Here is a 57,110-nt window from a genome sequence, read left to right as displayed (position 1 = left end):
CGGGCACGCTATGGCAGGGACGATATCGCTCGTGTCTGGTCCAGGACGCACGATATCTGTTTGTGTGCCAGCGCTATATCGAACTGAACCCGGTGCGCGCCGGCATGGTAGCTCACCCGCTGGACTACCGGTGGTCGAGTTATCAAGCGAATGCATACGGAGCAACAAGCAACATTGTCGAACCGCACGCTCTCTATGCAGCACTCGGCACAGAGCGGCTCGAATGTCAGCTCAGGTATCGCGCATTGTTCGAGGAAGAAATGGCTTGGACAATGATCGAGCAAGTACGCCATGCCACTAATCGGAACGCCGTATTTGGAAGCGAAGAGTTCATTGAGCGGATGGCAATCGTCAGCGGAAACGACGTCATGCCAAGGCGGCGAGGACGGTGTCGAGACTAGGCCATGGGCAATAATTTCTAATTAAAGCTCTGACCCCGGTTGTAAGAGAACTGACCCGGATTGGAGAATGATCGTCCAAAATTTCAAATTAGAGCTCTGACCCCGGTTGTAGGATTATTCGGCGTCATGGAAGATGATGCCGAGGGTGTGGCGTTGCCCGGACCGCAAGCGGCTCACGCCGTGCCGCATGCTGACGCGGTAGACGCCGCGCGTGCCGTTCACCGGCCGCTGGTTCACCGGGAAGATCACGGCATCACCCTGCCCCAGTCCCACCACCTCGACCCGCGATTGCATCCGCGGGCGCTGTTCGGTCAGCACGAATTCGCCGCCGGTGAAATCCTCGCGCGGCTGCGACAGCAGTACCGCAACCTGCAAGGGGAATACGTGTTCGCCGTACAGGTCCTGGTGCAGGCAGTTGTAGTCGCCTTCGCGATAGCACAGGATCAGGGGCGTGGGCCGCTCCTGCCCCGCCGCGTGGCAGCGCGCCAGAAACTCGCCGTGCCGCGCCGGAAAACGCGTCTCGATCCCCAGCGCCTCATGCCAGCGGTTGGCAATGCGCGCCAGCGGTTCGTACAGCGCCGCGCGCAGCGCCGCCAGACGCTCGGGCAACGGGTATCCGAAATAGCGGTATTCGCCGCGCCCGAAACCATGCCGCTCCATCACCACCCGGCTGCGGTAGCGCGCTTCGTCGTCGTAGGCGCCGGCATAGGCGCGGCATTCCCGCGCATCGAGCAAGCCTTCCACCACGGCGCACCCGTGCGCATCGAGGTCGGCGCCGATGCGGTCCCAGTCGATCGCCACGCTCATGCCGCGCCACCATCGCCGCTCTCGCGCTCGAGCAGGATGCGCTTGCGCTCGACGCCCCAGCGGTAGCCGGACAGCGTGCCGTCCGTGCGCACCACCCGGTGACAGGGAATCGCCACCGCGACCGGATTGGCGGCGCACGCCCCGGCGATCGCGCGCGCTCCGGCCGGCAAGCCAATGCGCGCGGCCAGTTCGGCGTAGCTGACAGTCTGCCCGGCCGGGATGTCGCGCAGCGCCTGCCACACGCGCTGCTGGAAGGCGGTGCCGCGCACGTCGAGCGGCAGGTCGAGACCGACGCCGGGCGCTTCGACCAGGCCCACCACGCGCGCGACCGTCGCTTCGAAGCCGGCGTCGGCACCGCGCAGGTCGGCCGCGGGGAAGCGGTCCTGCAGGTCGCGCGCCAGCAGGTCGGGGTCGTCGCCGATCAAAATGGCGCAGATGCCCTTGTCGGTGGACGCCACCAGGATCGCGCCGAGCGAGCAGGCGCCGATGGCGAAGCGGATCACGGTGCCGCTGCCGCCGGCGCGCCAGGCGGTGGGGGTCATGCCGAGCCGCGCGGGGGCGCTGGCGTAGAAGCGCGCGCTGGAGTTGTAGCCGGCCGCGTAAATGGCTTCGGTGACGCTGCCGGCCGTGGCCAGGCCGGCGTCGACCTTGCCGGCGCGGCGCGCGGCGGCGTAGGCCTTGGGCGTGATGCCGGTGTGGTGCTTGAAGACGCGGTGAAAATGGAAGCGGCTCATGCCGCACGCCTCGGCCAGGCTGTCGAGGTCCAATCCGGCCTCGCTGGCGTCGATCAGGCGGCAGGCGCGCGCCACCATCTGGGCGTGCCGTTCGCCCAGCGGCGGCTGGTCCGGCTTGCAGCGCAGGCAAGGCCGAAAGCCGGCCCGCACGGCCTCGGCGCCGCTGGGGTGGAAGGCGACGTGGGCGCGCAGGGCGGCGCGCGCGCCGCACGAGGGCCGGCAGTAGACGCCCGTGGTCCTGACCGAGTAATAAAAGACGCCATCGGCGCCGGCATCGCGCCGCTGCACCGCGGCCCAGCGCGCGTCGTCGCTATCGTAGCTGGTACTGTTCATGCTCATTGCTGTTTTCATGGCTGTGCTCCCGCTGCCGTTCCTGATCCGGTTCGCGATCGAATCGCATGCACCCATCGTAGGTGGCCCGGCGCCGGCGGTCATCCCGCTGCTTGCTTTTGAATCCGGCGCTGCGCCCACGGTGCTAGAATCAGGGTTTGAGCCGGCCTTCGGAGAGTAGTTTGGAACAGCAGATTGCGCAAGACACGACGCCGATTTTCCAGCGTATCAAGGATTATCTGCTGGGCGAAATCGCCGCCGGGCGCTGGAAGGAGGGCGATGTGGTGCCGTCCGAGCAGGCCCTCGTACGCCAGTTCGGGGTCTCGCGCATGACCGTCAACCGCGCCGTGCGCGAGCTGACGGCCGAACAGGTGCTGACGCGCCGCCAGGGCTCGGGCACCTTTGTGGCGCCGCAGAAGTACCAGGCCACGCTGGTGGAAATCCGCAGCATCGCCGATGAAATCCGCGCCCGCGGCCACCGTCACCGCAGCAGCCTGCACCTGCTCGATAAGGCGCGCGCCAGCGAGCTGCTGGCGCTGCAGTTCGAGCTGGCGCCCGGCCAGCCGCTGTTTCATTCGGTGATCGTGCATTTCGAGAACGAGGTGCCGATCCAGGTCGAGGACCGCTGGGTCAATCCGGCTTGCGCGCCCGATTACCTGGCCCAGGATTTTGCGGCCATCACGCCCAACGAGCACCTGATGAAGGCCGCGCCCCTGCAAAGCGCCAGCTACAGCATCGAAGCCCTGCCCGCCCCGCGCGACATCGCCGCAATGCTGGCGATCGGGCCGCGCCAGTGTTGTCTGGTGCTCAAGCGCAAGACACACGCCCTTGGACAAATCGCGTCAGTGGTGACAATGTGGCATCCCGGCCAGCTGTATCAGTTCACCGGCAAGGTCGGCTGAGCAGGCCGAACCTCTCAGCAACAGCAGAAATACGACACTTTTGCCCGCACGATAGGCGAAGATTCCTTTTGGTAAATTCCCGGAGTCAAAAAATGGCTACTATGGAGGTAGCTTAACTCCTCTTCCGATGGCCCCGCCATGCCCTTTCCGACCTTGTTCACCCGCCCCCGTGACGCGTTGCGCTGGCTGCGCGCCTGCGCACTGCTGGCGGCGGCGCTGACGGGCGCCGACGCGCTGGCGCTGGAAAAAGTCGTGGTGCAGCTTAAGTGGCAGCACCAGTTCCAGTTCGCCGGCTATTACGCGGCCCAGGAACAGGGTTTTTACCGGGAGGCGGGGCTGGACGTGACGTTGCGCGAGGCCGAGCGCGGCGACGACGCGGTGTCGGCGGTAACCTCGGGCGCGGCCGAATATGGGGTGGCTAATTCCAATTTGCTGGTGGCGCGCGGGCGCGGCAAGCCGGTGGTGGTGCTGGCGTCGGTGTTCCAGCATTCGCCGGCGGTGCTGCTGGCGCGCGCCGGCGCCGACGGCCAGCCGGAGTTGCCGCCCACCGGCACGGTGATGATTTCGCCCAACAGCGTGGAGCTGCTGGTCTTTATGAAGAAGTTCGGGGCGCCGCTGGCCAACTATGCGCAGGTGCGGCACAGTTATAACGTGGGCGACCTGGCCAGCGGCCGGGTGGCTGCCATGTCGGCCTTCAGTACCGACCAGCCCTACCTGCTCGAACGCGAGCGCACCCGCTTTATCATGCTCACGCCGCGCTCGGCCGGCATCGATTTTTACGGCGACCTGTTGTTTACCAGCGAGACCGAACTGCGCGAGCATCCGGCGCGCGCGGCCGCCATGCGCGCGGCCACCCTGCGCGGCTGGAGCTATGCGCTGGCGCACCAGGCCGACATCGTGGACCTGATCCGGGCCCGCTATCCGCATCGCCTCAGCCGCGAGCACCTGCTGTACGAGGCGCGCGGCATTGTGCCGCTGATGGAGGCGGACATGCTCGAGCCAGGCTACAGCAATCCGGAGCGCTGGCGCGCCATCGCGGCCGCCTACGCCAGCCTTGGCCTGCTGCCGGCCGGGTTTTCGCTCGATGGCTTCCTGTACCAGGCACCGCGCACGCACGGAACGCCCGCTTACCTGGCCGCGCTGGCGCTGGCGGCGCTGCTGCTGGTGGCCGGGGTGGCCATGTGGCGCCTGCGGCGCATGGCGGCCACCCTGCGCACCGAACGCACCGTCCTCGCTGCCACGCGCGCGCAACTGGCCAGCAGCGAGAACCTGCTGCGCTTCGCGCTCGACGGCTCCGGCCATGGCACCTGGGAGTGGGTCCAGCACAGCGGCGAGCTGGTGTTGTCGGCGCGCTTCAAGGAGCTGCTGGGCTATGGGCCGGACGAATTCGCGCTCGATTTCAACGCCTGGCTGCTGCATGTGCACCCGGAAGACGTGGCGCGCCTCAAGGCCGATCTTTCGGCCTGCCTCAAGTCGCCCGCGAACGGCAGCAACGTGCTGGCGTGCGAATTTCGCATGCGCTGCAAGGATGGCCGCTGGAAGTGGATGCTCGGGCGCGGCATCGTGGTCGAACGCGATGCGAAGTCGCGCGCCCGCTGCGTGAGCGGCACCATGGCCGATATCGGCGACCGCAAGCAAGCCGAGGAGGCGCGCGTGCGCGCGGTGCTGGAAGCGTCGCCGGAAGCGATGCTGGTGCTCGACGCCGAGGGCCGCATCCGCCATGCCAACCATCTGTGCGCGAGCAGCTTCGGGTATGCGCTCGAGACCCTGATCGGCATGCCGGCCGAGCAGCTTGCCCCGGGCGTGCGCACGCCGGGCGCGCCGAACCAGGTGCTCACGGCGCAGCGGCGCGACGCCAGCCAGTTTCCGGCCGAAGTCAATCGCACGCCGATGCAGTTGCAGGGCCATACGCTGACCATCGTGTCGCTGCGCGACATCAGCGAGCGCCAGCGCGCCGAGCAGACGCTCAAGGCGCTGGCGGCGCGCCTGCACGAGATTTTGCAGATGATGCCGATCGGCCTGTATATCAAGGATACCGAGGGCCGCGTCACGCTCATGAACAGCGCCTGCGAGAGCCAGTTCGGCCTGACCCTGGCGCAGTTGAGCGGAGACGAACAGGGCACGGGCGGCATGCTGAGCGCGCGCGAACGCGAAGCCTTCGCAGGCGGCGTGATGCTCGACGATGTCGAGACGGTGTACAACGCGCGCCTGGGCCGCGAGCAGCATGTGCGCACCATCCGGAAACCGGTCAGCAATGAGCAGGGCCAGAGCGAGTACCTGATCGCGATGATGGTCGATATGAGCGCCAGCATCGGCAACGAGCAGCAGCTGCGCGAATTGAACGAGCACCTGGAAGAGCGCGTGCAGCAGCGCACCGCGCAGCTGGACCAGGCCAAGAAGGTGGCCGAGGAAGCGAGCATGGCCAAGGGCCAGTTCCTGGCCAATATGAGCCACGAAATCCGCACGCCCATGAATGGCGTGATCGGCATGGCCTACCTGGCGCTCAAGACCGACTTGAATCCGCGCCAGCGCGACTACATCGAAAAAATCCGCTTCGCCGGCGAGCACCTGCTGGGCATCATCGACGATATCCTCGACTTTTCCAAGATCGAGGCGGGCAAGCTGGAAGTGGAAATGGTCGCCTTTACGCTCGACCATGTGATCCAGACCCTGTCGACGGTGGTCGCGCCCAAGGCCGCCACCAAGGACCTGGCGCTGGTGTTCGAGCTCGATCCGGCGCTGCCGCCGGCGCTGCAGGGCGATCCGCTGCGCCTGGGCCAGGTGCTGATCAACTATACCCACAATGCGATCAAGTTTTCCGACAGCGGCAGCATCACGATCCGGATCGACAATATCGACGACCGCGCCGACGACTGCCTGCTGCGCTTCCAGGTGTGCGACAACGGCATCGGCCTCACGCCGGAGCAGACGGCCAAGCTGTTCCAGTCGTTCCAGCAGGCCGACACTTCGACCACGCGCGAGTACGGCGGCACCGGCCTGGGACTGGCGATCTGCAAGCAGCTGGCGCAGCTGATGGGGGGCGACGTCGGCGTCGAGAGCCATCCGGGCAGCGGCAGCTGCTTCTGGTTCACGGCGCGCGTGGGCAAGCTCGATCCGGCCGCCGTCGGCGCGCACGCCGGTACCGATGCCGCCACGGCCGGCGCGCGCGCGCCCGGCCAGGATGCGCTGCTGCGCGGCGCGCGCATCCTGCTGGTGGAGGACAATATCTTCAACCAGCAGATCGCCCTCGAAATGCTGGAGGAAGCCGGCTGCGTGGTGTGCCTGGCGCAGAACGGCCTGGAAGCGCTCGATCTGCTGGCCAAGGCCAGTTTCGACTGCGTGCTGATGGATGTGCAGATGCCGGTCATGGACGGCTTGCAGGCCACGCGCCTGATCCGCCTCGACCCGCGCCTGGCCGGCCTGCGCGTGCTGGCCATGACGGCCAACGCCACCAGCGCGGACCGCGAACGCTGCATGCAGGCCGGCATGGACGACTTCATCAGCAAACCGATCCAGCCTACGGTGCTGTGCGACGCGGTGGCGCGCTGGCTGCCGCCGCGCGTGCCGGCGGCGGTGGCGGCGCCGGCCGCGCCCTCCCAGCCCGGCTTTCGCACGGTGGCGGGCGACCCTGAGGTGATCGACCTGACGGTGCTGGCCAAGCTGCTCAGCTACAATCAGGACAAGGTGCGCAAGTTCGCCTTCAAGTTCCTGCAGACCACCCAGGCCGGTTTCGACGAGATGGAAGCGGCGCTGGCGGCCGGCGACATCCAGCGCGTGCGCGAGCTGGGCCACCGCATCAAGTCGTCGGCGCGCACGGTGGGGGCAATGGGCATGGGCGAGCTGTGCCTGCGCCTGGAAAACCTCGCCCATGGCAGCCCGGCCACCGAACGGGCCGAGGCCAGGGCCCTGGTTGCCCAGCTCTGGCCGCTGCTGGCGCGCATCACCGAGCAGATCATGCAGAACACGACATTTGCCAACGACGCCTAAAAAAACGCGCGCACCCCTGCCGTTCGGGGGCGATCTCCGGGATAATAGCCGGGCATGCGCCAGTTCGCGTGACGCCAATAACGACAATAACAGCCGCCAAAGACAACCATGGACGACCCCGCCAACAAGGCCCCGGCCCCACGCATCCGCGTGCTGCTGCTGGACGACGATCATTTTATGCTGGAACTGCTGACCGACATGCTGGCCGATATCGGCACCGCGGCCGGCGCCGCTGTCAGTTTCGAGGTGCGCGCCGAATCGGACGCCAAGCGTGCCCTGGCCAGCCTGGCGTCGGATGCGCCGGAGCTGCTGATCTGCGACCTGTCGATGCCGGACATGGATGGCATCGAATTCATGCAGGCGGCGGCTGCGGCCGGTTTCGGCGGCGGCGTGATGCTGCTCTCGGGCATGGACAGCGGCGTGCGCAAGGCGGCCGAGCGGCTGGCCAAGGCGCACGGACTGAACGTGCTGGGCGCCTTCAAGAAGCCGATCAGCGCCCAGGAACTGCAGGCGGCGCTGGCCCCGCTGGTGGCGTCGAACAGTCCGGGGCAAGAGAATTCGTACAATCTTTCTCCCCTTTCGGGAAAATAGGTTATTATTTCGGCTAAATCCCCGCCTGATACCCTCTGCCGCCCTTCCCTATATTGAATTTGCACACACCGTCACCACCATAGTGTTGCAAGATGAAAAAGGAAACTGGCTGGCGATACCGAAGGGGACTTCGAAAACCGTCGCGAGCGGCACAAGATATGTTCGAGAAGCGCAGCCGTACCAAGGTACGGCGAGCCTCGCAGAACGCATCGTGCGCCGCGCGGCAGGTGGTTCGAGGTTCCCCGAAGCAGGGTCGGCTTATCCCCCAGGCGTTATTGACCCCCTACCTCATTTAGAGGAAAACATGAGCGAAAATATTAAACACGTTAGCGATGCATCTTTTGAAGCGGATGTCCTCAAGTCGGACCGTCCGGTGCTGGTCGATTTCTGGGCCGAGTGGTGCGGTCCGTGCAAGGCCATCGCTCCGATCCTGGAAGAAGTCGCCAAGGAATACGAAGGCAAGCTGGTCATCGCCAAGATGGATGTGGACGCCAACCAGGGCATTCCGCCGAAGTTCGAGATCCGCGGCATTCCGACCCTGATTCTGTTCAAGAATGGCGTTGTAGCGGCCAAGAAAATCGGCATGGTGACGAAGGGTCAGTTGACCTCCTTCATCGACAGCAATATTTAAGACCAAGTACAACGTGACCGCAGCGCGCCCGCGCTGCCGTCTTGTCCGGCCGGGAAGCGAGTTGGCCTCGACTGATTTCTTCCCAGATGATTAACCCACGCAGTTCCCTCCCCTACCTTTACTTCCCGTCACGGGACTCAACTCATGCACTTATCTGAACTGAAGGCCATGCACGTCTCCGCTCTGTTGGAGATGGCGATTGGCCTCGATATCGACAACGCAGCCCGCCTGCGCAAACAAGAACTGATGTTCGCCATTCTCAAGAAGCGCGCGAAATCGGGCGAACAGATTTTTGGCGACGGCGCTCTCGAAGTGCTGCCGGACGGCTTCGGCTTCCTGCGCTCGCCCGATGCCAGCTACATGGCCTCGACCGACGATATCTATATCTCGCCTTCGCAGATCCGCCGCTTCAACCTGCATACGGGCGATTCGATCGAAGGCGAAGTGCGCACCCCGAAAGACGGCGAGCGCTATTTCGCGCTGGTCAAGGTCGACAAGGTCAATGGCGAATCTCCGGAAGCGAGCAAGCACCGCATTCTGTTCGAGAACCTGACCCCGCTGCACCCGAACGAGCCGCTGCGCCTCGAGCGCGAAATGAATGGCCAGGAAAACATCACCGGCCGCATCATCGACCTGATCGCCCCGATCGGCAAGGGCCAGCGCGGCCTGCTGGTGGCGTCCCCGAAATCGGGCAAGTCGGTCATCTTGCAGCACATCGCCCACGCGATCACGGCCAACCATCCGGACTGCACCCTGATCGTGCTGCTGATCGACGAACGTCCTGAAGAAGTGACCGAAATGCAGCGCTCGGTGCGCGGCGAAGTGGTTGCCTCGACCTTCGACGAACCAGCCACGCGCCACGTGCAAGTGGCCGAAATGGTGCTCGAAAAGGCCAAGCGCCTGGTCGAAATGAAAAAAGACGTGATCATCCTGCTCGACTCGATCACCCGCCTGGCGCGCGCCTACAACACCGTCATTCCTGCCTCGGGCAAGGTACTGACCGGTGGTGTGGATGCCAACGCGCTGCAGCGTCCGAAGCGTTTCTTCGGTGCGGCACGCAACATCGAAGAAGGCGGCTCGCTGACCATCATCGCCACCGCCCTGATCGAAACCGGTTCGCGTATGGATGACGTGATTTACGAGGAATTCAAGGGCACCGGCAACATGGAAGTCCACCTCGAGCGCCGTCTGGCCGAAAAGCGCGTCTACCCTGCGATCAACCTGAACAAATCCGGCACGCGCCGCGAAGAGTTGCTGATCAAGGCCGACCAGCTGCAGAAGATCTGGATCCTGCGCAAGCTGCTGTACTCGATGGACGAGATCGAAGCGATGGAGTTCATCCTCGACAAGATGAAGGCCACGAAGAACAATAATGAGTTCTTCGACATGATGCGCCGCGGCGGCTGACACCCCCGGCAGCATCGCGAAAGGACGGCTGCGGCCGTCCTTTTTTCGTTCTGGGCAACACCGAGACAACACCCGGGGCTGACCCCCAACGGAAAAACCGGAGCCTGATCCCGGCACTTTTTCGTGACTTGTCACGAAAAATCGCTGTATAATCGCCGGTTGCAGTATTTAACCCCTGGCAAGTGAGCGGCAATCGGGTCACGAGGCAAGACGACCGACGAAGTGCAGTTTGGCTACCAAACTAACCGAGGCAAGACCATGCGTAAAGATATCCATCCAGAATACCGCGACGTTGTATTCCACGACCTGTCGTGCGATTTCAAATTCGTTACCCGTTCGACCATCCAGACCCGCGAAAAAATCACCCACGAGGGCGCAGAATACCCACTGGTGAAGATCGAGGTGTCGGCTGAATCGCACCCGTTCTACACCGGCAAGCACAAAATCGTCGACACCGCTGGTCGCGTCGAGAAGTTCCGTCAGAAATTTGGCGCCGTCGGCTCCAAAACCGCAGTTGCAAACGGCTAAGTTTTTGCCATGCAGTCCTAAAAAGCAGCCCCGGCTGCTTTTTTTTCGTTGATACTACGTCCTCTCCCCATTCCCGATGCCCCCGTTATCGATGAAACCCGTCCGTCTTTCCGCCGCCGCCACCCTCGCCCTCCCGCGCTGGGCCCTGTTTGCGCTGGGCCTGCTGTACATCTTGCCCGGCCTGATCGGGCGTGCTGACTGGAAAGATGATGCTGGCAGTTTCGGCATCATGTGGACCATGGCCCACGGCGGCGCGAGCGACTGGCTGGTACCGAATATCGCCGGCATGCAGGTGCCCGACGACGGCCCCCTCGCCTTCTGGCTGGGCGCGCTGTGCATCAAGCTGTTCGGCGCTCTGATGGGCGACATGATGGCGGCGCGCATGTCGACCATCGGCATCTTTTTGGCCGGCACGGCCTCGGTCTGGTGGACCGCCTTCCACCTGGGGCGGCGCCAGGATGCCCAGCCGCTGCGGCTGGCCTTCGGCGGCCAGCCCGAGCCGGACGACTACGGCCGCACCCTGGCCGATACGGCCGCGCTGATCTACCTCGGCTGCCTGGGCCTCTTGATGTTCAGCCACGAAACCCTGGCCGTCACCCTGCAGGGCGGGCTGGTCGCCTATTTCCTGTACCGCGCGGTGCGCTACGTGGAAGCGCAGACGGTGCGCAATGCGGTCCTGATCGGTCTGTCGCTGGGCGCGCTGGTACTTACGCGCGGCCTGCTCACGCCGCTGACCTTGCTGCTGGCCCTGTTCCTGTGCACGCGTTTCCTGTCGGTGCCCTTGGTGCCAACCCTGCGCCACCTCGGCCTGGCGGTGCTGACGGCGGTGCTGATCTCGATGATCTGGGTGCTGCCGGCGATCCTGATGCAGCCGTACGGCTTGAATCCGGTGGCGGCCTGGCTGGGCTGGACCGGACGCCAGATGGGGCTGCCGAGCTGGGTCTCGATCAAGACCTTTTTCCGTGTCGGCATCTGGTTCTTCTGGCCGGCCTGGCCGTTCGCCGGCTGGGCCATTTACGCCTGGCGCCGCCAGGACCATCTGCTGCACATCGTGCTGCCGCTGTTTTTCGTCGGCGCGCTCACCCTGCTGATCCTGTGCGATCCGCTGCCGGAAAACGGCGACCTGCTCAAGCTGCTGCCGCCGCTGGCCATCATGGCCGCGTTCGGGCTGCCGACCATGAAACGCGGCGCCATCAATGCCATCGACTGGTTCTCGGTGATGGTGCTGACCATGCTGGGCGCGATCGTCTGGCTGTTCTGGATCGCCAAGCTGACCGGCTGGCCCGCGCAGCTGGCCAAGAATGTGCTCAAGCTGCTGCCGGGCTTCCGGCCCGAAGTCGGTGTGCTGGCGTTCGTGGTGGCGCTTGGGGCCACCATCGGCTGGATCGCGCTGGTCCACTGGCGCATCTCGCGCCAGCCGGCGGTGCTGTGGCGCGCCGTGGTGCTGTCGTCGGGCGGGCTGATCTTGCTGTGGGTGCTGCTCATGACGCTGTTCCTGCCGGACTTCAATTACAGCAAGAGCTACGCCAGCGTGGCGCGCCAGATCGCCGGCTCGCTGCCGCCGGGTTCGGGCTGCATCAATTCCAACGTGGGCGCACCGCAGCGTGCTTCGCTGGCGTTTTACGGCAAGCTGCCGTTCGATCAAATCGGATCGGCCAAGTGCGATCTGATCCTGCTGCAGGACAGCGTGAAAGTGCACGACGAACGCGAACTGGCCAAGCCGCCGCCGGGTGCCGAGTGGCGCCTGCTGTGGGAAGGCCGGCGCGCGGCCGACCGCGACGAGCGCTTCCGCCTGTATCAGCGCGCGCCCTGAACGGCACGCGTCGTTCGGCGCCCTGGCGTAGTGAGTACGCGCTTACCCGGTGCAGCGCCGCATCAGCCACTCGACCGGCCCAAGCGCGAAGCGGCGGCGCCACAGGTGCGCGCACAGCACCGCCCAAGCCGAGAACAGCAGCGCGCTGCTCACCGCAAAGGCGAGCGTGCGGCCATTGAGCAGGTCAAGCGCTTCGAGCACGCCCATGCCGATGACGATGTGGGCGATGTAGAGCGTGAGCGCGAGCTGGCCGCTATGCACCAGGGGCGTCAGCAGCCACGCGCCGGGCCAGCGCTGGCCGATCCAGACGCAGGCGGCGATCACCGCCATGGCGTCGCCGGCGGCGGCGATCCAGTACAGCGGCATCGGCGGCAGCGGGCCGGATGACCACAGGTGCGACCAGATGCCCGTTCCCGGCGGGGCAAGCGATTGGCCAATCAACATGGTCGATTCGGCTGCGATGGCCATCACAAGGCCGGTCATGAAGACCCGGTAAAGCACGGCGGTCGATTGCATGTCGACGCGGCCGACGGCCATTCCCAGCAACAGGAAGCCGGCCCACGGGAACACCGGGTGAAAGCCGTTGAAGAACAGGTTGCGAACGAAGCCGGCGGGCGTCCAGAAGCCGGTGTAGGCCAGTGTCTCCCAGTTCCAGCCGGTGCCGTAGTCGAGGTTCGTGGCCAGCAGAACAAAGCCGGCCACCATGGCAGCGGCGACGGCGAGCACGGCGCCGGTGCGCCATGACAGCGCGGCCGCGCCGATGACCATGTAGGCGCCGTAGTAATGGAGGATGTCGGCGGGCCAGACCTGCACGTACAGCAGGCCGGCGACGAACAGGAAGGCGGCGCGTTTCAGGATGCCGGCGCGGGCGGCGCGCAGCGCGCAAGCATCGCCCGACTGGCGCGCGCGCTGCGAGACCAGCGACAGGCCGACGCCTGCCAGGACCACGAAGATGGCGGAAGCGCGTCCGTCGAGCGCATCGAAGAGCGCCAGCCACCACGAGGCATCGGTCGCGCCGGCATGCATCACGACCTTGAAATTGACGACCACCATGCCGATGACGGCAAGGGCCCGGGCCAGGTCGAGACCGACGATACGCTGTTTCATGGATGGCTACATTGGAAAAATCACAATGTAGCATGCTGATTGGCGCTTGTTGAAAATGGGGTTTCGATCAGCAACGCTTATGCATCGTCGTATTTTCCAGGCGCCGCCGTGCCGACCGGCCGGATGCGGGCCGTACGAACCGGCCATCGGAGCCCTCTCGGTTGATCAATCGTACTCCGCGAGTTCCGGAACAAAGGATAGCGGCGTATGTCAAAAAGGAGGGCAACGGCGCCATACAACACGATTGCACATTCAACAGGACTAACCTATATTTTATATAGGTCAGCAAGCACATGAATGTTAAGAGAACTCAACTATCAATGGCGCAGCTTGGAGCCCTGATACATGAGCAGTCCAAGGATACGTCAAAGCTATTCTTCACGGAGCATGTGGAAGAACAAATGCGCTCCAGGAGAATCACGAAAGCCTGCGTCCTTGACACCTGGAGAACGGGACGGATCAAGCGAACTCCCGAACCTAATGCGATGAAGGGTTCGGTCGAATGCAAAATGGAGAATTTTAGTGCCGGATACCGGGTGGCTGTCATCGTCGCGGTCAGAGATGATCCGGGATTGATCATCGTCACTGCGATGCACGCATAGGAGAAAAACATGTTTCACTTTACCGACGGAGGCTTGCGCAACGTATGGCTCAAAAACGGCTACGTCGAGAAAGAAACGCCGTACGGGAAAACCGTCTCGTATCACGACCTCGATGGGCTCATCCGGACCATCTGCCTCGCGCTGGCACATAAGCCCGGCAAACTCACAGGTGCCGAGTTCCGTTATCTGCGCAGCGCGTTACTGCTTTCACAAAAATCGTTGGGCAAGTTACTTGGCTGCACAGAACAATCCATCGCGAAGTGGGAAAAGCAAGGACGTATTCCAAAAGCCGAAGATTTCCTGATACGGCTCATCTACCTCCAACAACACACTGTAAATGACAAAGCGGCGACTGCCGTGGACACGCTCAATGCAATTGACCGCGTTAGCAATATCCGGATCATCGTTTCGGAGACCGACCACAATTGGACATGGGAGCTCGCTGCAGAGGGCAACGAACAATTGCTTGAGCCAGCTTAACTTCCGTCGCTGTGCTTCCCCGGCCGTATAGTGCACTAGACCTTCATCGGCAGGATCACCATCTGCAAGCCTTCCAGGTGCAGGCGGCGCTGCACCGCCAGCGCGGCCTGGTTGTGCAGCAGGCGGGTGAACCAGTTATCGGTCGCAAAAATCAGTTTGCTGGTGAAGAAAATCGAACTCGGATACTCGCGGTTGATCTCTTCGCACTGCCGGGTCACTTCATCGACAGCGTCGGTGCCGAAGCTGATATACGACGACGCGGCCATGCCGTGGCTCTGGCAGAAATCGACAAAATATTCGAGCGTATCGGCCGCCTCCTCGCGCATTTTTTCAAGTGCGCCGATGCCGCCGTAAGCATGCGAATCGACCGTGCGCGCGTTCACGAACAGGAAGTTCTTGAAGTGGCCGGGGAACATGCGCAGCACCCACAGCAAGGCATGCAAGCCGCCGCCGCGCGAGGAACCAACAATGAACACGGCGGTCTGGTCATCCGCCTTCGGCTCCACCGGTTCGGTCACGGGCCCGAAGGGCTGGTTGGCGAACACTTCGTCGACCGAGTGGATCGCGGCCTTGGTTTCGCGGTAGTGGTTGCGGATGGTGACGCACAGCGCGGCGATGGCGGCGATGATGACGATGGTCGCCCAGCCGCCTTCAGTGAAGCGCTCGTACAAAAGGATCGCCAGGATGGCGGCGCAGATGACGAAGCCGGTCAGCGAGAGCAGGAAGCGGCGTACCCAGATCTGGCCTTCGTTCTTGCGGCTCTGCCACCAGTAGCGGCACAAGCCGAACAGCGAAATGGCGAAGGTGAGGAATACGGAAATCGAATACAGCACCACCAGCAGGGTCACCTTCCCTTCGGTCCAGAACAGGATCGCCAGCGCGGCGATGCCCATCACGAGGATGCCGTTCTGCGTCACCAGGCGCGTCGAGAGGTAGCGGAATTTGTGCGGAACCCAGGAGTCGGCGGCCATGTTCGACAACACCGACGGGCCGCCCAGAAAACCGGTATTGGCGGCCACGAACAGCAGTCCGGCCTCGAACGCGAGCACGATCACCAGCAGGATCTGGTTGAGCAGCGGGCCGCCCAGGCCCATGCTGTCGATGATGGCCTTGAAGGTCGATGCGTTGAGGGTCTGGCCGGCCACGTGCTTGGCGTCCCACAGCAGGTACAGGAGGATGATGCCGGAAGCGGTGAAGGCCAGCGACAGCGCCATGTACAGCATCGTCATCTTCCCGGTGCGCACGCGCGGTTCGGCCAGCAGGTTGACGTTGTTCGACACCGCTTCGAGGCCGGTGTAGGTGCCGCCGCCCTGCGAGTAGGCCAGCAGCAGCATGCCCGCCACGCCGGTCCAGCCGATGCTGCTGGCCAGTTCGCGCGTTTCGATCATGGTGGTGGGGATCAGCTGCGGCAGGTAGGACGCATGCGCGACGATGCCGTACACGATCAGCACCAGGTGCGTGGCCACGAAGCCGAGGAAGATCGGCAGCAGGATCTGGATCGCTTCCTTCAGGCCGCGCAGGTTCATCACGATCAAAAGGCCAATGAAAAACGCTTCGGCCCAGAGTTTATACGGCTGGAAGCCGAGCGGCAGGAACGAGGCCAGGGCGTCGACGCCGGACGCGATCGAAATGGCGATGGTGAGCACGTAGTCGAGGATCAGCGCGCAGCCCGAGACCAGTCCCATATACGGGCCGACCAGCTTGGTGGCGACGCGGTAGCCGCCGCCCCCCGTGGGGAACAGTTCGATGACCTGGTTATACGCCAGCGCGATGACGAACACGGTGACGGCGGTGGCCAGCACCAGGTACAGGCCGAGGTGGGTATGGCCACCAAGCGCACGAAAGGTTTCTTCCGGGCCGTAGGCGGAGGACGAGAGGCCGTCCGCGCCGAGTCCGACCCAGGCCAGAAAGGCGACCAGCGCCATCGAGTGGCGGGTTTCGCTTTTCATCGGGTCGAGCGCTTTGCCGAGTATGAGTTCGCGGATCTTCTTGTTATTCATCGTGCGCGCGGCCCGTACGGACGGCGTCGTAGCCCAAGGTAGACGAGATCATACGCCGTTCGCCGGGCTGGTGTCATGACAGCCGGCTGCGCAAAACGCGAAAGAGTTGCCTGAACCGGGCAAATCAGCCATAATGCGGGTCGCGTTGCCGGGATGGCGGAATAGGTAGACGCACGGGACTCAAAATCCCGCGCTGGAAACAGCGTGCCGGTTCGATTCCGGCTCCCGGCACCACTGAATTGACGCGCTTACGCGCATCCAGACTCTCCGGCCAGTTGCCTCGCATTGGCCTTGCTTCAAAAATCCCCCACATCTTCCATACGCCCCGACGCTACCAGCCTCGCCTGTCTGTCAGATCGCGCATGCTGTTTACGTCCCGCACCTCATCCGCATCCAGCCAGTAACGCCACACCGTCGCAGCGCGGTTCGACGACCTGTCTTGCGCCGTGCACACGCCATCGCGCATCGGATATTTACAACACATTGCAGGAAAATATTGAAATTCGGCAATAAGTAATGGAAAATTGCAACCACGCAAAAGTTATTTCTCGTAGTAATTTATATTCGATAACATTTAAGGTGAGTATGTTTTCCAAATTTATCAACACTGCTGCAGTTACCACATTCTTCCTGTTGACCGGCTGCGCCACGCCGACCAAGATGCCGTTCTCGGGTACCGACAATGCGGCGGTCAACGCTGACAAATCCGTCTACCTGATGACTGCCACCATCAAGAATATCCACCGCACGTCCCATCAGCCAAAGGCGATCGCACTGCACGTGGAAAAGGGGGAAGCGAAGGAAAGCGCCGACCGGATTAACTACACGATGGATGCCCTGGCAAAAGCCGAGACCGATACCCCAGCAGGCAGCACTTACTATCTGCGCATGGAATTGGACAAAGGCGAGTACGTCATTCGCGGCATTACGGGCATGTCCAGCTCCTTCCCTATCCACGGCATGTTTTTCACGCCGATTCATGCCAGGCTGGTTCCGACCACACCCGGGATTTTCTACCTCGGACACGTCGAGGCCGTTGCCCGCAAGCGCAACGAAAACGAATTCAAGGCCGGCCCTTCGATTCCCCTGATCGACCAGGCGATTGCAGGCGCATCCACATCGACGTTCGACATTACGATTTCCGACCAGTGGAGCACCGACGAAGCGAGTTTCAAATCGCGCTTCCCGGTACTGAACGGCACCACGATTCAAAAGTCGATCTTGCCTGCGTTTGATCGCGAGTTCGCCCAACAGTGGTGGGTGGCGCATTAATTCACGCGCATGAGGCATGCAGAGGCCGATATTGCGGCGATCAGCGCGCAGTAGCCGGATGCCTGCGCTGCACATGCCAAAGCCGGATCCCTGAAAAGGGTTCCGGCTTTATTTTTGGGAGCGAGACCGGCGGCAATGCGATAGCGCTCGCCTCCCGCCCATCACCAGCGCCAGCGCCAGCCCGGCGCGGGACCAACCTGGCTTTCTCCGTCCAGCATCGCCGGCGCTTGCCCAGCTTTCCGCCCGCCTGCTGGCGGCATTCCATTCCGCCCGACTGCTCGACCTGCTCGATATCTTCAAGGACCCGTCGCTGTTTCAATCGACAAAATCCTTCAACGCCAGCGGCGTCACGACACCCAATTCGACCGACTTTGCACTGACGGTCGGTGCGATCTGCGTGGTCAGCAGCACCACATCCTACCCCTCGCCCGATGGCAGCCAATGCCCCTCGTCCGCACAGGCGTCTGCTGCCCGACCGACGTTTCGTCCGTGCTTCTCCGCCACTCTGCCTGTCCAGCGCGCTGACCTGAAAAGGCAGCGCTCTTTTTTGGGGGAACCGCTCCCGCTTGTATCACCGCTGCGTCCACCAGCTTTGATCTTTAGCCAGTCGAAGCGCTTGAAATCCGGACCTTGAATTTTTTGACAACCATCAAAGCCGGCCAGGTCGCCCTCGATAAACTCTCTTCTCATCTGCTCATCTGTCACTGCATTTCAGGCCATAACAATAACAACAACCGCGAGGCCGTATGTCCCCGACCACCACACTATTCGCCATCTGCGCGCTGTCGCTCGGATGCGGGCTCAGCGCAAGCGCCAGCCAAACAACCCCGCAAGACGCGCCCGACAAGCTCGGTAACGCCGGACGGATGCTCGCCTCCGATACCGACAGCGGCGTCGTCACCAGCCAGGCTGTCACCGTTGCCGGCCACGATTTTTGCCAGTACTTCATCGCCGCATGGCGCGAAAAAGAAGGCAGCGAACGGTTCACCCTTGCCATCGTCGAACGTCCGTCGGCACGCCGTGGCAGCGAAGTGCGGATCGACTTCGCCCAGCGCCGCGTGTTCGAAACGCGCCTGCCGACCGCCCGGGGGGCCATCAAATCGCTCAGCGAAGACGCCGCCGAAAGAACCTACCAGGCGGTGTTGCAAGCCGATGCCGAGCGCCAAAGCATCATCGACGCCGACCTCGCGGCCGACGAATTCTGAGTCTGTTCAACGCTGTCTCTGTCAACTCCATCAAAGTAAGGAAATCAGCCATGCCACTCCATTCCCTCACCCGCGCGGCAGCGCTGTGCCTGGTCGTACTGGCGAACGCCGCCACCGCGACTGAACTCGTGTATTTGCCCATCAACCCGTCGTTCGGCGGCTACCCGGCCAACGGCCCAGGGCTGCTGGCAAGCGCGACGGCTACCACCAAGCACAAGGAGGACAAGGGCCTCGGTGGCTCTTCTTTCTTCGACCAGTCGCCGCTGGCACAGTTCAATCAAACTCTCGAACGCACTGTGTTAAGTCAACTCGCCTCGGCCGCCACCTCCAAACTGCAGGGGCCGGACGGCAAGCTGGTGCCAGGAACTTTCTCCACCGCCAACTTCACCATCACTGTCGTCGACCTCGGTGGCGGCATGCTGCGCATCACAACGACCGACCGGAGCACCGGCGCCACCACCACCTTCGAGGTGGCACAATGAACGCCCTGCGCTGGGCGATTGCCGCCACGGCCGGGGCCAGCCTGATCGCGGGCTGCAGCTTTCGCCATCCGCCCTCGGCGGTCACGGCCGCCGCGCAACTGGCGCCCATCACGCCGGTCACGCGCGACCTGCTCAACCTGCCCGCTCCAAAAGGCAAGGTAGCCGTGGCCGTGTACGGCGTCCGCGACCAGACCGGGCAATACAAGCCATCCCCGGACAGCTCGTTTTCCACCGTGGTCACGCAGGGCGCCTCGTCGATGCTGGTCAAGGCGCTCAAGGAGTCGGGCTGGTTCATCCCGGTCGAGCGCGAAAACCTGCAGAACCTGCTCACCGAACGCAAGATCATGCGGGCGCTGGAAATGCCGCAACCGGCCGGCACGCCGCTGGTGCAGATTCCATCGCTGGTGGCCGCGTCGGTGCTCATCGAGGGCGGCATCGTTGCGTACGAAAGCAATGTGCGCACTGGCGGCGCTGGCGCGCGCTTCCTGGGCATTGGCCTGAGCACGCAATACCGGGTCGACCAGGTCACGGTCAATCTGCGCACCATCGATATTCGCGGTGGGCAGGTCTTGCATAGCGTCTCGACCAGCAAGACGGTCTACTCGTATGAGATCCATCCCAGCGTGTTCAAGTTCGTGAACGTGAAGGATTTGCTCGAACTCGAAGGCGGCATGACGCGTAACGAGCCGACCCAGCTGTGCGTCGGCGAAGCGATCGAGGCCGGCGTTGCCCACCTGATCGTACAGGGTTTGAAGGATGGCAGCTGGGCCTTGAAGGATGAGGCGCACTGGTCCAATCCGGTGCTCCAGCGTTACCTGGACGAGCGCGACACCATGTATCGGCCCAAGCAGTCCGGCACCATCACCGCTGGCCGGCGCGCTCCCGCCAAGGCAAGGAGTGAGCGATGAATCCCTTCCTGCCATCGATGCTGCGCGCCGGCATCGCCGCGAAGGGAGCGCGCAGCTTAGCCAATATGGCAGCGGCAAGACTGCCACGCTGATTCACCATGAAAGTCGCTGATCCATTTACTCGTTCACTCATCGGGGTCGCTCAATCGCGCCAGACCCGGTCACGACAATCCACGGAGGCACTCCATGAAATCCCCTTTATCGGCGATGGCACTCGCCCTCACGGTTGCGTTCCCGGGCTCCACAGCCTGGGCCGCAAACGATATCGTCGGCCCGGACATGCGCGCCGCGCTCGCCCAGCGTGGCGATGTCAACAGCGCCAGCATCGGGCAAACCGAATCGACAGGGGCCATTGGCCAGATGGAGCAAGCCGGCAACCACAATACTGGCTTTATCGACCAGGACCGGGTCCAGGCTTCCATGGCGCATGCCGAGCAGCGCGGCGCCGGCAATCTGGCCAATCTCCGGCAGCGGCATGTCGACGACTTCCATGCCGTCGCCCAGCAGCTCGGCACCAACAACATGATCGCGCTCGCCCAGCTTCTGTCGGCTGTCGAAGGCGCGATCCTGCAGCAGGAAGGCGACGCGAATTCGCTTGCGCTCGTGCAGGAGAATGTGCTCCTTGCGCCGGCCGGCGTCCACCAAATCGGCAACGCGAACATGGCGACGGCAACGCAACGGGACGGCATGTCCACCGCCTCGTCGATTGCACAGACAGGCAGCGGCAATCAGGCAATCAGCGATCAGTTGGGCAGCCATAACGCGAGCGCCATCATTCAACTCGGGAACAATAACGCGGCGACCCTGGCGCAAGGCCTGCACTTGAGCGACTCCCTGATCACGCAAACCGGCAACGGCAACCGGGTGACGGTGACGCAAACCGGGACCGCCTCGGCGGGCGCGCCCAACACGGCGGTTGTCACGCAGACCGGCACGGATGCGGCGGCGCACGTGCTACAGACCGGCAGCGCCAACCAGGCCTGTATCTATCAGCATTAAAGCTGACCGGCGGCGCCGGCCCGCGCGGTGATTGCCGCATGCCGGTATTCAGTTTATCGGGGTCGCTGAATCGAACCTGACCTGACCCCATTCATCTACGGAGACTATCATGAAACATCCTTTATCGGCACTGGCAAGCGCACTGGCATTGGCGTTTGCCACCATCTCGGCCCAGGCCGCGGACAATACCGTCAGCGCCTCGCAAAAAGGCAACGGCAACAGCGCCTATGCGGAGCAGCTTGATGCAAAAGGGGCGAAGGCGACGATTTCCCAAGTCGGCGACAACAACAAGGTGGGCGACTCCAAAAATCCAGGCATCTTCCAGAAGAAGAGCCAGGATGTCGAGGCTCAGATTTCTCAAAAAGGAAACGAGAACAGCGCCGCCATCCGCCAGGAAAATTCATCCCAGTCGACCGCCCTGGTATCGCAGAGCGGCGAGCAAAATGCCGGCACGATTCGGCAAGACAATGATAAGAAGAGCAAAGCCTCGCTGTCCCAGGAAGGCAAAAAGAACGCTGCCACGCTCGAGCAGCAAAACGTTTCCGATTCCCAGCTGACTGCGAAGCAGAGCGGCTCCGACAACAAGATTGCAGTCAAACAGCTCGATTCCGGCCACGGAATTGCCAATATCGACCAGAACGGCTCGCAGAACAGCGCGGTTGCCACCCAGACCAAGGTGAATTTCAGCGAAGTCAACATCAAGCAGAGCGGCAACTCGAATACTGCCAAGGCAATCCAGAAAGACGCTCAGCAGGTTGGCTCCACAATTGCCCAGAGTGGTTCGGACAACAATGCACTCACCGAGCAGTCGGGCAAGAAAAACGTCAGTGCCATCAACCAGAAAGGCAACAAAAACCTGACGACCCTGACGCAAGCCGGCGTCGGCAGCGAATCGCTGGTCTCGCAGAACGGTTACGACAACAAGGCACAGGTCAATCAGTTCGGCACCGGCGGCAAAATCAATTCCTCGTCGATCGCGCAGACCGGCAACAGCTATAGCGCCAACGTCACGCAACATGGCAGCGGTAATGTGGTCGGCATCGTCCAACACTAGCCAATGATCCACCCGGCGGCGCAGGCAACTGCGCCGTTTTCATTCCAACATCCCGTCTCCCGCGCGTATGCAATAAAATAGCGCGATGCAACTTACATCCATCCGCCAGCGCCTGCGCGCCTTGGGCGCCCTGCCCTTGCACGAACAGCGCGTGCTGCGCGACTGGGTCCAGGGCCGCCCCTACGATCAGGGACGGCGCCGTCCCAACGACTTCCTCCCTCTTGGCGTACGCACCGCCCTGCCCGCGCTCGACGCCGAGCTGCAGGCCATGGCACGGCTGATTTCCTCGCATCCCGGTGAAGATGGCTCGGCCCGCTTGCTGGTCGGACTGGCCGATGGCCAGGCGGTCGAAAGCGTGCTGCTGCCGCGCGATGGACTGTGCGTGTCCAGCCAGGTCGGCTGTGCGGTCGGCTGCCAGTTCTGCATGACCGGACGCGAGGGGCTCATCCGCCAGGTCAGCAGCGGCGAGATCATCGCCCAGGTGGTGCTAGCGCGCACCCAGCGGCCGGTGAAAAAAGTGGTCTTCATGGGCATGGGCGAGCCAGCCCATAATCTCGACAATGTGCTCGACGCCATTGACCTGCTGGGGACGGAAGGCAATATCGGGCATAAGAACCTCGTGTTTTCGACTGTGGGCGACCCGCGCGTGTTTGAACGTTTGGCGCAGGGCGTGGTCAAACCTGCATTGGCACTGTCGCTGCACACGACCAAGCCCGCGCTGCGCGAGCAATTGCTGCCGCGCGCGCCGCGCATCACGCCCGAGCAACTGGTCGAGGCGGGCGAGCAGTATGCCCGGCTGACCGGCTACCCGGTGCAGTATCAGTGGACCCTGCTCGAAGGCATTAACGATGGGGAGGACGAGATCGACGGCATCGTACGCCTGTTAAAAGGCAAATATGCCGTGCTGAACATGATTCCATACAATACGATTCCGGATCTGGCGTTTAAGCGGCCCAGTTGGGAGAGTGCGCGTGCCATTGCCGCCACGCTCCATCAGCGCGGTGTGCTGACCAAGCTGCGCGATTCGGCGGGGCAAGATGTCGACGGCGGCTGCGGGCAACTGCGCGCACGCGCCGCAGCACCGGTGCGCAGGACGATTACGATCGGCCGGGCAGGCGCGGCCTAACCGTTCGGTCTGTCAGGGGGCATGGCGGGGTCATCGCGTCATGGGGCAGCTTGCCCTGGCGCGGTCTGCACCGTTCCCGCCGCTGCGGGCATGAGAAGCTGTGTGCCTGTGTAGCTGTGTGGCTGAGAAGCTGTGCCCCTGAGAAGCTGTGTGCCTGAGTAGTTGCGTGCCTGAGTAGTTGCGTGCCTGAGTAGCTGCGTGCCCGGGCCGATGCGTCTGGGGCCGTCTGGTGCGATCCCTGACCTTTGCGCCCCTGACCTTTGCCCCCCGTCCGGCCGGTTCTTTAGCGGGCCGGAACGCCCTGCCCGGCCTCCGCCTCGGTCGGCTTGCGCGTCACCCAGTTGTCGTACTTGCGCTCAAGCCGGCGTGAGGTGCCGTCGCGGTTCATGGCGTCGAGCGCGGCATTCATCTTGTCGATCACGGCGTCGGGAATGGCGCGGTTGCAGGCGAGATAGACCTTGATCCGGTTAAATACCAGCACCGGCACAATCTTCCCCGCCCAGCCGTTTTGTTCGAGCACGCCGCTGCCAGGACGCAAACCGGCAGCCCACAGGTCGATCCGGTTCATCAACAGTTTTTGCGGATTGAGCATGTCGTTCGGCGCCGGATCGACCTGGAAACCGCGCGAACGCAGATAGTCGTCGCGCGCGTCGCCGTTGTAGGTGCCGATGCGCAGCGCGCGCGCCTCTTCCAGGGTGTTGAGCTGATAAGCGCGGTCGGCCCGTCCCAGCAGCACCCACTCGCCCTCGTCGGTCGGCCCGACCCATTTGAACAGCCGCTCACGCTCGGGGGTGCGGGTGGTCGCGTAGACGCAGCCGTCGGGCCGCTGCACGGCCGCAGTGTAGGCGCGCTTCCAGGGCAGCAGGTCGATCGAATAGCTGATCGACGTACGCGTCATGATTTCGCGGATTTTTTCGGTGGAATAGCCAATCACGCGCTCGCCATCGAGCATGCTGGCCGGCGGCGAATATTCGGTCGTGATGTACAGCCGGGGCGGCGCCTGCGGCAAGCCGGCACGGACAGGCGCCCCAGCCAGCAATCCCGCAACAAGTAATAACTGCTTCACCATACCCGGCCTTTGCGATTCCCTCGTCAAAGCATACCAGTTCCCGCCTTGGGGCGGCAATCGTGCTGCTGAGTACGAACCAGCCGGAGGAAATTTAGTCCGCGAATGCAAAAAAGGGATGGAAGTTGGCGCTGACTAAGTCATTGTGTCCGTGACTTTCACACCGTCACTCCTGCCACTGGCAGGCATGACGGCGTTACGTTCGAAGCCAATCACGCCGGTCAAGCTCCACGCAGCGGGCAATGCCGCCGGAAAGACACATGCCAGGACTTACGCCTGCACTTGCGCCAGCGCCACGGTGGCGTGACGCGCCACCAGTTCGTGATACAGCGCGGTGTAGCTCTTGGCCATCTGCTCGGCGGTGAACAATTCCCAGTAGCGTGCTTCGGCGCGCTCACCCATGGCTTGCGCCAGTTCCGGGTTATCCCACAGCTTGCGCATGGCGTCGCCGAACGCTTGCGGATCGCTCGGCGGCACGACCAATCCGGTTTCCGCATCGATATTGATGTAGGTCGTGCCGGTGCCGATCTCGCTCGAAATCATTGGCTTGCCGTACATCGCCCCTTCCAGCAGCGAAATGCCGAACGCTTCCGAACGCAAATGCGACGGGAACACCAGTGCGTAGCACAGGGTCAGCAAGGCCACCTTGTCGGCCTCGTCGAGCGCGCCGACGAACAGCACGTGGGTCAGGCCGAGCCGCTCGGCGTGCGCCTTGAGCTCGCTCTCGATCGGACCGGCGCCGACGATCACCACCGGATAATCGGTATTGGCGACCGCATCGAGCAAAATATGCAAGCCCTTGTAATAACGCAGCACACCGACGAACAGGAAAAAGCGCTCGCCGATCTGCGCGCGCCATTTGTCCATGCGCGCCTGGTCCGGTTCCGGATAAATGGTCTTGTCCAGGCCGTAGGTGATGACGCGCGTCTTGTCGCGATAACGGTCAAGCACGGCCGACGATGCCATGTAATTTGGCGAGGTGGCGACGATGGTGTCGACACTTTGCAGGAAGCGGTGCTTGAGCGGCTGGTACAGGCGCAGCAACTGCTTCTGGCGCACGATGTCGGAGTGGTAGGTCACCAGGCTCGGCTTCTTGATGCGCGAAATAAAGTGCGCCAGGTCCATAAACGGCCACGGGAAATGGTAATGCACCACGTCCGCTTCTTCGGCCATGCGCGCCAGTTCGCCGAACGCAGCCAGCGAAAAACCGGTCGAGGAAATCTCGAAGTCGAGCGGCAGCAGGCGCACCTTGTGGCCTTCGAATTCGACGTCGCGCTTTTCCTTCTGGCGCGTGAGCGTCAGTACCTCATTGCGCACGCCCAGGCGGCCGGTGCCGACGCACATCTGCCGGATGACCTGCTCGACGCCGCCCACCGATTCCGGGAAATAGGTTTTATAGAAATGTAGGACACGCATAGTTTCGCAAGTGGCTCAGTACGACGGCAAATTATTGTGAAAGGACGGCACGATACACGGCGGCGGTCTGCAGCGCGGTGTCGTGCCAGGTCAACTGGGCTGCGCGAGCGCGGCCCGCCGCAATGCAACGCGAGCGCAGCGCATCGTCGCGCGCCAGCGCTTGCATCGCCGCGGCGATGTCACCAGTGTTGCCCGGATCGACGTCAAGCGCCGCGCCCCGGGTTACTTCCGGCAAGGAACTGCTATTCGAGGCCACTACCGGCACCCCCGATGCAAACGCCTCGACGACGGGGATACCGAAACCTTCGTACAAGGACGGAAACACAAACACGCCCGCGCCCGCATACACATGGCGCAGGCCGTCGGCGCCGGTCAGCTGGTTCAGCCATACGACCTGCTCGCCACCCTGCTGCGCCGCCTTGATACGCGCGATCAGCTCTTCGCAGCGCCAGCCGGCGCTACCGACAATCACCAGCTGGCGCTCGGCCCGCAGCGCGTCCGGCAAACTCAGGTAGGCACTGAGCAGGCGCTCGACGTTCTTGCGCGGCTGCAAAGTACCGACAAACAAAAAATAGCCCGCGCGCAGACCGTTGCGGAGCAAGGTCGCTGCCACCGCCGACGCATCGGGCGCTTGTAGCCACGCCGCATCGACGCCGTTGGGCACCACGCTGATCCTGTTTTCATCTACCCCGAAGCATTCGACCAGTTCACCGATCGCAAAGTTCGACACCGCGATCACATGTTGTGCCTTGCGCGCGGCTTTTTGCTGCATCCAGTTCTTGGCGCGCCGCATGCCGGGGCTGCACCACTGCGGATACTTGATCGGCAGCGCATCGTGCAGGGTCGCCACCACCGGGCAATCCATGCGCACGATACGGTAATCGGTCGCGTGAAAAATATCGGCCGGCATGTGCACCCGGTTCGCCCCCGGGGTGAGCAGGTCGGTCAGGCTGGCCGCTTCGAACGATTGCGGCATCGCCTGGCCCACGCTGATCGCCGTGGCGTCGCCGCGCAGGCGCGGATACGACCAGGCGGCCACATCGCAGCCGGCCTGCGGCAAGTGCTGCAGCAGCGCCTGGGTGTACACGCCGATCCCGTCCAGTCTTCCGCCGGTCAGGCCCGGTTCGATCATGGTCGTTCCCAGGCCGACGCGCAGGCGGCTCACGCCTGGTACATCCAGCGCAGCGTGTCGGCGAGCGGAATCGGGGACATGGCCCCGATCGCGCTGCGCAGTTTTTCATTGTTGCCCATCAGGACCAGCACATCCTTGGCGCGCACAAACGCCGGATTGACCTTCACTTCGATCCGGTAGCCGGCAATCGACTCCATCAGCGCGATGACCTCGCCCAGCGAATGCGCCTGGCCGGAGCAGATATTGAAGGTCTGGCCGGCGACGTTGGCCACCAGCAGGCGGCGGTAGCTGTCGGCCACCATGCGCACGTCGGAAAAATCGCGCGCGATGGCTTGGTTGCCCAGTTCGATCACCGGCGCCGCCTTGCGGAAATGCGAAACGATTTTGGGCAGCAGGAAATTGTCATCCTGGCCAACGCCGGTATAATTGAATGGCCGCACGATAATGATCGGCAGCTTGTCGCCCCACAACTGCGCCATGTGTTCCATGGCCAGCTTGCTGACGGCATAATCGTTGGCCGGCGCGGGCGCCAGGGACTCATCGATCTGGCCGACGCTGGCGTTGCCGTAGACATTCGCGGACGATGCCAGCAGCACCGCCGACGGCTGGTGGCGCTGGGCCGCCAGCGCTTCGAGCAGGTTGCGGGTACCGACGATGTTGACGCGGTAAATCAGTTCGGCGTTGGCATGCGCAACAAAAGCGATGCCGGCCAGGTGCACCACGACGTCCGGCTGCACCTGTTCGACCATGGCGGCCACGGCGGCGCGATCAAGCAGGTCGACCGCGAACACATCGGGTTCAGGAGCATCGCTCCCATGGCCCGGCACCACGGTACCGAACACGCGATAGCCGGCAGCGGCCAGGTCGCGCGCCACGTAGCGCCCCGTGAAGCCGTGCAGGCCGGTGATCAGGGCACGTTTGCCCTGCCCTTCGGCGCCGGGCGCGGGGGACGTTTCCGTGACCATGCCCGTCATATCAGAAGGAAAAACCCTGTTCGTTGCGGCGCATGTCGGCCTCGACCATCATCTGGCACAACTGCTCCAGCGTGGTTTTCGGCGCCCAGCCCAGTTCGCGCATGGCCTTGGCCGGATCGCCGATCAGCAACTCGACTTCGGCAGGACGGTAGAACTTGGGACTGATGCGCACCAGCAGCTTGCCGGTACGGGCGCAATGGCCTCTCTCGGCTTCGCCCGTGCCCGTGTATTCGATATCGATGCCCGCGCCCTTGAACGCCATGGTGACGAAGTCGCGCACGGTTTCGGTACGGTTGGTGGCCAGGATGAAGGTGTCGGGCTGTGCGGCCTGCAGGATGCGCCACATGCCTTCGACGTATTCCTTGGCATAACCCCAGTCGCGCTTGGCGTCGAGATTGCCCAGTTCCAGCACGTCGAGCTTGTTGAGCACGATCTTGGCGACCGAATCGGTGATCTTGCGGGTAACGAATTCACGGCCGCGCAGAGGCGATTCGTGATTGAACAAAATGCCGCTGGAACCGAAGATGCCATACGACTCGCGGTAATTGACCGTCATCCAGTGGGCGTACAGCTTGGCCACACCGTACGGGCTGCGCGGGTAGAACGGGGTATCCTCGACTTGCGGGATGGCCTGGACCTTGCCGAACATTTCGGAGGTCGATGCCTGGTAGAAGCGCGCTTTCGGGTTGACGATGCGAATCGCTTCGAGCAGGTTAACTGCCCCCAGACCCGTAATGCTTGCGGTAGCAACTGGCTGCTCGAACGACACACCGACGAAACTCTGGGCCGCGAGGTTGTACACCTCGTCAGGCTCGGCGGTCTGGATCAGGCGTATGCTGGACGACAAATCGGTCAGGTCGTATTCGACCAGGCGCAGATTTGGATGAGCCTGAATACCAAGCTCTTCGATACGCCAGAAATTGACCGAACTCGTGCGCCGATACGTCCCGGTGACTTGGTAGCCCTTTTCAAGCAACAACTGCGCAAGGTAAGCGCCATCTTGCCCGGTGATCCCGGTAATCAGGGCTTTTTTTGTTGTTTTTTGCATATTCGTGATATTCGTGTGTAGTTGGAGAGCGGTAATCTGCACGGCCAACTCGCAGTTAACAACTCAGCATTGTAACAGAATCGCTTTGATCATTCTTTACGCAAAAAAGTTCCGTGCAATATGAACAACAACTAGCGTGGATATTATGCCCCGATTGCCGGGACGGGCGGCGCCAGCTTACGCATTGTTACGCCTATCTTGAACTGTAATGAAATGTAATAATGCACGTTTATCCTGTGCGAATTTACTACAAAAAACGGCCGGCATCGATGACGATGCCGGCCGTTCTGGCGCGCAAAACACAGCGCGGTGTTACTTGCCGATCAGCGCTCCGAGACCGCGTCGACCACGCACAGGGCCGTCATGTTGACGATCCGGCGCACCGTGGCCGATGGGGTCAGGATGTGCACCGGCTTGGCGCAGCCGAGCAGCACCGGGCCGATCGCGATGCCGTTGCCGGCCGCGGTCTTGAGCAGGTTGTAGGCGATGTTGGCGCTGTCGATATTGGGCATCACCAGCAGGTTGGCCTCGCCCTGCAGGGTCGAGTGCGGCATCAGCTGCATGCGCAGCTTGGCGTCGAGCGCCACGTCGCCGTGCATCTCGCCATCGATTTCCAGCTGCGGCGCCTTTTGCTGCACCAGCGCCAGCGCGGCGCGCATCTTTTGCGCCGATGCACTGTTGGCCGAACCGAAGTTCGAGTGCGACAACAGCGCCGCGCGCGGAATCAGGCCGAAGCGGGTCATCTCGTCGGCCGCCATGATGGTGATCTCGGCCAGCTGCTCGGCGCTCGGGTTTTCGTTGACGTGGGTGTCGACGATGGCCATCTGGCGTTCCGGCAGGATCAGGAAATTCATCGCCGCGTACACATTGGCACCGTCGCGCTTGCCCAATACCTGGTCGATATAGTGCAGGTGCAGGCTGGTGGTGCCGAAGGTGCCGCAGATCATGCCGTCGGCGTCGCCCTTGTGGATCATCATCGCGCCGATCAGGCTGTGGCGGCGGCGCATTTCCAGCTTGGCGTATTCCTGGGTTACGCCTTTACGCATGGTCATCGCGTAATAGGTCTGCCAGTAATCGCGGTAGCGGTCTTCGTGGTCCGGATTGATGACGTCGAAATGCTCGCCTTGCTTGAGGCGCAGGCCGAACTTCTCGATGCGCTGCTCCAGCACGCTCGGACGGCCGACCAGGATCGGGCGCGCCAGCTTCTCGTCGACCACTACCTGCACGGCGCGCAGCACGCGCTCTTCTTCGCCTTCGGCGTAGACGATGCGCTTGAGTTCCGGCGGGGCCGCCTTGGCCACCGCGAACAGCGGCTTCATGAAGGTGCCGCTGCGGTACACGAACTGCTGCAGGCTGTCGGCGTAGGCTTCCAGGTTGGCGATCGGACGCGTTGCCACGCCCGATTCGACCGCCGCCTTGGCCACGGCCGGGGCGATGTGAATCAAGAGGCGCGGATCGAACGGCATCGGGATCAGGTATTCCGGACCGAACGAGAGGTTGCTGATGCCGTAGGTGGTGGCCACCACGTCCGACTGCTCGGCGTGGGCCAGGTCGGCAATCGCGTGCACGACCGCAATTTCCATTTCGCGCGTGATGGTGGTGGCGCCGCAATCGAGGGCGCCGCGGAAAATGTAGGGGAAGCACAGCACATTGTTCACCTGGTTCGGATAGTCCGAACGGCCGGTGGCGATGATGGCGTCGCCGCGCACGGCCTTGACTTCTTCCGGCAGGATTTCCGGGGTCGGATTGGCCAGCGCCAGGATCAGCGGATTGGCCGCCATTTCCTTGACCATCTCCTGCTTGAGCACGCCGCCAGCGGACAGGCCCAGGAAAATGTCGGCACCCGGCATCACTTCAGCCAGGGTGCGGTATGGCGTGTCTTGCGCGAAGCGCGCCTTGTCCGGGTCCATCAGTTCGACGCGGCCCTTGTAGACCACGCCGGCCAGGTCGGTCACGTAGATGTTCTCGATCGGGAAGCCCAGGTCGACGATCAGTTCCAGGCAGGCCAGCGCCGCGGCGCCCGCGCCCGACACCACCAGCTTGCACTCGCGGATATCCTTGCCGACCACCTTGACGCCGTTCAGGATCGCGGCGCCGACGATGATCGCGGTACCGTGCTGGTCATCGTGGAACACTGGAATCTTCATGCGGTCGCGCAACTGGCGCTCGATATAGAAGCACTCGGGCGCCTTGATATCTTCCAGGTTGATGCCGCCAAACGTCGGTTCCAGCGAGGCGATGATGTTGACCAGCTTGTCCGGATCCTGCTCGTTGATTTCGATGTCGAACACATCGATGCCGGCGAACTTCTTGAACAGCACGCCCTTGCCTTCCATCACCGGCTTGGACGCCAGCGGACCGATATTGCCCAGGCCCAGCACGGCGGTACCATTGGTGATGACGGCCACCAGATTGCCGCGCGCCGTGTATTTATAGGCGTTACCCGGGTCCTTGACGATTTCTTCGCACGGAGCCGCCACGCCGGGCGAGTACGCCAGGGCGAGGTCGCGCTGGTTGAGCAGCTGCTTGGTGGGCGTGACGCTGATTTTTCCGGGACGGGGGCTCTCGTGATACTCGAGCGCGGCGAGGCGCAGTTGCTGGCGCAGTTCTTCCTTCTTCTCTGGTGACGAATCCATGCTGGTACGGCCTTCCTGTGTACTGTCGGGGACTGAGGATTTTATCAGACGTGATCTTTCAACAAGCTACGTATTTTCACCAACTTCGGGTCAATTGCCCCAAAACATGAAAATTTCATCGCAACAAACAAAAAAGCGATCGCTCGCTCGGCGCTACAGCACGGTACACATCGCTGACAGTTGATACAAATCCTAGACAGAAACGCAATAGACCCATGCCGCGGGCCGGCCGGACAATGCACGGGCATCGCGGCGCTGCGGGCGGGAACCCTGACCCTGCGCGGCGCGAGCTTCCGCCAACCCTGTCGAAAGAGCGTCCCATGAAACCTATCCAACACTGCCTTCCCGCCGGACTGATCGCCGCCACCCTGCTGACCGGATGCGGCGGTGGCGGCGGCGACGGGGGCAAACCCTTGCCCCCTCCCGCGCCGGACCCGATCGCGCGCGTCGATGTGCTGATGAATCACGAGCGCGGCATGAACTCGATTACCATCGACGACAAGAATGCCTACGTCGCGCTGACCAATACCGAAACCGACGGCAGCGCCATCCTGGCCACCGCGCGCGGGGTCAGCGTCAAGTCGGCCTGGCAAACGGTCGGCCTGGGCAAGTGCAAGCTGCCGGCCAGCGATCAGGTCGAAACGCGGCGCGCGGCCGAACTGAAGCAGGTTGACGGCAAGACGCTCCTGATGCAGCCGGCCTGGGGCAGCGCCGACGAACATACCTTGTGCGAGCTGGACCAGGCGAAGATGAGCTTCATCCCCAAGGACAAGGACTTCCGGATCTGCTACGCAACCTATTGCGAACGCATGTACGTGGCCGATGTCAAGGCGGTCGGCAAGCGCTGGTTCGCCAACGGCGGCGCCGGGCAGAATGTGCAGGTCTCGAACGACCAGGGCGCCACCTGGCGTCCGATCATGGGGACGATGGACAGCATGAGCTGCACCCACCAGTCGTTCGAGGTGGTGGGCGGGCGCCTGCTGACGGGCGGCGAATGTCCGCTCGACATGGCCTACGTGCGCGCCTACACCATGAACGCCGACAATTCCGCGCTCGCTTCCACGGTCCCCGTGCAGTTGAGCGTGCCGGAACTGGAGAACCGCAACGTGCATCTGATTACCACGCTGGGCAAGAGCGAGCGCGTGTTCATCGGCGTCGAAGGCGGACTGCTGCGCAGCGATGACAGCGGCAAGAGCTACAAGTTCGTGCTCAAGCAACCGCTGACGGGCGGCGTCAACTATCCCTACATCACCCAGTTGCTCTCGCCTGCCGGTAAGCCCAACGTGATCGTCGCCGCCGGTTTCGACAAGGCCAAGGGCTTGCCCTATTTAGCATGGTCGGCGGACAACGGCGACCAGTGGACCGACCTGTCGACCCTGCTGCCGGGTTACAAGCGTACGTCGGCGGACGCCACCAGCCAGGTGACCTCGATCGCGGAAGATGCGCAGGGACGCATCCTGGTGACGGTCAACGAAGAGTTCCAGAAAAAAGGCCGCCTGGTGGAGGTCAAGCTGGGCCGCCTGTAAGGTGCCGACGCGGAGCTGGCATGGCTGTACAATCGCGCATGCTCTCCGAATTCGACCTCATCAAGCAGTACTTCAAACGTCAGCGCCCGGGCCGGGCCGCGCTGGGCATCGGCGACGATTGCGCGCTGCTCGCCCCCGCCCCCGGCATGCAGATGGCCATTTCATCCGACATGCTGGTCGAGGACCGCCATTTCTTCGCCGGTGCCGATGCGCGCATGCTGGGCCACAAGTGCCTGGCGGTGAACCTGTCGGACCTGGCCGCGATGGGTGCGCGGCCGCTTGCTTTTACGCTGGCGCTGGCGCTGCCGACGGCCAATCCCGACTGGCTGGCCGGGTTTTCCGCCGGCCTGTTCGCGCTGGCCGACCAGCATGACTGTGAACTGATCGGCGGCGACACCACCAAAGGCCCGCTGAACATCTGCATCACCATTTTCGGCGAACTGGCGCCCGGCCACGCGCTGCGGCGCGATGCCGCCATCGCCGGCGACGACCTGTGGATTTCGGGCACGCTGGGCGACGCCCGCCTCGCCCTGGCCGGCTACCGCAAGGAATACCGGCTCGACGATGCCGCCCTGCTCGCGGCCGGTACCCGCATGCACACGCCTGCCCCGCGCGTGGCGCTCGGCCTGGCGCTGGCCGGCGAGCGCCTGGCCCACGCCGCCATCGATATCTCCGACGGCCTGGTGGGCGACCTCGGTCACATCCTGGCCGCCTCAAACGTCGGCGCCACGCTCGACGTCGACGCGCTGCCCGCCGGACCGGTACTGGCCGCGCAGCCGCAGGCGCTGCGGCGCCAGTTCTGCGCCGCCGGCGGCGACGATTACGAGTTGTGCTTCACGGCCCCGAGTTCACGGCGCGACGCCATCGTGGCAGCCGGTCATGCAAGTGGCACTGCGGTTACGCGCGTCGGGACAATCGACGCCGCACCGGGCCTGCGCCTGGTCGACGCCGCCGGCCTCGCGCTCGACCTGAAGCTGGCCGGTTTCGACCACTTCGCCAGCGCCTGACTGACTCTATTCCGCCGGCACCTGCCCAGCCTCGGCAAAGTGCGCATTATGCGGATCGTCCTTGGGCCCATTCATCAGCCAGTAATGATGGAAGGCCAGGCGCACGTTATCGCGCAGCTGCGTCTCGTCCCACGGCTTGGTGTAGAAGCGGTAGATCGCGCCGCGGTTGATCGAGTCGAGCACCGCTTCAAGCCCCGTGTAGCCGGACAGGATGATCCGTATCGTGTCCGGATACAGTTCCTTGACCTTGCTCAGGAACTCGGTGCCGCTCATGCCCGGCATGCGCTGGTCGCACACGATCACCTGCACCGTGTGCAGCGCCAGCAGCTCGAAGCCTTCGGCCGGCGACACCCCCGTCAGAATCCGGTAGTTATCGCGCTTGAACAGCCGGTGCAGCGACGACAGCACATTGACGTCGTCGTCCACGATCAGCAAGGTCTGGCGATGGCTGTCGGGCGACTCCGGCTCGGACGGCTGCGCCACATTGGCCAGCACCATCTCGCCGAACTCCGCGGCCGGCAGCGGGCGGCTGAAATGAAAACCCTGCACTTCGTCGCAGCGGTGGCGCCGCAGGTAAGCCATCTGCGCCGGTGTCTCCACCCCTTCGGCGATCACCTGCATGTGCAGCGAATGCGCCATGCCGATGATGGCCAGGGCAATCGCCGCGTCGTCCGGATTGACCGTCACGTCGCGCACAAAGGCGATGTCGATCTTGAGCTTGTCGATCGGGAAGCGCTTCAGGTACGCCAGGCTCGAATAGCCGGTGCCGAAATCGTCGATCGCAATCGTGATGCCAAGCTGCTTGAGATTGCCCAGCACCGCAATCGTGTGCTCGGCGTTGGACATCAGCGCGCTTTCGGTCAGCTCCAGTTCGAGCAGCGTCGGGTCGATCCCGTGCCGGCTGACCGCCGCGCGGATTTCGCCTTCCAGGTCGCCTTCGACGAACTGGCGGCTCGATACGTTGACAGCCACGCGCACGTCGCCCACGTCGCTGGCCGACCATAGCGCGATCTGGCGGCAGGCTTCGTCGATCACCCACGCGCCGACCCGCACGATCAAGCCGGTTTCCTCCATCACCGGCACGAATTCGACCGGGAACACCAGGCCATAGCCGGGCCGGTTCCAGCGCAGCAGCGCTTCGGCGCCGCTGATGCGGCCCGTGCGCAGGTTCACCTTGGGCTGGAAGTACAGCAGGAATTCGCCGTGCTCCAGCGCGTGGCGCAGCGCCAGTTCAAGATCGAGCCGCGCCAGCACCTGCACGTTCATGCCGGCGGTGAAAAAGCGGTAGCCGTCGCGCCCCGCTTCCTTGGCGCGGCCCATGGCCGTGTCGGCGTACTTGATCAGGGTCTCGGGGTCAAGGGCGTCGTCCGGGTACATGGCGATGCCGATGCTGGCCGTCAGGCCGGCCTGCTTGCCCTGCAGGTCGAACGGCGCGCGCAGCGTGTCGCGCACTTCGTTGGCGACGTTGACGGCGTCCTGCTGGTTGCGCGTCATCGTCAGGATGAGGGCGAATTCGTCGCCGCCCAGGCGCCCGACCGTGTCGCGAATGCGCACGCACTGCACCAGGCGCGTGCTGAACTGGCGCAGCAACTCGTCGCCCAGGGCCGAGCCGAGCGAATCGTTGACGGTCTTGAAGCGGTCGAGCGCGATGAACAGCACCACGATGCGCCACTGCTTGTCCTGCGCCAGCTCGATCGCTTCGCGCAAGGTCTGGTAGAACAGGGTGCGGTTGGGCAGGCCGGTCAGGCTGTCGTAGCTGGCCAGGTGGGCCAGGCGCTGGCGCGCGGCCAGGCGCTCGCTGATGTCGCGCGCGACGGCGATCAGCATGCGCGTGCTGCCCACGCTCTGGGTTTGCCAGTAGACTTCAACCGCCACTTCGCGCAGGTCGGCGCGCGTCAGGTGGTCTTCGACCAGGTCGGGGTAGCGTATCGCGTCGCGCTCCGGGTCGGCCTGGCGCGCCAGCTGCCCCGGGCCGGCCAGGCCGTACACCGTGGGGTCCAGGCGCAGCAGCTCGTCGCGCTGGTAGCCGAGCATGCGGCAGGCGCCGTCGTTGACGTCGACGACCGTCATGCTGCCGGTGTCGATCAGGAAGATGGCGTCGTTGGTGGCGTCCATGGCGCTGCGAAAGCGCTGCAGTTCGGCGGTGCGCTCGCGCACCGTCTGTTCGAGCAGGGTGCCGTAGCTCTTCGATTCGCGGTGCAGCAGGCGCACTTCGAGCATGTTGCGGATGCGCGTGAGCACTTCGACCGGGTCGAACGGCTTGCCGACGAAGTCGCGCGCGCCGGCGTCGAGCGCGGCCAGCTTCTTATCCGGTTCGGCCGTCACCACCAGCACCGGCAGGTAGGCTTCGGTTTCCATGGGCGCCAGCGCCTCCATCACCTGGAAGCCGCTCATGCCCGGCATGTGCAGGTCGAGGATGATCAGGTCGTAGCGGTGCTGGAGGTGCCTGGCCGCTACTTCGCGCGGGTCGGTGGTGCTGCTCACATTGGTGTAGCCGGTGGTCGTGAGCAGGTATTCGAGCAGCTGCACGTTGACCAGCTGGTCGTCGACGATCAGGATGGCAGCGTTGTGGATGTCATCGAGGGATATCATGGATTCCGCGCTTTCTGCGCAAGCTGCCGCGTGTCGGCGAATGCAAGGGTGCTGTCGATCGCCTCGTTGAATTCGTCAATGTTGATCGGTTTTGTGAGGTAACGGAAAAAGCCGCTGGCCAGCCCGCGCTCGACATCGCGCGGCATGGCGTTGGCGGTCAGCGCGATGACCGGAATATGCGCCGTGCGCGGATCGCTGCGCAGTTCCTTGAGCGCGTCCAGGCCGCTCACGCACGGCAGGTTGATATCCATCAGGATCACGTCCGGCAGGTGCGCCTTGGCCAGTTCGATGCCCAGGTGGCCGTCCGGCGCGGTCAGGAGGTGCAGGTCGGGCCGGAAGCGCACGATCTCCTGCACCAGCTTCAGGTTGGCCGGGTTGTCTTCGACGTACAGCAGGCTGTGGTCGGCCAGCGGCACGGGCGCCGGCTTGTGTTCCAGCGTCAGCACCACCGCTTCGCCAACGGCCGACGGCACCGGCTGGGTCAGGCCCAGTTCGATCCAGAACACGGTGCCCACGCCGACGCTGCTCGAGACGCCGATTTCGCCGCCCATCAGCTCCACCAGGCGGCGCGTGACGACCAGGCCGATGCCGGTGCCTTCCTCGCTGCCGTTTTCCTGTCCCAGGCGGTTAAACGGCTGGAACAGGGACGAGATCTGCTCCGGGCGCAGGCCCATGCCGGTATCCTGCACCGACAGGCGCACGCGGTTGGCGGTGATGACGCTGCAGTCGCACACCACCGCGCCCATCTCGCGGTTGTACTTGATGGCGTTCGAGAGCAAATTGAGCAGCACCTGTTTGAGGCGCGTGCGGTCGGCCTGCACCACGGCGCCCGGCGCGTCCGGGAACAGCATGCGGATCTTGCGCTGCTGCGCCAGCGGTTCGGTCATGTTGCGGCACTCGACCAGCATGTCGGCCAGCGCCACCGGCTCCATCGACAATGTGACGGTGCCCGATTCGACCTTGGCCAGGTCGAGGATTTCGTTGATCAAGGTGAGCAGGTGGCGCCCGGACTTGAGAATGTGGCCGGCGAACTCCTTCTTTTGCGACAGCGTCGAGGGCAGCGATTCGGACGTCAATATCTGGGCGAAGCCGAGAATCGCGTTGAGCGGCGTGCGCAGCTCGTGGCTCATCGACGACAAAAAGGCCGACTTGGCCTGGTTGGCGTTCTTGGCCGCCGCCATGGCCACTTCCAGTTCGGCGTTGGTCAGTTCCAGCTGCATGGTGCGCTCGTGCACGCGCACCTCAAGCTGCTCGTTGAGGTCCATGATTTCCTGCTGGGCGCGGGCGCGCTCCTCGGCTTCGCGCGCAATCGCATGGTGCGACGTTTCGAGCGCGCCGGTGCGCTGCTCGATCTCGCCGAGCATGGCGTTGAACGAGTCCACCAGTTCGCCCGCCTCGTCGTCGCTGATGCGCGGGGCGCGGCGCGAGTAGTCGCGCGTGCTGACCACTTCGCGCGCGGTTTCGGTGAGCGCGACGATCGGCGCGGTGACGATGCGCCCGAGCCGGCGCGTCATGAGCCAGGCGATCAGCATCGCCAGCGCGATCACGCCGGCGGCGATGCTCAGGTAGTCGACCGCGCGCGCGACCAGCGTGTATTCGGCGCGCAGGTACACGGTGCCGAGCAGTTCGCCGTTTTCGACCACCCTGCGGTACAGCAGCAGGTCGTCGCCGCTCACGCGCAGGTCGTCGGTCTGGGGGCTGACCGGGAACGGATGCAGTTCGCCCGGCGCGCGGTAGGAGGCGAACAGGGCGCCCTTGGCGTCGTAGATGGCGCCGGCCCGCACCGACGGGCGAATGCGCAGCAGCGCCAGGTTTTCGGTGGCCAGGCGGGCGTCGTCGAACGTCAGCGCGGCCGACGTCATGTGGCCAAGCAGTTCGGCCTGGGTGGCCATGTCGCCCAGCAGGGCCTTGTGGTAGTTGCGCAGGTCGTAGGCGATCACGGTGCCGATCGACACCAGCAGCGCCGCCAGGGTGGTGAGCATCACCACCGTGACCAGTTTTTCACGGATCGAGCGGATGATCATGTGGCCCCCTGCACACGGTTGGCGGCGGCCAGCATGCGCGCGCTGATGCGCAGCCGGCTGGAGTTGACCTGGCCGAGGGCGACGTCGAAGCGCAGCCGGTCCTGGGCCACCACGAAAGCGATCATGCACCCCAAAGCAATGCTGTCGTCGGCGTCGGAGACGGTCAGTACCGACTGGCCGCGCGCGGCCGCCAGCATGTCGATCACGGAGGAGCGTTCGCCGGCGCCGATGAACAGGATATGGACGCCGTGCAGGGCATCGCCGCGGCGTAGCTTGCGCACCGAAATGGCGTGCCCGGCGACGGTGCGCCCGGCCACCATTTGTTCGAGCTGGTCGGCCAGGGCGTCGTTGCCGGCCACGCCGATCTGGAGCGGGCTGTCGATGCGCGTGAAGCTGCCTTCAGGCCACTCGACAAAGCCGGCGAATTTGAACAGGTAGGCGGCCTTGACCTGGTTTTCGACGCTGGGCTGGGCCGCGGCGACGCCGCTCCAGGCGAGCATCGCCAACAGCGCCGGCAGCGCCAGCGAGCGTACCGCACGCCTGCGCAATGCGAACCGGCTCAGGCCCGCCATGGCAGTTCGGCAAGCAAAAGAATCGGGGACATGGGACTCCAATCCGGATCAGACAGAAAAGCAAACTCAGCGGCAAAGCCCAGCATAGCAGAGCAACAGGCTGGCGGCGCACGGCACAAACGCCGGGCGCGCACGACGATTTCTTCAGATCCACTCTACGCTTTTTTAGGTCGCTTGGATATCCCTTTTGAAACCTTGCAACAGGGTGGACGGACAGTGTTGCAGAGTGCATGGTAAAGTAGAATCGCAGGGCCGCGCCGTCGTCGGTGCGCCCTTCCCCGATCCGTATTTTCGATCCGCAACCATGGTCCCCTGACCATCCAAAAGGAGCAACACGTGACGAACGACATTCTCGATCTTTCCGCCAGAGTCGGCCGCGCGCTGCAAGCGAAAGGCTTGCTGCTGGTGACCGCCGAATCGTGCACCGGCGGCGGGGTAGCGCAAGCGGTCACCGAGGTGGCCGGCTCGACCGGCTGGTTCGATTGCGGCTTCGTGACCTATTCCAATGCCTCGAAAACCGAGCTGCTCGATGTGTCGGCGGCGCTGATGGCGCAGCTGGGCTCGGTCAGCGAGGAAGTGGCGTCCGCCATGGCCACCGGTGCATTGGCAAACAGCAACGCGCACGTGGCCTTGTCGACCACCGGCATCGCCGGCCCGAGCGGCGCGGTGCCGGGCAAGCCGGTCGGCACCGTCTGCTTCGGCTGGGCCAGGGGCGACACCATCCTCACCGAGCGCCTGGTGTTCGCCGGCGACCGCCACGCCGTGCGCGAGCAGACCGTGGTGCACGCGCTGCAAGGGCTGCTGCGCATCATCGAATAGAAGCGCGATGGCGGATTGGCGCCATCGTCCTGTTCTTCCCCTGCGTTGACACCTGCCGGGCCGGCACGCGCACCGGCGCCGGTCATTTTCTGGAGCAATTCGATGCACAATACGGTTCATTTCATCCTGCAGGGCAAGGGCGGCATCGGCAAGACCCTGGTCTCGACCATCCTGGCGCAATGGCTGGCCGGCAAGGACGAGCGGCCCCTGCGCTGCTACGATACCGACCAGGAAAACGCCACCTTTTCGCGCTACAAGGCGATGGACGTGAAACACGTGCCGGTCATGACCGACGCGCGCAACATCGACCCCAAGCGCTTCGACGCGCTGATGATCGACCTGCTGGAAGAAGAAGGCAACTGTGTGATCGACAACGGCGCCAATACCTTTTCGCCGCTGATGGGTTACCTGCTGGAAAACGATTGCTTCGACTTGCTCAAGGAATCGGGGCGCAAGGTGTACATCCACACCATCGTTGGCGGTGGCGACACCCTGCACGACACGGCCATGGGATTCGTGTCGACCGCCAAGTCGACCAGCGTGCCGCTGGTGCTGTGGGAGAACGAACACTTCGGCCCGCTGCAATCGGCCACCGGCAAGGTGTTTACAGAATCGCAAACCTATGCCGACAATGCCGGGCGCGTGTGCGGGCGCGTGGTGCTGTCGCAACGCAACGCCGACACCTTCGGCGCCGACATCAAGAAAATGAACATCGCGCGCCTGACCGCCAATGAAGTGCGCGAAAGCGACAAATTCAACGTCATGGAAAAGCAGCGCATCAAGGTGGTGTTCCGCGACCTGTTCGAGCAACTCGACAAAGTCCAGTGGTAAGACGGCATGGACCAGCAAAAACTGCGCACCCTCGTCTTTGAGAAAACCGGCGTGCGGATCGATATCGACGATCCGATTTTTGCGCTGGTGGCGCTGAACGAGGCAGTGCTGGCCGAAGCGGTCGAGCGCCACGTGGAGCTGCTCGACGACGCCACCGCCGACCTGGCCGACCAGGTGCAGGCGCTGCAGGAAAGCGGCCACCTGGGACGCGCCAGCGGCGCCCCGGCCGATCGCGGCCCGGCCGATCGTGGCCCGGCCGAACGTGGCCCGGCCGATCGTGGCCCGGCCGAACGCGCCCCGGCGGCGCTGGTCGCGGCAGCGCCAGCCGCGGTCAACAGCCAGCCGCTGCAGGAAAAACGCATCATCGCGATTGCCGGCGGCGCGGCGCTGCTGTGCGCGTTCGTGGTGCTGATCGGCCAGGCCGTGCTGTTGCGCCCGGCCCCGGCCCCGGCCCCGGTGGTGGTGGCGAAGGAACTGACACCCGAGCAAAGCGCCGCCCTGCGCGAGGCCGACAAGCTGGCCGGCATCGTCGCCAGGCTGGATGCCAAAACGCGCGCGGCCATTGCCGCCGAGATGCAAAAACCCTGAATTGCGATAAGGAACGCTCCGCGCGGGAAAATTGCGCTATCATATCTACATATCTTCACATGTTGACTATGAAACCTTCTGCCGATAACGACGCATCGATTGCCCAACTGGCCGACCTGTTCCATCTGCTGGGCGACCCGACGCGGCTGCGCATTGTATTGTCCTGCCTGGCGGGGCCGATTGCGGTGGGCGACATCGCCGCCGGCCTGCAACTGAGCAGCTCGCTGGTCAGCCATCACCTGCGCCTGTTGCGTGCCGCGCGCATCGTCAAGGCCGAGCGCCAGGGCAAGCAAGTGTTTTATTCGACAGCGGACGCCCACATCAGCGGCGTGCTGACCGACATGCTCGACCACATCGCCGAACCCACCAATGGAATCGACCCATGACCAGCGCCCACAACCACGATCACGATCACGACCACGCCGGACACAGCCACGCGCATGCGCCCGCCAAGACGCCTGAAACGGCGCACAAGCATGGCCACGGCCATGATCACGACCATGGGCACGGTCACGGTCACCATCATCACCAGCTCGACCCGAACGGCAACGGGCGCGCGTTCGCGCTGGCGATCGGCCTGAACACGGTGTTTGTCGGCATCGAATTCTTTTACGGATTCATGGCCAACTCGACGGCGCTGATGGCCGACGCCGGCCACAACCTGTCGGACGTGCTGGGCCTGATGCTGGCCTGGGGCGCGGCCATGCTGACCCGGCGCGCGCCGGACGGACGCTACACCTACGGCCTGCGCAGCTCGTCGATCCTGGCGGCCCTGCTCAATGCCCTGCTGCTGATGCTCGCCTGCGGCGCGATCGGCTGGGAAGCGGTGCACCGCTTCGCCAATCCGGCGCCGGTGCAGGGAATGACGATGTCGGTGGTGGCCGGTATCGGCGTGCTGGTCAACGGCTTTTCAGCCTGGCTGTTCATGGCCGGCAGCAAGGACGACCTGAACATCCGCGGCGCCTACCAGCACATGGCGGCCGACGCCGCGATTTCGCTGGGCGTGGTGGTGTCGGGCGTGGCGATCCTGTTCACCGGCTGGACCTGGCTCGACCCGGCGGTCAGTATCGTGATCGTGCTGCTGATTCTGGTCACTACCTGGGGCTTGCTGCGCGAGTCGCTCGACCTGGTGCTGGCGGCGGTGCCGGCCAATGTCGATGCCGATGCGGTGGGCGACTATCTCAAGGCGCGGCCGGGCGTGAGCGGCATTCACGACCTGCATATCTGGGCCATGAGCACGACCGAGACGGCGCTGACCGCGCGCCTTGTCATGCCCGCCGGCTACCCGGGCGACGCGGCCCTGGACGCCATGGTGGCGGCGCTCAAGGCCGATTATGCGATCCACCACTGCACCTTGCAGGTGGAACTGGGCACGAGCGAGCACAGCTGCGCGCTGCATGCGGAGGAAGCAAAGCCGGCCTAGCCAGCGCTCAGAACAGGTGTGCGGCCGGGCTCGCAGCCGGGGAAACGGTCGCGCCCGATGGCTTCATCTACCAGGATATTGCGCTTGCGCCTTCAGGCGCAGGTAGTCGAGGAAGTGGTCCGTGGCGGGCTCCACGGTGGACAGGCTGAACGCGTCGTCATCCTCTTCCACGAGCGCGTATTCGCCGTTTTCGTACAAGCCGAGCAGGCGTTCCAGGAATTGCTCCAGGCTGGCGCCCGCCTGCACGCGCGTGAATTCGCGCCCGCCAAACGAGATCACCTGGCCCATGCTGCCGGCGGCATCAGGATCGAGGTCGATGCCGAGATAGGCGCCGCCAGCGTCGTCCGCGAGCGGAATCCATGCCTTGCTGGCGGCGCACTGGCGCACGGTGCCGCGTGGCAAGCAGCAATATTGACTGCTCGCAGCGGTGCGTTCCACGGCAGTCATGTCGTCGAGAAAATCAGTACCATCCTTCCAGTGCCGCAGGGATTCGCCAAGCGGCAGGAAGGGGAGACCGAAAAACAGGCCGATCACGTCGTGGCCGGTGTCACCGGCCTGGCCGTCATGCCAGCGGTACAGCGCCCGCACCGATGACGGCAGCGATGCGCCGATGGCGCGTTCGAAGGCATCGATGTCGGCGTCGCTGGCGCCCGGGTTTAGGCTCGCCGCCATCCCGGGGAAATGCGATTCGATGCAGGTTTGCAAACTGCCCAGCAACTTATTCATGCGCTCAGGCGCCGCGCGTTACTCCCGTTCGCCACCTCAGCCGGCCAGGTTGGCAAACAGCGGCGTGGACAGATAGCGTTCGCCGAACGACGGAATGATCGTCACGATCACCTTGCCCGCGTTTTCGGGGCGGCGCGCCACCTGGATCGCGGCCCACAGCGCCGCGCCCGACGAAATGCCGACCAGCAGCCCTTCTTCGCGCGCGGCGGCGCGTGCGGTCTCGAAGGCAGCGTCGTTGCTCACGCAAATGATTTCATCGAAGGCCGCGCGATTGAGCACCTGCGGCACGAAGCCGGCGCCGATGCCCTGGATCGGGTGTGGCCCTTTTGTCCCCTTGGACAGCATGGGCGACGCTTCCGGCTCGACCGCGATGGCCTGGAAACCCGGCTTGCGCGACTTGAGCACTTCGCCCACGCCAGTAATGGTGCCGCCGGTGCCGACGCCAGCGACCAAAATATCGACCTTGCCGTCGGTGTCGCGCCAGATTTCCTCGGCCGTGGTGCGGCGGTGCACATCGGGATTGGCGGCATTGTTAAATTGCTGCGGCATGAAATAGTTGGGATTGGCCGCCACCAGTTCCTCGGCCACCCTGATGGCGCCGAGCATGCCTTCCGGTCCCGGCGTGAGCACCAGCTCGGCCCCGTAGGCGCGCAACAGCATGCGCCGCTCACTGCTCATGGTTTCGGGCATGACCAGCTTGCAGCGATAGCCGCGCGCCGCGCACACCATCGCCAGCGCGATGCCGGTGTTGCCGCTGGTCGGCTCGACGATGACGGTGTCGGGACCGATCTTGCCGGCCGCTTCGGCCGCTTCGATCATGGCCAGGCCGATCCGGTCCTTGACGCTGTGGGCCGGGTTGTAGAACTCCAGCTTGGCCAGAATGTCGGCGCCGGCGCCATGCGCCAGTTTGCGAATCCGTACCAGCGGGGTGTTACCGATTAACTCAGTGACGTCGTTTGCGATTCTCATGCTTGCTCTCCCGCTGTAATGGATTGGACTTATTTGACGTTCACGAGTTCCACGTCGAAGATCAGATCGGCGTCCGGCGGAATGCCGCCGCCTGGCGCGCCGCGCTTGCCGTAAGCCAGGTAGCTCGGAATGATCAGGGTGCGCTTGCCGCCCACTTTCATGCCCATCACGCCCTGGTCCCAGCCCTTGATCACGCGGCCGGTGCCGAGCACGAATTCGAGCGGGGCGCCACGCGTCAGCGAGGAGTCGAACTGGCGGCCGCGCTGGCGCGTGGCCATCGGCTTGTACAGCCAGCCGGTGTAGTGCACGAATACCTTGCTGCCGGCGGTCGCTTCGGCGCCGGTGCCGACCTTGGTGTCGGTGGCCACCAGCGGATCGAGGACCGGCTCGGCCAGCACCACGGTGCCTGGCGGCGTGGCAGGCTGCGCCGGTGCGGGGGTCTGGGCCGAGGGAGCCGGCGCAGGCGGCGCGTCGGGCGCCGGTGGGGTCGCCGGCGTTGCCGGGACCGTCGTTGCCGGCGGCGTTTCGGGAGCGGGCGGCGTCTGGCCGGCGGCCTGGGCCAGGGATGCCGCCGCAGCGCACATCAGGAATACGGAAAAGGGACGGCGCATGATGGAATCTCTTTCAGTAAGAAATGGTCAAACTGGATACTTCTGCAACGCTATGATAGCAAGGCCTCGGGCGCCTGCACAGAAGGCGAGCCAATTGCGCCGTCGGCAAGGCGGCGCAGCACGTGTCCGGCGGCCACCATGCCGAAGGTCGCGGTGACGGCCATGCTCGATCCGAAGCCGGCACAGTTCAGGCCGGTGACGCCCGCGCTATCGGCCTGGCCGTCGATGGCGCAGCTGTCGTCGCCAGCCGGCATGGCCAGCGGTTCCATCGAGAATACGGCGTCCACGTTGAACCTGGTTTTCAGACTGCGCGGAAAACCGTACTCGTTGCGCAAGCGCTTGCGCACCATCTTGAGCAGCGGCTCCTGTTCGGTTTTGGACAGGTCGCGCAATTCGATGCGGGTCGGGTCGGTCTTGCCGCCGGCACTGCCGATGATCACCATCGGCAACTGGTGGTCGCGGCACCAGGCGATCAGCGCGGCCTTGGCCTTGACGCTGTCGATGGCGTCGACCACGTAGTCGTACTGGTGCTCGCCGATCATTCGGTCCAGATTGCCGGGATCGATGAAGTCTTCGATCAGGTTGACCTTGCAAAAAGGATTGATCTGGGAGATGCGCTCGGCCAGCGCGCCGATCTTGGCCTGGCCGATGGTGCCGCTCAAGGCCTGGATCTGGCGGTTGATGTTCGATTCGGCCACGTTGTCGAGGTCGATCAGGGTCAGCTGGCCGATGGCGCTGCGGGCCAGCGCCTCGACGATCCAGGAACCGACGCCGCCGACGCCGATCACGCACACGTGGGCGGCGCGGAAACGGGCCAGCGCGGCCGGGCCATACAGGCGGCCGATGCCGCCGAAACGGCGCTCGAAGTCGACCTCGCCGGTATCGAGGGGAAGTGATGGGGTGGTGATGGTATTCATGCCGCCATTTTAACGGACGCGGCGGGACAGACTGCTCTAAAATGCCTTCCATGTTCCCACCAGCCACAAGCGAGAAATCTCCATGAGCAACGCCCTGCCCGACAGCGCCCCCGGCTTCGACCAGCCGATCGCGGTGCTGAAACACTGCCACGACCGCATCCGCAAACAGCTGGCGACCCTGGAAAAGCTGGTTCCGCACCTGGCCAGCCATGGCGCCGACGAACAAGCGCGCGACGCCGCGCGCGCGGTGATGAAGTATTTCGACCAGGCCGCGCCCCTGCATCACGAGGATGAAGAACAGAACCTGGTACCGATGCTGCGCACCAGCGCCAGCGGGGCCGACGCCGACCTGCTGGCCGAGCTCGTTCCCGGGATCCTCGACGAGCACCGCCAGATGGATGGCATGTGGCAAGACCTGCACGAGCAGCTGAGCGCGATCGCCGGCGGCAGCGCCGCCGTGCTGCGCGAGCACGACGTGCAGCGCTTCGCCGCGACCTACCGCGCCCACATGGAGCGCGAGGAAAGCCATATCGCGCCAATGGCCAAGCGCCTGTTCAGCGCCGACCAGATGGCCACCCTGGGCCTGGCGATGCAGCAGCGGCGCGGCATCGTTCCCGCAGCCGCCGAGGCAGCGCCCGCCAGCGCCACCGGCGACGCCGTGGCCAGCCTGCGCAAGGATTACGGCCAGGCCAGCCTGAACGAGAGCGACGTGGCGGACGATCCGTTCGTGCAATTTACGACCTGGTTCGAGGAAGCGCTCAAGGCCCAGGTCAACGAGCCGAACGCGATGAGCGTGGCGACGGTGGACGAGCAGGGCCGGCCGACCTCCCGCATCGTGCTGATCAAGCAGTTCGATCCGCGCGGCTTTACCTGGTACACCAACTACGACAGCCAGAAGGGGCGCCAGCTGGCCGGCAACCCGCATGCGGCATTACTGTTCTTTTGGACGGAACTAGAACGCCAGATCCGGATCGAAGGAAAGGTGGAGCGCACTTCAGTGGAAGAAAGCGACAAGTATTTCCATAGCCGGCCGCTGAAAAGCCGGCTGGCTGCGATCGCGTCGGCGCAAAGCGAGCCGATCGCCAATCGTGGCGCGCTGGAACAGAATTACGAGGCAGTAGCCAAGCAATACGGCGAAGAGCCGCCACGTCCCGACAACTGGGGCGGCTTCCGCCTGGTACCTGAACGGATCGAGTTCTGGCAGGGACGCCGCTCGCGCTTTCACGACCGCATCGTGTACACGCTGCAAAGCGATGGCAGCTGGGCGCGCGAACGGTTGCAACCTTAGTAGGACGTGTGCGCGCACACGGGCCTGCCGCTATCGGCCGGAGGTGTGCGTGTTCAACCAGATCAGACTGAGGGCATGGAGCGAAGGCTTGCGCAGCCAGCCTTCGCTGCCCCTGCGGGTAGAGCTGTGGAACGGGCAGCGCCTCGATTTTTCGCCCGATCCGCCGCGCGTGACGGTGCGTGTGCCGCACGCGCGCGCGCTGCGCTACCTGCTATCACCCTCGCTGTACAACCTCGGCCGCGCGTACGTGGAAGGGGCGATCGATGTCAGCGGCAGCGCGAACGACATGATTGCCGTCGTCAACGCGCTGGCCGGCAATGCAGTCGCCAAAAACCTACGCACAGCGTTGCCCGCACGCGCGCTGGGGCGCCTGCTCGGCGCGCTGGCGCGCGGCCACACGCGTCAGCGCGACGCCGCCGCCGTGCGCTATCACTACGATGTTTCCAACGAATTCTACGCGGCCTGGCTCGATCCGGGCATGGTGTATTCGTGCGCCTATTTCGACAATGGCGACGAAACGCTGGCCGAGGCGCAGGTCAAGAAAATCGATCATATCCTCACCAAAATCGGCGTGCGGCCCGGCCATCGCCTGCTCGACATCGGCTGCGGCTGGGGCGCGCTGGCGATCCGGGCGGCCCAGCGCTACGGGGCGCGCTGCGTCGGCATCACCCTGTCCGACAACCAGGCCCGGCTGGCTCGCGCGCAGGTCGAACGCGCCGGGCTGGGCGGGCTGGTCGAGATCCGCCTGCAGGATTACCGCGATGTGGGCGGGCAGTTCGACCGCATCACCAGCGTGGGCATGTTCGAGCATGTGGGCGTGCGCCAGCTTCCTGCGTACTTCCGGCGCATGGCCACCCTGCTCGCGCCCGATGGCGTGGCCATGAACCACGGCTTGACCACCACCGATCCGGACTGCCACGGCGCGCCGCACGGGGGCGGCGAATTCATCAGCCGGTATGTGTTTCCGCACGGGGAGCTGGCGCATCTGGGCACCGTGATCCAGGCGATGCAGGAAGGCGGGCTGGAAGTGCGCGATGTGGAAAACCTGCGCCGCCATTACGCGCGCACGTGCGCCATGTGGACCGACAATTTCGAGGCGAATGCGCAGCGCATCAAAGGCATGACCGATGCGCGCCGCTTTCGCATCTGGCAGGTGTATCTGGCCGGGTGCACGCATGCGTTCACGCACGACTGGATCAGCCTGTATCAGGTGGTGTGCGGCAAGGCGGGACGCGATCCGGCGGCGATACCGTGGTCGCGCCGCTATATGTACGCCCAGGGATGAGGCGCCGGCGTGGTGGCGTGCCGCGCGCCCGGTGCCGCTGCGCGCGTGCGCCATGGATGCGGCGCGTTCGATCGGTTACCCGGGCCGGACGTCGACGACAGTGGGCCTGTGCCAGGCCCACCTTGTCAGCTCGTCCGGGTCACTTTGGCTTGAGCTTCGCGTTCTTGGCGGCGTCCTCTTCGCCAGAGCGCACCGGCACCCTGGAATCGGAGGAAAACTGCTGGTGCTCATGCAATTGCTGGGTGTCGCCCGGCAGCGCCCTCACCTGCTCGCCCTGCGCGTCCAGTTGCGACTGCATGGCTTCATGAACGACCAGGCAGGCCATCCCGGGTACCGCATTCAAAGGCTGGTAGCCGTTGTTCGCGCCGCATGCCACGACGTTATAGACCGGAACGGCGGTGACGTCCTTGCCGAGTACCGATTTGATGTGCGCCGACTGCTCGCTGCTCAGGGCCAGCCAGCCGGCCGGAAAGAATAACTCTGATGTATTCATAATAAGCTCCCTTTTTATATGCTTTTAATAGGTCGTGTTGAAGAAGAAAGTCTGGAAAAGCCGGCCGTTTTCCTTGGTATCGCCAAAATGGCCCCGGCTGCAGTGAAAACGCTGGCCGCGAAACAGGATCAGGCGGTTGAAGCGGTTGCCGATCTGGTCGGTGACCTGCCAGCGGTCCCACACACCGGCGTCGGCGTCGCATTGCCGGCGCTGCGCCTCGTCGGCCGGATACGTCTCGTTGCCGCTCTGATGATGGCGGAAGAAAGCCGTACCGGCTGACGCGGGAGCGTTCGGCGTCAGGTACAGCACGCCGGACCAGGTGGTCGTATGGTCGGCATGCACCCAGGTGCGGTCGGTGGCGACGCTGAACTGAAAGGCACCGTTGTAGGTGTCGCGCGGCCAGTACGTGATGGGCAGCCCGACCACCGATTGAATGGCCGCCGCCAGTTCATCGTGCAGGAACGCCTGGGTGCGCGCCCCCGGGTAATTTCCCTTGACGGAAAAATCCTGGCGCAGGGCAAACGCGCGCACACCCAAGGGGTCCTGATAAAAATCGTCGGTGACAATGATGGTTTCGCGCATGGTTCACATCACAGTCTGTGCGCAACTGCGGGGCTGTTCGCGGGGCTGTTCGGAGTCCGGGCTGACATGATCAATCCTTCCTTGCAAGTGTCGGTCAAGGAGCAACAATGGCCTGGGCGATGCCGCATCACTCAGGCCAGCGAAAGCCGCTTACCGGGCAAGCAGCACCCGCGCGGCGTCGCCTGTTAATACCCTTGATAGCCTGGATAGCCCGGATAGCCTTGCACGCCCTGGAAACCCGGGAAGCCCTGACCTTGCGCGCCCTGGAATCCCTGTACGCCCGGGAAGCCCGGGAAACCCTGGAAGCCCTGGCCTTGCACACCCTGGAATCCCTGCGCACCCTGGAAGCCCTGGAACGCTTGCGGCCCCTGGAAGCCCTGCGAGCCCTGGAAACCGAGGACGCCCTGCGGCCCCTGGATGCCCTGCTGTCCCACGGCGCCCTGGAACCCTAGCGGCCCGAAGAAGCCCTGCGGACCCTGGATGCCCACGAATGCTTGCGGACCCTGGCCCCCTTGCTGACCTTGCATGCCAGGGAATCCGAATGGATTGAAGAAACCGGCCGGCCCGTAGAAGCCCGGAAAGCCGAACGGCCCCTGGACGCTGGGAAAGCCAAACGGTCCCTGGACGCCCTGCGCTCCCTGGAAGCCGAACACTGCCTGCGGTCCCTGGAAGCCAACCGGCCCGACCCCGCCCTGGAATCCGAACGGTCCCAGAACGGCTTGCGGGCCCTGGTAGCCCACGAGCGATTGCGGTCCCTGGAATGCCTGCGGTCCCCGAGCACCCTGGAATGCCTGCGGCCCCTGGTAGCCCTGGACGAACTGCGATCCCTGGGCGCCCTGATAGCCCTGCACCCCCGGGAACGCTTGCGATCCCTGCAGGCCCTGCAGCGCCTGCGCGCCCTGCACGCCAGGGAAGTCGGGGACAATCCGGATCGATGTCATACGTTGGCCGCTGAGGGCTTGAATCTGACGAATCTGATCGTCATTAAGCGATAACACCATGCCTTGTTCATTCATGTCCGTGCACTCCTCTAGATTTGAAAAAAACCAAAAATGACGCGTTGAGAAAAATTGGCCGTGACCCGAAACTCCTGCGGAGCCCCGGGTAACGATAACAACCTTGGCAAGCAGATCCGAGGCTGGAACAGCATCGTGCTCAATCCCGAGAGCAGTAGGCATGACTCAGAATAAGCTGGCTGCGATGCGGGGGAACCTGACGATTCGTATAGGGCCTCCCCTATCCGAATGAAGAGGCGACAAATCGCCGGCAGCGGCATTGCGCGCAGCACGGCGATCGCGAAAAAAGAGCAGCACGCAGCAAGCGGTCAGGAAAATTTTCCGGCTGGACAGAACGTGTCAGATGGCAAGGTGGCTGCCGAGCGCCGCATACACATCGCCCAGCGCGGCGGCCAGGTCATGCGCCAGCGCGCGTGCCGGCTGCGCCGGGGCGGCATCGCGCAGGTTCGCCGTGATCCGTTCGGTGCAGGCGATGGCGCGCCGGGCGCCGAAATTGACCAGCACGCCCCGCAGGCTGTGCGCGGCGCGCTGGGCGGCGCTGGTGTCGCCGGCGGCGAGCGCCTTGTCGAGCGCATCGAACAGCTGCGGGCCATCGCTGATGAACAGGGCGGCCAGTTCGTGCAGCAGCTCACGGTCGCCGTCCAGGCGCAGCAAGGCGCCGCGCCAGTCCAGTACCGCGCCGGTCCGGCGGCCATGAAAACGCGCGAGCACCTCGCGCAGGCGCGCGCTGTCGACCGGCTTGGACAGATAGTCGTCCATGCCGGCCTCCAGGCAGCGTTCGCGGTCGCCCTGCATCGCGCGCGCCGTCATGGCCACCACCGGCACATGGCCGCCGTGCGCCGCTTCCCACCGGCGGATGGCGCGCGTGGCCGCCATGCCGTCGAGGCCGGGCATCTGCACATCCATCAGCACCAGGTCGGCGCCGCCGTGCAGCGCGTGTTCGAGCGCATCGAGGCCGTTGTCGGCCACGGTCACGCGATGCCCCATTTTCTCCAGCAGGCGCAGCGCCAGGCGCTGGTTGACCGGATTGTCCTCCGCCAGCACGATGTGCAGGCGGCCGGCCTGCTCGCGCGCCAGCGCGGCGGACCTTGGCGCCGCCGCCACGCTGGCGCGGCCAGGCGCCGGCGCCGCCACCGGCGCGGCGCCCGTTTGCCCGAGCGGCACGCTGAAGCGGAACACGCTGCCGCGGCCCGGCTCGCTGCTGACGGAAATCTCGCCCTGCATCAGGATTACCAGGCGCCGGCAAATGGTCAGCCCCAGGCCGGTTCCGCCGTACTGGCGCGTGGTCGAGCCGTCGACCTGGGAAAAGGCGTCGAAGATCAGGGTTTGCTGGTCCGGCGCGATGCCGATGCCGGTGTCGCGCACCGCGAACTCGACGTTGCAGCGTTGCTCAGACGCGCGCGCCATCGTCACGGCCAGCGTCACCCCGCCCTCGCTGGTGAACTTGATCGCATTGCCCAGCAGGTTGATCAGCACCTGGCGCAGCCTGCCGGGGTCGCCCTTCAGCGCCGGCGGCAGGTGCGGCGGCAGCTCGCAGGCCAGCGCCAGCCCTTTCTGGCGCGCCGGCAGGGCCAGCGAGCGCAGCGTTTCGCGCACCAGTTTTCCCAGGTCGAACGGCACGTCGTCGATATCGAGCTTGCCCGCCTCGATCTTGGAAAAATCGAGGATGTCGTCGATGATGCTCAACAGCGCATCGGCCGAGCCCTTGACCAGTTCGATGTCCTCGCGCAGCTGCGGCGCCAGCGCCGATTCGAGCACCAGTTCGGTCATGCCGAGAATGCCGTTCATCGGCGTGCGGATTTCGTGGCTCATGTTGGCCAGGAAATCGCTCTTGGCGCGGCTGGCCGCCTGCGCCGATTCGACCGCGCGCTGCATGGCGTCGCGCGCGGCGCGCTGTTCGCTCACATCGATCGAAAAACCCAGCAGGTACGATTCGCCGCCGCTGTGGATCACGATGCGGCTGACCACGACGTCGACCGGCGGATCGAGATTGGCCAGGCGGCGCTCGCTGGTGACCATGCGCCCGGTGCGCCAGGCCTGCTCGTCTTCCTCGCGGGTCTGGCCGGCCCACCTGCGCGGGCCGACGTCATCGATGGTGCGCCCTTCGATCTCGGCCCTGCTGCGCCGCGCAAACTCCTGGAACTGGCGGTTGAAGCGCACGAAGCGTCCTTGCCGGTCTTTCAGAAACACGGGGATGGGCAACTGGTCGAGGATCTGTTCGGTCAGTTCGCGCGCGCTTTCGCGCTGCTGCAACACCTGTTCGAGCGCGCGGGTCAGGCCGAGCAGGTCGGCGCCGCCGGCGTGGGGATCGGCCGGTGTGGCCAGGCGTCCCAGGCTCGCCTGGAGCGAGCGCAGCACTTCACCCTGGCGCGCCGCTTCCGCGCGCAGCTGGTCGTTGGCCCCGGTCAGTTCGGCGGAGCTGATTTCGAGCATGCGCGTGCGCACCTGCAGGTCGCGGTCCGATTCCTCGTAGCTGCGCGAGACGGCATCGAGCAAGGCGGCCAGGCCTTCGGCCAGGGCCGGGTCGCCCAGCGCGCGCAGGCCGCCCAGGAGCTCTTGCAAGGCCCGTTCGCTGCTCACGCCGAGCGTGCGCCGCAGCTGGCGCAGCAGTCGCTGGTGGCGCATGGGGTCAGGCCGCGTCCTGGCGGCCGGCGTCGCAGAAGCGGGCGCGGATCTCCAGCACCGCCGGCCAGCGCCGCATCAGCGCGTCCACGCAGCGGGGGTCGAAATGGCTGCCGCTGTTGTCAAGCAGGTAGGCGCGCGCCGCGTCCAGGGTCCAGGCCTGCTTGTACGGGCGCACGCTGGTCAGGGCGTCGAACACGTCGGCCACGGCGACGATGCGCCCCGCCAGCGGGATGGCCTCGCCCGCCAGGCCGTTGGGATAGCCCTGGCCGTCGAAGCGCTCAGGGTGGGTGTGGGCGATCACCGCGGCCAGCTGCAGCATGCCCGCTTCGCTGGCCTTGAGGATGTTGTAGCCGATCGCCGCGTGCAGGCGCATGATGTCCATCTCGTCGGGCGTGAGGCGGCCCGGCTTGAGCAGGATGTGGTCGGGCGTGCCGACCTTGCCGATATCGTGCATGGGCGCGGCGTTGAGGATGCATTCCTGCTCCTGGTTCGACAGGCCCAGTTCGGCCGCGATCAGGCAGGAGTAGTGCGCCATGCGCTGGATGTGGGCGCCCGTTTCGGGGTCGCGGTACTCGGAGGCGCGGCACAGCAGCAGGATGGTTTCCTGCTCGCGCGCGCGCAGTTCGGCGGTGGCCTTGCCCACCTCGCTGGCCAGCCAGCTGGCGCGGCTTTGCAGGGCCAGCGTGGCGCGCCGCAGTTCGAGCATGTTGCGGATGCGGGCCAGGAATTCGACCTTGTCGATCGGCTTGATCAGGAAATCGTTGGCGCCGTTTTCCAGCGCGCGGTGGCGGATGTCCACATCCTGGCTGGCCGTGACCATCAGCACCGGCGGACGGTCGCGCGCGTCGCCGCCAAGTGCGGCAATGAAGTCGAGCCCGTTCAAGTCCGGCATCAGGTAGTCGAGCACCAGCAGGTCGCAGGGGTGCTCGCGGCACCACGCCAGCGCCTCGTGCGCCGACTGGAAGGCCACCGTCTCGATCCCGGGCAGTTTTTCCATCAGGCGTGACATCAGGACCAGATTGATGTGCGTGTCGTCAACGATCACTACCTTCATGGCAATTCCCGGGTTACGAGGTGGTGCTGGCGGACGTCATGTGAGCCGTCCGGCGAAGGTGGTCAGGAACTTGGTGACCTTGGGCGCGACCACCAGCGCGCAATAGCCCTGCAGCGGATTGCGGCTGAAATAATTCTGGTGCTCGTCCTCGGCCTTGTGCCAGGTTCCGGCCGGCTGCACCTGGGTGACGATGGGCGCGTCCCACACGCACGCCATTTCGGCGATCACCTGGCGCGCAGTCGCTTCCTGCTCGGGTGAATCGACGAAAATGACGGAGCGGTACTGGGTGCCGACATCGTTGCCCTGGCGGTTCAGGGTGGTCGGATCGTGGATCGTGAAGAAGATTTCGAGCAGGTCGTGGTACTCGATGGCACCGGCGTCGAACACGATGCGCACCACTTCGGCGTGCCCGGTGGCGCCGGCGCACACCTGTTCGTAGGTCGGATTGTCGTCGTGGCCGCCCATGTAACCGGACTCTACCTTGAGCACGCCGCGCGCTTCCAGAAAGACCGCTTCGAGGCACCAGAAGCAGCCGCCGCCCAGAATGGCGACTTGCATCCCGGATTGGTTCGTCATGGCGCACCCCGCTGACTTATTGATATGGGATAACTGTAACGCAAAGCGACCCGGCATGCACCTGCAATCGGGCCGGCCGGCGGCGCCGGAAAAGCCGGGGAGCGCCAAAATTTGGCATAATGGCATAAACCACAGGGCAATAATGAACACTAGCTCACCCCGCGCCGATACGCGCGCATTCGACACGGCGCAATTTCGCCAGGCACTGTCGCAGTTTGCCACCGGCGTCACCGTGATCACGACGCGCCTGGCCGACGGCAGCTTCCGTGGCCTGACGGCAAGCTCCTTCAATTCGGTCTCGCTCGACCCGCCACTGGTATTGTGGAGTCTAGGAAATGTTGCAAACAGCTTGCCCATCTTCAGCGGCAACTCGCACTACGTCATCAATGTGCTCGGCGCCGACCAGGCCCACCTGGCGCAGCGCTTCGCCAAGCGCAGCGAAAACCCGTTCGGCGATATCGAATACGAGCTCTCGCGCACCGGCCAGCCCATCTTGAAGGGCGTGTCGGCGTGGTTCGAGTGCCACAACCGCAGCCGCTATCCCGAGGGCGACCACGTGATTTTCGTGGGCGAAGTCGAAGAGTGCGCGGTGCACCCGCAAGCCTCGCTCATTTTTCACGGCGGGCAATTCGGCAGCACGCAAACGCGGTAAAATCCGCATCACCCAAAAAGCAGTCTATACAAGTTTGGTTTATCCAGCCATTCCCACCATTCGCCAATATTAAAACAGAGACAGGAACCGCCATGACCCGATCCGATGCGCCCAGCAAAGCCAAATTCCACTGGGACGACCCGCTGTTGCTCAATCTTCAGCTCACCGATGATGAACGCATGGTGCGCGACGCCGCCGCCGCATACTGCCAGGACAAGCTGGCGCCGCGCATCCTCGAAGCGTTCCGCCACGAGCGCATGGACACGACCATCTTCCGCGAGATGGGCGAACTGGGCTTGCTGGGTCCGACCATCCCCGAGCAGTACGGCGGTCCGGGCATGAATTACGTGGCCTACGGCCTGATCGCGCGCGAAGTCGAGCGCATCGATTCGGGCTACCGCTCGATGATGAGCGTGCAATCGTCGCTGGTGATGGTGCCGATCTATGAATTCGGCACGGAAGAGCAGCGCCAGAAATACCTGCCGAAACTGGCGACCGGCGAATGGATCGGCTGCTTCGGCCTGACCGAGCCGAACCACGGTTCCGACCCGGGATCGATGATCACCCGCGCCAAGAAGGTTGCCGGCGGCTACTCGCTCTCCGGCTCGAAAATGTGGATCACCAACTCGCCGGTGGCCGACGTGTTCGTGGTGTGGGCCAAGGACGACGAAGGCGCGATCCGCGGCTTCGTGCTGGAAAAAGGCATGGCCGGCTTGACGGCGCCTGCGATTCACGGCAAGTTCGGCCTGCGCGCCTCGATCACGGGCGAGATCGTCATGGACAATGTGTTTTGCCCGGAAGAAAACGCCTTCCCGGACGTGCGCGGCCTGAAAGGTCCCTTCACCTGCCTCAATTCGGCCCGCTACGGCATCGCCTGGGGCGCGCTGGGCGCGGCCGAGGCATGCTGGCACATCGCGCGCCAGTACACCATGGACCGCGTGCAGTTCGGCCGTCCGCTGGCTGCCAACCAGCTGGTGCAAAAGAAACTGGCCGACATGCAGACCGAAATCACCCTCGGCCTGCAGGGCTGCCTGCAGCTGGGCCGCATGAAGGATGCCGGCACGGCGGCGGTGGAAATCACCTCGATGATGAAACGCAATTCCTGCGGCAAGTCGCTGGACATCGCCCGCGTGGCGCGCGACATGCTGGGTGGTAACGGCATTTCGGACGAGTTCGGCGTGATCCGTCACATGGTCAACCTGGAAGTGGTCAACACCTACGAAGGCACGCACGATATCCATGCGCTGATCCTGGGACGCGCGCAGACGGGCATCCAGGCTTTCCAATAAGCACACG

The 57,110-nt window shown here is 64.2% G+C and carries 51 protein-coding genes and 1 tRNA gene (1 of these 52 running past the window's edge); 29 read left to right on the top strand and 23 right to left on the bottom strand.

All coding sequences use genetic code 11. The features are described from left to right. A protein-coding gene (locus RBA40_RS05120) for a transposase (RefSeq protein WP_306646495.1) crosses the window boundary here: on the top strand, positions 1-401 show its 3' portion. Its footprint begins 283 nt before the window's first position; the window shows 401 of its 684 coding nt (coding positions 284-684); its start codon lies off the left edge, out of view; it ends in the stop codon at positions 399-401. Between the two features lie 114 nt (positions 402-515). Here the strand turns inward: RBA40_RS05120 and RBA40_RS05115 are convergent, their stop codons facing one another. Together RBA40_RS05115 and ada are read right to left on the bottom strand one after the other, a co-directional pair. Then, a complete protein-coding gene (locus RBA40_RS05115; protein WP_306646493.1) occupies positions 516-1,208 on the bottom strand; it encodes a 2OG-Fe(II) oxygenase in 693 nt (230 codons plus the stop codon). After that, positions 1,205-2,293: a bifunctional DNA-binding transcriptional regulator/O6-methylguanine-DNA methyltransferase Ada gene (ada, locus tag RBA40_RS05110; protein ID WP_306646492.1), complete on the bottom strand. Its 1,089-nt coding sequence runs from the start codon at positions 2,291-2,293 to the stop codon at positions 1,205-1,207. The genes RBA40_RS05115 and ada overlap by 4 nt, the downstream gene beginning before the upstream one ends. 161 nt (positions 2,294-2,454) lie before the next feature. On the opposite strand from ada, the gene hutC reads away from it, so the two are divergent. The 7 genes from hutC to RBA40_RS05075 all read left to right on the top strand — a co-directional run bounded on the left by hutC (position 2,455) and on the right by RBA40_RS05075 (position 12,131). Then, positions 2,455-3,174 carry a histidine utilization transcriptional repressor HutC gene (hutC, locus tag RBA40_RS05105; RefSeq protein ID WP_306646491.1) on the top strand — a complete coding sequence of 240 codons (720 nt, stop codon included), beginning with the start codon at positions 2,455-2,457 and terminating at the stop codon, positions 3,172-3,174. A 138-nt stretch (positions 3,175-3,312) separates the two neighbouring features. Then, positions 3,313-7,161 (top strand): ABC transporter substrate-binding protein, encoded by a 3,849-nt coding sequence (locus RBA40_RS05100; RefSeq protein WP_306646490.1) that lies wholly within the window; start codon positions 3,313-3,315, stop codon positions 7,159-7,161. 108 nt (positions 7,162-7,269) lie between these two features. Beyond that, the gene (locus RBA40_RS05095) at positions 7,270-7,752 is read left to right on the top strand and encodes a response regulator (RefSeq protein WP_306646488.1); all 483 of its coding nucleotides are present in this window, start codon (positions 7,270-7,272) and stop codon (positions 7,750-7,752) included. A gap of 304 nt (positions 7,753-8,056) precedes the next feature. Further along, the gene (trxA, locus tag RBA40_RS05090) at positions 8,057-8,383 is read left to right on the top strand and encodes a thioredoxin TrxA (protein ID WP_099875075.1); all 327 of its coding nucleotides are present in this window, start codon (positions 8,057-8,059) and stop codon (positions 8,381-8,383) included. A gap of 144 nt (positions 8,384-8,527) precedes the next feature. Continuing rightward, positions 8,528-9,790, top strand: a complete 1,263-nt coding sequence (gene rho, locus RBA40_RS05085; protein ID WP_054268339.1) for a transcription termination factor Rho — start codon at positions 8,528-8,530, stop codon at positions 9,788-9,790. A 258-nt stretch (positions 9,791-10,048) separates the two neighbouring features. After that, the gene (locus tag RBA40_RS05080; protein ID WP_054268338.1) at positions 10,049-10,318 is read left to right on the top strand and encodes a type B 50S ribosomal protein L31; all 270 of its coding nucleotides are present in this window, start codon (positions 10,049-10,051) and stop codon (positions 10,316-10,318) included. Between the two features lie 91 nt (positions 10,319-10,409). Continuing rightward, a complete protein-coding gene (locus tag RBA40_RS05075; protein WP_306646486.1) occupies positions 10,410-12,131 on the top strand; it encodes an ArnT family glycosyltransferase in 1,722 nt (573 codons plus the stop codon). 42 nt (positions 12,132-12,173) lie between these two features. On the opposite strand, the gene RBA40_RS05070 is transcribed toward RBA40_RS05075, so the two are convergent. Continuing rightward, complete coding sequence (locus tag RBA40_RS05070) at positions 12,174-13,238, bottom strand: DUF418 domain-containing protein (RefSeq protein WP_306646485.1); 1,065 nt, start codon at positions 13,236-13,238, stop codon at positions 12,174-12,176. 293 nt (positions 13,239-13,531) lie between these two features. On the opposite strand from RBA40_RS05070, the gene RBA40_RS33515 reads away from it, so the two are divergent. Together RBA40_RS33515 and RBA40_RS05065 are read left to right on the top strand one after the other, a co-directional pair. Continuing rightward, positions 13,532-13,840 carry a DUF4258 domain-containing protein gene (locus tag RBA40_RS33515; RefSeq protein ID WP_374710453.1) on the top strand — a complete coding sequence of 103 codons (309 nt, stop codon included), beginning with the start codon at positions 13,532-13,534 and terminating at the stop codon, positions 13,838-13,840. A gap of 9 nt (positions 13,841-13,849) precedes the next feature. Further along, entirely contained in the window at positions 13,850-14,320 is a 471-nt protein-coding gene (locus RBA40_RS05065) for a helix-turn-helix domain-containing protein (protein ID WP_306646483.1), read from the top strand. A 35-nt stretch (positions 14,321-14,355) separates the two neighbouring features. On the opposite strand, the gene RBA40_RS05060 is transcribed toward RBA40_RS05065, so the two are convergent. Continuing rightward, positions 14,356-16,320: an APC family permease gene (locus RBA40_RS05060; RefSeq protein ID WP_306646482.1), complete on the bottom strand. Its 1,965-nt coding sequence runs from the start codon at positions 16,318-16,320 to the stop codon at positions 14,356-14,358. 147 nt (positions 16,321-16,467) lie between these two features. On the opposite strand from RBA40_RS05060, the gene RBA40_RS05055 reads away from it, so the two are divergent. From RBA40_RS05055 to RBA40_RS05020, 8 genes are all read left to right on the top strand, one after another. After that, a tRNA-Leu gene (locus RBA40_RS05055) sits at positions 16,468-16,554 on the top strand. 282 nt (positions 16,555-16,836) lie between these two features. Beyond that, positions 16,837-17,592: a hypothetical protein gene (locus tag RBA40_RS05050; protein WP_306646480.1), complete on the top strand. Its 756-nt coding sequence runs from the start codon at positions 16,837-16,839 to the stop codon at positions 17,590-17,592. Between the two features lie 746 nt (positions 17,593-18,338). Beyond that, positions 18,339-18,797, top strand: a complete 459-nt coding sequence (locus RBA40_RS05045; protein WP_306646479.1) for a CsgE family curli-type amyloid fiber assembly protein — start codon at positions 18,339-18,341, stop codon at positions 18,795-18,797. Positions 18,798-18,847: 50 nt separating this feature from the next. Further along, positions 18,848-19,279 (top strand): curli assembly protein CsgF, encoded by a 432-nt coding sequence (locus RBA40_RS05040; RefSeq protein ID WP_306646477.1) that lies wholly within the window; start codon positions 18,848-18,850, stop codon positions 19,277-19,279. Further along, positions 19,276-20,187, top strand: coding sequence for a CsgG/HfaB family protein (locus RBA40_RS05035; protein WP_306646476.1), 912 nt, complete (start codon positions 19,276-19,278; stop codon positions 20,185-20,187). Before RBA40_RS05040 ends, RBA40_RS05035 begins: the two co-directional genes overlap by 4 nt. Positions 20,188-20,373: 186 nt before the next feature. After that, complete coding sequence (locus RBA40_RS05030) at positions 20,374-21,186, top strand: hypothetical protein (RefSeq protein ID WP_306646474.1); 813 nt, start codon at positions 20,374-20,376, stop codon at positions 21,184-21,186. 148 nt (positions 21,187-21,334) lie between these two features. Further along, entirely contained in the window at positions 21,335-22,240 is a 906-nt protein-coding gene (locus RBA40_RS05025) for a hypothetical protein (protein WP_306646472.1), read from the top strand. An 85-nt stretch (positions 22,241-22,325) separates the two neighbouring features. Then, positions 22,326-23,366 (top strand): RNA methyltransferase, encoded by a 1,041-nt coding sequence (locus RBA40_RS05020; RefSeq protein ID WP_306646471.1) that lies wholly within the window; start codon positions 22,326-22,328, stop codon positions 23,364-23,366. A gap of 283 nt (positions 23,367-23,649) precedes the next feature. On the opposite strand, the gene RBA40_RS05015 is transcribed toward RBA40_RS05020, so the two are convergent. From RBA40_RS05015 to RBA40_RS04990, 6 genes are all read right to left on the bottom strand, one after another. Beyond that, positions 23,650-24,435: a substrate-binding periplasmic protein gene (locus RBA40_RS05015; RefSeq protein ID WP_306646469.1), complete on the bottom strand. Its 786-nt coding sequence runs from the start codon at positions 24,433-24,435 to the stop codon at positions 23,650-23,652. 267 nt (positions 24,436-24,702) lie between these two features. Continuing rightward, the gene (locus RBA40_RS05010; protein ID WP_306621800.1) at positions 24,703-25,848 is read right to left on the bottom strand and encodes a glycosyltransferase family 4 protein; all 1,146 of its coding nucleotides are present in this window, start codon (positions 25,846-25,848) and stop codon (positions 24,703-24,705) included. Between the two features lie 31 nt (positions 25,849-25,879). Further along, positions 25,880-27,013 (bottom strand): glycosyltransferase family 4 protein, encoded by a 1,134-nt coding sequence (locus RBA40_RS05005; RefSeq protein ID WP_306646467.1) that lies wholly within the window; start codon positions 27,011-27,013, stop codon positions 25,880-25,882. Continuing rightward, positions 27,010-27,945, bottom strand: coding sequence for an NAD-dependent epimerase/dehydratase family protein (locus RBA40_RS05000; RefSeq protein WP_374710452.1), 936 nt, complete (start codon positions 27,943-27,945; stop codon positions 27,010-27,012). Before RBA40_RS05000 ends, RBA40_RS05005 begins: the two co-directional genes overlap by 4 nt. Before the next feature lie 10 nt (positions 27,946-27,955). Beyond that, complete coding sequence (gmd, locus tag RBA40_RS04995; protein ID WP_306646463.1) at positions 27,956-29,002, bottom strand: GDP-mannose 4,6-dehydratase; 1,047 nt, start codon at positions 29,000-29,002, stop codon at positions 27,956-27,958. Between the two features lie 323 nt (positions 29,003-29,325). Next, a complete protein-coding gene (locus RBA40_RS04990) occupies positions 29,326-31,638 on the bottom strand; it encodes an NADP-dependent malic enzyme (RefSeq protein WP_306646461.1) in 2,313 nt (770 codons plus the stop codon). A gap of 320 nt (positions 31,639-31,958) precedes the next feature. On the opposite strand from RBA40_RS04990, the gene RBA40_RS04985 reads away from it, so the two are divergent. Both RBA40_RS04985 and thiL read left to right on the top strand, forming a co-directional pair. After that, a complete protein-coding gene (locus tag RBA40_RS04985; RefSeq protein WP_306646459.1) occupies positions 31,959-33,164 on the top strand; it encodes a hypothetical protein in 1,206 nt (401 codons plus the stop codon). Positions 33,165-33,202: 38 nt separating this feature from the next. Beyond that, positions 33,203-34,171 (top strand): thiamine-phosphate kinase, encoded by a 969-nt coding sequence (thiL, locus tag RBA40_RS04980; RefSeq protein ID WP_306646781.1) that lies wholly within the window; start codon positions 33,203-33,205, stop codon positions 34,169-34,171. Between the two features lie 6 nt (positions 34,172-34,177). Here thiL and RBA40_RS04975 read toward each other — a convergent pair whose 3' ends face one another. The 3 genes from RBA40_RS04975 to RBA40_RS04965 are packed head-to-tail and all read right to left on the bottom strand — an operon-like array spanning position 34,178 to position 39,359. Next, positions 34,178-36,763, bottom strand: a complete 2,586-nt coding sequence (locus tag RBA40_RS04975) for an EAL domain-containing protein (protein ID WP_306646457.1) — start codon at positions 36,761-36,763, stop codon at positions 34,178-34,180. Continuing rightward, on the bottom strand, positions 36,760-38,787 hold the full coding sequence (locus tag RBA40_RS04970; protein ID WP_306646456.1) for a sensor histidine kinase, YfiR-like protein-associated: 2,028 nt from the start codon (positions 38,785-38,787) through the stop codon (positions 36,760-36,762). Before RBA40_RS04970 ends, RBA40_RS04975 begins: the two co-directional genes overlap by 4 nt. After that, a complete protein-coding gene (locus RBA40_RS04965) occupies positions 38,784-39,359 on the bottom strand; it encodes a TOL_0243 family YfiR-like periplasmic protein (protein WP_306646454.1) in 576 nt (191 codons plus the stop codon). The genes RBA40_RS04970 and RBA40_RS04965 overlap by 4 nt, the downstream gene beginning before the upstream one ends. Before the next feature lie 336 nt (positions 39,360-39,695). Here RBA40_RS04965 and RBA40_RS04960 point away from each other — a divergent pair, with 336 nt between their 5' ends. From RBA40_RS04960 to RBA40_RS04940, 5 genes are all read left to right on the top strand, one after another. Then, on the top strand, positions 39,696-40,178 hold the full coding sequence (locus RBA40_RS04960; RefSeq protein ID WP_306646452.1) for a CinA family protein: 483 nt from the start codon (positions 39,696-39,698) through the stop codon (positions 40,176-40,178). Positions 40,179-40,280: 102 nt separating this feature from the next. Continuing rightward, positions 40,281-41,009 (top strand): nucleotide-binding protein, encoded by a 729-nt coding sequence (locus RBA40_RS04955; RefSeq protein ID WP_099875007.1) that lies wholly within the window; start codon positions 40,281-40,283, stop codon positions 41,007-41,009. Positions 41,010-41,015: 6 nt separating this feature from the next. Then, positions 41,016-41,597 (top strand): hypothetical protein, encoded by a 582-nt coding sequence (locus RBA40_RS04950; RefSeq protein ID WP_306646451.1) that lies wholly within the window; start codon positions 41,016-41,018, stop codon positions 41,595-41,597. Positions 41,598-41,665: 68 nt separating this feature from the next. Beyond that, complete coding sequence (locus RBA40_RS04945) at positions 41,666-41,983, top strand: ArsR/SmtB family transcription factor (RefSeq protein ID WP_306646449.1); 318 nt, start codon at positions 41,666-41,668, stop codon at positions 41,981-41,983. Further along, positions 41,980-43,020: a cation diffusion facilitator family transporter gene (locus tag RBA40_RS04940; protein WP_306646448.1), complete on the top strand. Its 1,041-nt coding sequence runs from the start codon at positions 41,980-41,982 to the stop codon at positions 43,018-43,020. The genes RBA40_RS04945 and RBA40_RS04940 overlap by 4 nt, the downstream gene beginning before the upstream one ends. A 63-nt stretch (positions 43,021-43,083) precedes the next feature. On the opposite strand, the gene RBA40_RS04935 is transcribed toward RBA40_RS04940, so the two are convergent. Genes RBA40_RS04935 through RBA40_RS04920 form a run of 4 tightly spaced genes read right to left on the bottom strand, consistent with a single transcriptional unit; the run spans position 43,084 to position 46,243 of the window. After that, complete coding sequence (locus RBA40_RS04935; RefSeq protein ID WP_306646446.1) at positions 43,084-43,746, bottom strand: SMI1/KNR4 family protein; 663 nt, start codon at positions 43,744-43,746, stop codon at positions 43,084-43,086. Between the two features lie 36 nt (positions 43,747-43,782). Beyond that, on the bottom strand, positions 43,783-44,715 hold the full coding sequence (cysK, locus tag RBA40_RS04930; RefSeq protein WP_306646444.1) for a cysteine synthase A: 933 nt from the start codon (positions 44,713-44,715) through the stop codon (positions 43,783-43,785). Positions 44,716-44,744: 29 nt separating this feature from the next. After that, the gene (locus RBA40_RS04925; RefSeq protein WP_306646443.1) at positions 44,745-45,326 is read right to left on the bottom strand and encodes an FKBP-type peptidyl-prolyl cis-trans isomerase; all 582 of its coding nucleotides are present in this window, start codon (positions 45,324-45,326) and stop codon (positions 44,745-44,747) included. A 50-nt stretch (positions 45,327-45,376) separates the two neighbouring features. After that, positions 45,377-46,243 (bottom strand): tRNA threonylcarbamoyladenosine dehydratase, encoded by an 867-nt coding sequence (locus tag RBA40_RS04920; protein WP_306646442.1) that lies wholly within the window; start codon positions 46,241-46,243, stop codon positions 45,377-45,379. Positions 46,244-46,325: 82 nt separating this feature from the next. Here RBA40_RS04920 and pdxH point away from each other — a divergent pair, with 82 nt between their 5' ends. Then, positions 46,326-47,531 (top strand): pyridoxamine 5'-phosphate oxidase, encoded by a 1,206-nt coding sequence (pdxH, locus tag RBA40_RS04915; protein WP_306646440.1) that lies wholly within the window; start codon positions 46,326-46,328, stop codon positions 47,529-47,531. A gap of 49 nt (positions 47,532-47,580) precedes the next feature. Then, entirely contained in the window at positions 47,581-48,816 is a 1,236-nt protein-coding gene (locus RBA40_RS04910) for a class I SAM-dependent methyltransferase (RefSeq protein ID WP_306646438.1), read from the top strand. A 139-nt stretch (positions 48,817-48,955) separates the two neighbouring features. Here RBA40_RS04910 and RBA40_RS04905 read toward each other — a convergent pair whose 3' ends face one another. The 6 genes from RBA40_RS04905 to msrA form a co-directional block, all read right to left on the bottom strand. Next, on the bottom strand, positions 48,956-49,309 hold the full coding sequence (locus tag RBA40_RS04905) for a hypothetical protein (RefSeq protein WP_099874998.1): 354 nt from the start codon (positions 49,307-49,309) through the stop codon (positions 48,956-48,958). A 24-nt stretch (positions 49,310-49,333) separates the two neighbouring features. Further along, complete coding sequence (locus RBA40_RS04900; protein ID WP_306646437.1) at positions 49,334-49,891, bottom strand: DUF6445 family protein; 558 nt, start codon at positions 49,889-49,891, stop codon at positions 49,334-49,336. Between the two features lie 185 nt (positions 49,892-50,076). After that, positions 50,077-50,832 carry a collagen-like domain-containing protein gene (locus RBA40_RS04895; RefSeq protein ID WP_306646435.1) on the bottom strand — a complete coding sequence of 252 codons (756 nt, stop codon included), beginning with the start codon at positions 50,830-50,832 and terminating at the stop codon, positions 50,077-50,079. Positions 50,833-51,246: 414 nt separating this feature from the next. Further along, positions 51,247-53,532, bottom strand: coding sequence for a hybrid sensor histidine kinase/response regulator (locus tag RBA40_RS04890; RefSeq protein WP_306646434.1), 2,286 nt, complete (start codon positions 53,530-53,532; stop codon positions 51,247-51,249). A 4-nt stretch (positions 53,533-53,536) separates the two neighbouring features. Next, complete coding sequence (locus tag RBA40_RS04885; protein WP_306646433.1) at positions 53,537-54,586, bottom strand: HD domain-containing phosphohydrolase; 1,050 nt, start codon at positions 54,584-54,586, stop codon at positions 53,537-53,539. Between the two features lie 36 nt (positions 54,587-54,622). Further along, complete coding sequence (gene msrA, locus RBA40_RS04880) at positions 54,623-55,162, bottom strand: peptide-methionine (S)-S-oxide reductase MsrA (protein ID WP_306646431.1); 540 nt, start codon at positions 55,160-55,162, stop codon at positions 54,623-54,625. Positions 55,163-55,304: 142 nt separating this feature from the next. Between msrA and RBA40_RS04875 the strand changes: the two genes are divergently transcribed. Together RBA40_RS04875 and RBA40_RS04870 are read left to right on the top strand one after the other, a co-directional pair. Further along, positions 55,305-55,814 carry a flavin reductase family protein gene (locus RBA40_RS04875; protein WP_306621848.1) on the top strand — a complete coding sequence of 170 codons (510 nt, stop codon included), beginning with the start codon at positions 55,305-55,307 and terminating at the stop codon, positions 55,812-55,814. A gap of 92 nt (positions 55,815-55,906) precedes the next feature. Continuing rightward, a complete protein-coding gene (locus RBA40_RS04870; protein WP_306646429.1) occupies positions 55,907-57,103 on the top strand; it encodes an acyl-CoA dehydrogenase in 1,197 nt (398 codons plus the stop codon). Positions 57,104-57,110: the final 7 nt, after the last annotated feature.

The organism is Massilia pseudoviolaceinigra, assembly GCF_030846505.1.
GTDB classification, from domain to species: Bacteria; Pseudomonadota; Gammaproteobacteria; order Burkholderiales; family Burkholderiaceae_D; genus Telluria_A; species Telluria_A violaceinigra.
The sequence above is the reverse complement of the archived record's forward strand: the minus strand, read 5'-3'. Positions and strand labels throughout refer to the sequence as shown.

Coding starts and splice junctions, on each gene's coding strand:
- RBA40_RS05115 (WP_306646493.1), bottom strand. CDS start 1,208: ATGAGCGTGGCGATCGACTGGGACCGCATCGGCGCCGACCTCGATGCG.
- ada (WP_306646492.1), bottom strand. CDS start 2,293: ATGAAAACAGCAATGAGCATGAACAGTACCAGCTACGATAGCGACGAC.
- RBA40_RS05100 (WP_306646490.1), top strand. CDS start 3,313: ATGCCCTTTCCGACCTTGTTCACCCGCCCCCGTGACGCGTTGCGCTGG.
- RBA40_RS05095 (WP_306646488.1), top strand. CDS start 7,270: ATGGACGACCCCGCCAACAAGGCCCCGGCCCCACGCATCCGCGTGCTG.
- trxA (WP_099875075.1), top strand. CDS start 8,057: ATGAGCGAAAATATTAAACACGTTAGCGATGCATCTTTTGAAGCGGAT.
- rho (WP_054268339.1), top strand. CDS start 8,528: ATGCACTTATCTGAACTGAAGGCCATGCACGTCTCCGCTCTGTTGGAG.
- RBA40_RS05080 (WP_054268338.1), top strand. CDS start 10,049: ATGCGTAAAGATATCCATCCAGAATACCGCGACGTTGTATTCCACGAC.
- RBA40_RS05075 (WP_306646486.1), top strand. CDS start 10,410: ATGAAACCCGTCCGTCTTTCCGCCGCCGCCACCCTCGCCCTCCCGCGC.
- RBA40_RS05070 (WP_306646485.1), bottom strand. CDS start 13,238: ATGAAACAGCGTATCGTCGGTCTCGACCTGGCCCGGGCCCTTGCCGTC.
- RBA40_RS33515 (WP_374710453.1), top strand. CDS start 13,532: ATGAATGTTAAGAGAACTCAACTATCAATGGCGCAGCTTGGAGCCCTG.
- RBA40_RS05065 (WP_306646483.1), top strand. CDS start 13,850: ATGTTTCACTTTACCGACGGAGGCTTGCGCAACGTATGGCTCAAAAAC.
- RBA40_RS05060 (WP_306646482.1), bottom strand. CDS start 16,320: ATGAATAACAAGAAGATCCGCGAACTCATACTCGGCAAAGCGCTCGAC.
- RBA40_RS05050 (WP_306646480.1), top strand. CDS start 16,837: ATGGAAAATTGCAACCACGCAAAAGTTATTTCTCGTAGTAATTTATAT.
- RBA40_RS05045 (WP_306646479.1), top strand. CDS start 18,339: ATGTCCCCGACCACCACACTATTCGCCATCTGCGCGCTGTCGCTCGGA.
- RBA40_RS05040 (WP_306646477.1), top strand. CDS start 18,848: ATGCCACTCCATTCCCTCACCCGCGCGGCAGCGCTGTGCCTGGTCGTA.
- RBA40_RS05035 (WP_306646476.1), top strand. CDS start 19,276: ATGAACGCCCTGCGCTGGGCGATTGCCGCCACGGCCGGGGCCAGCCTG.
- RBA40_RS05030 (WP_306646474.1), top strand. CDS start 20,374: ATGAAATCCCCTTTATCGGCGATGGCACTCGCCCTCACGGTTGCGTTC.
- RBA40_RS05020 (WP_306646471.1), top strand. CDS start 22,326: ATGCAACTTACATCCATCCGCCAGCGCCTGCGCGCCTTGGGCGCCCTG.
- RBA40_RS05015 (WP_306646469.1), bottom strand. CDS start 24,435: ATGGTGAAGCAGTTATTACTTGTTGCGGGATTGCTGGCTGGGGCGCCT.
- RBA40_RS05010 (WP_306621800.1), bottom strand. CDS start 25,848: ATGCGTGTCCTACATTTCTATAAAACCTATTTCCCGGAATCGGTGGGC.
- RBA40_RS05000 (WP_374710452.1), bottom strand. CDS start 27,945: ATGGTCACGGAAACGTCCCCCGCGCCCGGCGCCGAAGGGCAGGGCAAA.
- gmd (WP_306646463.1), bottom strand. CDS start 29,002: ATGCAAAAAACAACAAAAAAAGCCCTGATTACCGGGATCACCGGGCAA.
- RBA40_RS04990 (WP_306646461.1), bottom strand. CDS start 31,638: ATGGATTCGTCACCAGAGAAGAAGGAAGAACTGCGCCAGCAACTGCGC.
- RBA40_RS04985 (WP_306646459.1), top strand. CDS start 31,959: ATGAAACCTATCCAACACTGCCTTCCCGCCGGACTGATCGCCGCCACC.
- thiL (WP_306646781.1), top strand. CDS start 33,203: ATGCTCTCCGAATTCGACCTCATCAAGCAGTACTTCAAACGTCAGCGC.
- RBA40_RS04975 (WP_306646457.1), bottom strand. CDS start 36,763: ATGATATCCCTCGATGACATCCACAACGCTGCCATCCTGATCGTCGAC.
- RBA40_RS04970 (WP_306646456.1), bottom strand. CDS start 38,787: ATGATCATCCGCTCGATCCGTGAAAAACTGGTCACGGTGGTGATGCTC.
- RBA40_RS04965 (WP_306646454.1), bottom strand. CDS start 39,359: ATGGCGGGCCTGAGCCGGTTCGCATTGCGCAGGCGTGCGGTACGCTCG.
- RBA40_RS04955 (WP_099875007.1), top strand. CDS start 40,281: ATGCACAATACGGTTCATTTCATCCTGCAGGGCAAGGGCGGCATCGGC.
- RBA40_RS04950 (WP_306646451.1), top strand. CDS start 41,016: ATGGACCAGCAAAAACTGCGCACCCTCGTCTTTGAGAAAACCGGCGTG.
- RBA40_RS04945 (WP_306646449.1), top strand. CDS start 41,666: ATGAAACCTTCTGCCGATAACGACGCATCGATTGCCCAACTGGCCGAC.
- RBA40_RS04940 (WP_306646448.1), top strand. CDS start 41,980: ATGACCAGCGCCCACAACCACGATCACGATCACGACCACGCCGGACAC.
- RBA40_RS04935 (WP_306646446.1), bottom strand. CDS start 43,746: ATGAATAAGTTGCTGGGCAGTTTGCAAACCTGCATCGAATCGCATTTC.
- cysK (WP_306646444.1), bottom strand. CDS start 44,715: ATGAGAATCGCAAACGACGTCACTGAGTTAATCGGTAACACCCCGCTG.
- RBA40_RS04925 (WP_306646443.1), bottom strand. CDS start 45,326: ATGCGCCGTCCCTTTTCCGTATTCCTGATGTGCGCTGCGGCGGCATCC.
- RBA40_RS04920 (WP_306646442.1), bottom strand. CDS start 46,243: ATGAATACCATCACCACCCCATCACTTCCCCTCGATACCGGCGAGGTC.
- pdxH (WP_306646440.1), top strand. CDS start 46,326: ATGAGCAACGCCCTGCCCGACAGCGCCCCCGGCTTCGACCAGCCGATC.
- RBA40_RS04905 (WP_099874998.1), bottom strand. CDS start 49,309: ATGAATACATCAGAGTTATTCTTTCCGGCCGGCTGGCTGGCCCTGAGC.
- RBA40_RS04900 (WP_306646437.1), bottom strand. CDS start 49,891: ATGCGCGAAACCATCATTGTCACCGACGATTTTTATCAGGACCCCTTG.
- RBA40_RS04895 (WP_306646435.1), bottom strand. CDS start 50,832: ATGACATCGATCCGGATTGTCCCCGACTTCCCTGGCGTGCAGGGCGCG.
- RBA40_RS04890 (WP_306646434.1), bottom strand. CDS start 53,532: ATGCGCCACCAGCGACTGCTGCGCCAGCTGCGGCGCACGCTCGGCGTG.
- RBA40_RS04885 (WP_306646433.1), bottom strand. CDS start 54,586: ATGAAGGTAGTGATCGTTGACGACACGCACATCAATCTGGTCCTGATG.
- msrA (WP_306646431.1), bottom strand. CDS start 55,162: ATGACGAACCAATCCGGGATGCAAGTCGCCATTCTGGGCGGCGGCTGC.
- RBA40_RS04875 (WP_306621848.1), top strand. CDS start 55,305: ATGAACACTAGCTCACCCCGCGCCGATACGCGCGCATTCGACACGGCG.
- RBA40_RS04870 (WP_306646429.1), top strand. CDS start 55,907: ATGACCCGATCCGATGCGCCCAGCAAAGCCAAATTCCACTGGGACGAC.